This is a genomic window from Brevibacterium sp. CBA3109 (genome assembly GCF_040256645.1).
Classification (GTDB): Bacteria; Actinomycetota; Actinomycetes; order Actinomycetales; family Brevibacteriaceae; genus Brevibacterium; species Brevibacterium koreense.
This window is the reverse complement of the sequence record NZ_CP158281.1, coordinates 1,428,966-1,485,125: the sequence shown is the minus strand read 5'-3', so window position 1 is coordinate 1,485,125 and position 56,160 is coordinate 1,428,966. Positions and strand designations below refer to the sequence as shown.

Genomic DNA, 56,160 nt, shown 5'->3' with positions numbered 1-56,160 from the left:
AGTCGATGAGGCCCTGCCAGTAGGCGGCGCCGAAGAGCACGATCGGGAAGGAGGTGACCTTGCCGGTCTGGACCATGGTGAAGGCTTCGAAGAGTTCGTCGAGGGTGCCGAAGCCGCCGGGCATGACGACGAAGCCCCGTGAATATTTGAGGAACATCGTCTTGCGAACGAAGAAGTAACGGAAGTTCACGCCGAGTTCGACGTGGTCGTTGAGCCCGGATTCGAAAGGCAGTTCGATGCCGAGGCCGATCGAGACTCCCCCGGCCTCCCGAGCACCTAGATTGCCGGCTTCCATGATGCCTGGTCCGCCACCGGTGATGATCGCGTTGCCGCGGGCGGCGATGCGCCGCGAGATCTCGCGGGCATCCTGATAGGCCTGCGTGTCTGCACTCAGCCGGGCTGAGCCGAAGATCGACACGGCCGGTCCGATCTCTGCCAGGGATCCGAAGCCCTCGACGAATTCGGATTGGATCCGCAGCACCCGCCAGGGGTCCTCGTGGACCCAGTCGGAGGTTCCACGGGATTCGAGCAGGCGCTGGTCCGTGGTCGTCGTCGGCACCTGAGAGCCGCGCAGACGCAGCGGGCCCTTGTTGTAGAACGCCGCATCTGTGGGCGCGGAGTCGTCGCCGGGAGATTCGCCTGTGACCAGATCGCCGGTAGTGGGTTCATCGGGGGACGGAGAGTGCTCGCTCACGGGCCTCAACGCCCTTCGAGGTAGTCGCGCAGCGTCCGGCTGGCCTCTTCGACCTCGGTGACGGCGACGTGCTCATCGGACTTGTGGGCGTACAGGGGATTGCCGGGCCCGAAGTTCACGGCGGGAACTCCCAGTGCGCTGAACCGCGAAACATCGGTCCATCCCAGCTTCGGTGCGGGTGAGACGCCAAGGGTGTCGATGAAATCCTGAGCGATCGCCCGATCGAGGCCGGGTCTGGCACCTTCAGCTGCGTCCGTGACGACGACGTCGAAGCCGGTGAAGAACTCGCGCAGGAAGCCCTCTGCCTCGGTCGCGGACTTGCTCGGGGCGAAACGGTAGTTAACGGCAACCGTGCAGGCATCGGGCACGACGTTGCCCGCGACTCCCCCGGAGATCGACACGGCGGACAGGGACTCACGGTAGTCGAGTCCATCGACGTTCACGGTTCCGGTTTCGTGTTCGGCCAGGCGCCCCAGCACCTTTGCAGCGGCATGGATGGCGTTGACTCCCATGAAGGCGCGTGCGGAATGGGCACGAACTCCGACCGTGGACACGTTGACCCTGATGGTGCCGTTGCAGCCGCCCTCGACGGAAGCGTTCGAAGGTTCACCGAGAATAGCGAAATCACCGCCCAGCCAGTCAGGATGGTTGCGGGTGACCCGGCCGAGTCCGTTGAGGGAGGCGTCGACCTCCTCGTGGTCGTAGAAGACCCAGCTGACGTCACGGTTCGGTTCGCGCAGATTCGCGGCAGTGACCAGTGCCATCGCGACCCCGGCCTTCATATCACAGGCGCCCCTGCCCCAGATGACTTCGTCGTCGGTGTAGTCGCTGCCGGCGAGGCGTGTGCGTCGGGGCGGCAGGTTGTTCTCCACGGGAACCGTGTCCAGGTGGCCGGCGACGACGATCCGTTCGGAATGACCCAACTGTGTGCGGGCCACGATGGTGTCGCCGTCGCGCAGAACCTCCAGTTCCGGACCGGGTCCGGCACCGATACGCTCCAGCACCTCGGCGACGGCATCGGTGATCGTTGTCTCATTGCCGGAGACCGATTCGATGGCACACAGGCGACCCGTGAGCTCGGCCGGGTCGTTGAGAGCCTCGAACAGGTAGTCGGCCAGGTCACCGGTGGGAGTGAAAACGGATTCGGTCTCAGCAGATGGATCGACAGTCATACCGCTTAGCCTAGTACTGCCGCCACCGACTAGTCTTGGTGGCATGACAGAACGCATAGTTTCCGCACGTGGCTTGGCCACCCTGCACAATGACTCCGTCCTCACCACCTGGTACCCCACCCTGAGCACGGGAGAGACCCCGGACGCCGCCGAGGCAACAGCCGCCTCCCGCGCGAACACCGACGGGCTCGATGGGCTCGTCGGCACCGACGAAGCTCGAGGCACCCGGACCGAGGTCGTGACCACGACGATCGACCTCGACGTCGGTCCCGCTTCGGCGGCCGACGCCTACCTGCGTCTGCACGCACTGTCTCATCGTGTGGTTGCTCCCAATGACATCAACCTCGACGGGATCTTCGGCCACCTCGCGAACATCGTATGGACATCCGCGGGGGCCTGCTCTCCGGAGGACTTCGAGACCACCCGCGCGAAGCTGCTGGCCAACGGCCCCGTCGCCGTCTACGGCCTCGACAAGTTCCCGCGCATGACCGACTTCGTCATCCCCTCAGGTGTGCGCATCGCCGATGCGGATCGCGTGCGCCTCGGAGCACACCTGGCCTCCGGCACGACCGTCATGCATGAGGGCTTCGTCAACTTCAATGCCGGCACGCTGGGGTCAGCCATGGTCGAGGGACGCATCTCCCAGGGCGTCGTCGTCGGCGACGGCTCCGACATCGGCGGCGGTGCCTCGATCATGGGCACCCTTTCCGGCGGCGGCACGCACCGCATCTCGATCGGCAACGGCAGCCTCCTGGGTGCGAACTCCGGCGTGGGAATCTCCATCGGAGACGACTGCATCGTCGAGGCCGGGCTCTACATCACCGCCGGCACTCGCGTCACCGTTCCAGGTGAGGACGAGACGGTCGTGAAGGCCTCCGAACTCAGCGGTCAGAACAACATCCTGTTCCGCCGCAATTCCGTGACCGGCGCTGTCGAGGCGATCTCACGCTCGTCCAAGGGCATCGAGCTCAACCCCGACCTCCACTGAGCCTCACTTCAACTCGCTCAGGCTCAGTTCACTGAGGACACTCTGAAGCGACACCGACGAGGGCGCGTTCGCGAAAGTGGGCGCGCCCTCGTCGTGCCTCAGCCTCAGCCTGTCTCAGCGCCCAACAACCCTAGATGGTTCGCTGGAACGAGCGGCCCGGGCCGACATGACAATACGCCCTACACTCAGCTGCATATCACCGTCTCGCAACGGGTTGAAGCAGTTCTGAGTGTAGGACGTATTTGGAGCGAGGCGGACTGAACACCAGCGGTGCCTGTGAGCACCGGCCGTGAGATCAGCGGTCGTTCATGTCCTTGTAGTCGCGCGAGTAGGCACCCGTGTAGATCTGGCGCGGACGGCCGATCTTGGTCTCCGGGTCGTTGATCATCTCGCGCCACTGGGCGATCCAACCCGGCAGACGGCCGACGGCGAAGAGCACCGTGAACATGTTCGTCGGGAACCCCAACGCCTTGTAGATCAGGCCCGTGTAGAAGTCCACGTTCGGGTACAGCTTGCGTTCGACGAAGTAGTCATCGGCCAGAGCGATCTCTTCGAGCTTCTGGGCCACTTCGAGCAGCGGGTCGCCGCCGGAGCGAGCCAGGACTTCGTCGGCGGTCTTCTTGATGATCTTCGCACGAGGGTCGTAGTTCTTGTACACACGGTGACCGAAGCCCATGAGACGAACGCCGTCTTCCTTGTTCTTCACCCGTTCCATGAACTTCTCCGGACCGTCGTCGGAGGCCGAGATCTCCTGCAGCATCTTAAGCACGGCAGAGTTCGCGCCGCCGTGCAACGGCCCGGCCAGGGCGTTGACGCCAGCTGAGATCGACTGGAACAGGTTGGCCTGCGATGAGCCCACGAGTCGAACAGTCGAGGTCGAGCAGTTCTGCTCGTGGTCGGCATGGAGGATGAAGAGCTGGTCCATGGCTTTGACGGCCAACGGGTCCGGCTCGTACTCCTCTGCGGGAACACCGAAGTTCACCCGCAGGAAGTTCTCCACGAGGCTCAAGGAGTTGTCCGGGTGGATGACCGGAAGCCCCATGTTCTTGCGATGGGCAAGGGCCGCGATCGTCGGCATCTTCGCAAGCAGACGGAATGTAGAAGTGTCAACCTGACCTTCGTCAAAGACGTCGAGGTCGTCTTGGTAGAAAGTCGACAAAGCCGCGACCGCAGCTGCCACCATGGGCATCGGATGCGCATCATAGGGGAAGGCCCGGAAGAAGCGACGCAGATCCTCGTGGACGATGGTGTGTCCGCGCAGCCGACCATCGAATGCGTCGAACTGCTCCTGAGTGGGAAGTTCTCCGTGAATGAGCAGGTAGCTGACCTCAACGAAGTTGGAATGCTCGGCGAGCTGCTCGATGGGATAGCCGCGATACTGCAGAACTCCGGCGTCACCGTCGATATAGGTGATGGCCGAGGAACTTGATGCCGTATTGGCGAACCCTGGGTCATAGGTCACCGCACCGGTGTCTTTCAGCAGGGAGCCGATGCGATATCCGTTGTTGCCTGCGGAGGGAGTCACCTCGGGCAACGTCAGTTTCGTGTCCCCGACCTGCAGACTCGCATCCGATGGCATATGTTCTCCTCAGCCTCGACCCACCTCAAGAACTTCCTGAGGTGTCTTGCACAATTCCCTCAAAGACTACCGATAACTGTAAGAATCAGAAAATCACAGCCACCTACCCGAACTGGTCGGTAACCTGCCTGAACTGGCCGTACGGAGGGTTCTCTCAGTCTCATTCGGATACTCACCTGACCAGCCCTGTGGCCGTCGAACGACTCAGCCGGCTGCCCTATGCAAGCGCTGCGCGGCCGCGCCGATGCGCTCATCGCTTGCAGTCAGTGCGATGCGCACATGGTCAGTAGCCGCCTCACCATAGAATTCGCCGGGACCGGCGATGATGCCGAGGTCTGCCAATTCCGACAGAGAGTCCCAGCAGTTGGCGTTCGCGCTCGACCACAGATACAGCCCGGCGCTCGAGTGATCGATGCGGAATCCGTAGGCTTCGAGTCCGCTGCGCAGCAGGTCCCGACGAGCCCGGTAGCGTTCCTTCTGCTCAACAACGTGAGCAGTGTCTCGCAGACCGGCGACCATCGCAGCCTGAACTGGAAACGGCATGATCATGCCGGCGTGCTTGCGCGACTTGGTGAGATCGCCGATGAGCTGGCTGTCTCCGGTCACGAAGGCTGCACGGTACCCGGCGAGGTTGGACTGCTTCGACATCGAATACACGCTGAGCACACCGCTGTGATCGCCACCAGTGGCATTGAGAATGCTCGGGGCCGGTGACTCGGATTCCCAGTTGAGCAGTCCGTAGCATTCGTCGGAGGCAAGGACGACTCCGGCGCTGCGCGTACGGCGGACAACCTCGGCGAGGGTGTCGGTGTCGAGCACCTCACCCGTGGGATTGCCCGGGGTGTTGATCCACAGCAGACCGATCCCGTCGAGGGGGGCACCGGCGGCCACGTCTGCCGCGTCGAGGCGACGGCAATTGACACCGGCGATTGTGGCACCCATCTCGTAGGTCGGGTAGGCCGCCGAGGGGCAGGCTACGTCCAGACCCGCCTGGCGCAGCCCCAGCAGGGTGGGCAGCCATGCAACCAGTTCCTTCGAACCGATCGTGGGCAGCACCTCGGCTGCGGGGTCGAGCGTGACCCCATGCCAGTTCCGGTACCACCAGGCAATGGCTTCACGCAGCTCACCCGTTCCCGCCGTCGTCGGGTAGCCATGGGCATCACTGGCGGCTGCCAACGCAGACTGGATCACCTGTGGGGTGGGATCGACCGGTGTGCCGATGGACAGGTCACAGGCACCGTCGGAATGCTCTGCGGCACGGTTGCGAAACTCGGTGAGTCGATCCCATGGATAGTCGGGCAGGTTGAGGCCGAAGCGAGACGACATGGCTCAGTCGTGCTGCTGCAGAGGCAGAGCAGCGATGATCGGGTGATCCAGGCCGGTGTTGCCCAGCTTCGCGGCGCCACCGGGTGACCCGAGCTCATCGAAGAATTCGACGTTGGCCTTGTAGTACTCCGCCCATTCCTCCGGAGTGTCGTCTTCGTAGAAGATCGCCTCCACGGGGCAGACCGGCTCACAGGCACCGCAGTCGACGCATTCGTCTGGGTGGATGTAAAGGCTGCGCTCACCTTCATAGATGCAGTCGACCGGACATTCGTCGATGCAGGCCTTGTCCTTCAGATCGACACAAGGCTGGGCAATGATGTACGTCACGAGTTCGACTCCTATTAAGACTCAACGAGATTGCACGTATACAGCCTAAGACTACGCCTACTGGCCCCGCGGGGTCCCATCGGGTCGACGTGATCCTTCTTTCACATTCGTGTCCCCCGTCACGCCTGCAGCGGCTGCGATACACCCTGGATTAGGCTGGAGGTGCAAGAGCTCCAAGACGTTTCGGCGGAAGGCGACAAGTGGACGATCTGCAGCCCGGCAAAAGAGTGGTCGTGCGGTATTTGCTCGAGCCCGGTGATACGCACTCGACCTCGGATGCCCTCGGCGTCGTCAACAGCGCAGACGAGTCATCGGTGGAGATCGGGACCAAGCGCGGACCGATTCGGATCACCCGAGAACAGATCATGCTCGTCCACGAAGTTCCACCAGCACCGACCAAATCGGGTCGCACCCACGAGATCGTCTCCGCCGTCGACCTGCGCAGGATTTCGGCCGCGGCATGGCTGCCGCAGGACATCTCCTGGCTGCACATGGAGAATCTGCGCAACGAGAGCGCCGAAGATGCCAATGACATCGGCTTGCTGCAGAAGGGATGGCTGCTGCGCAGCTCCGAATCGGTGACCAGACGCGCCAACAGCTGCCTGCCCGTCACAGACACCGGAATGGACTGGGAGCAGAGCCTCGATGCTGTCGAAGCCTGGTACTCAGCACGGGAGAAGCCAAGCTGCATCCAGATCTATTCGAGCGAGGATTCCAGTTCACTGGCCCCGGCGTGCGAGGGTCTGGCGCCACTGCTTTCGGCCCGGGGCTATTCCCCTTCCGAACCGGTCTTCCTGCTGGCCGGTTCCACCGCCGAGGCGGCTGCTGGAGCGGCGCATCCCGGTGATGCGGCTGCACCCGGGCTGTCGATCGACGTCAGCGAAGAGCCGAGCCCCATGCATTATGCGGCGTGGACGAGTGAGCGCGATCCGGGCTCGGAGGAGGCACTCCGTGGGCTCATCGAAGCCTCAGATCCGTGTGAGTTCGTCACGGCCTTCGCCGATCGTCCGGATGGCAGTCGGTCGATGGTGGCCAGTGCCCGGATCGTCGAACGCAGCAAATGGGGTGTGTTGACGAATCTCGTCACCCGTCCCGATCTGCGCCGGCGCGGGGCCGGCCGTTCCGTGGCCAGGGCTGCTGCAGCCCTGCTGTCGCAGCGAGGAGTCCGCTCCTACCTCGTTGATGTGGAGGCGAGCAATGAAGCCGCGCTGAACCTCTTCACCTCACTTGGTGCCACAGTCCGTCACCGATCCTGGTTCGCCAGCCGCGGCTGAGGCTCGTCAGCGGCTCAGGCACCTCAGCGATTGCGGCGGATCAGTCCTTGCACTCAACCTTGTTCACCGGCCGATAGACGGTGACGAATGAGTCCTTCGACGTCTTACCCGACTCGATGTCCTCCATCGTCCGCGTGATCTTGATCGACCATCCCTGCTTTGGAGACTGAGGCCTGCACTCGGGACCCGAATCGGTAATGGACCCGGGCGAACTGTAGTTGTACCGGCCGGAGGAGTCCGACTCGACCTTGAGCTTCTTGTCACCGAAGACCTTCGCGTGGACCTCTCCGCCGGATAGGTACATGTCGAGGACGATCGGCTGCTTCGACGTGTTCGTGAACTTCATGTCGATCGTCGCCCAGTCCAGTGTGGCTTCCCGGCCTTCCGGGTAGCGGGAGATATAGCGCGAATGCGCCTGGTGTTCGTCCAGGTCGAAGCCGGCGAAGTAGGCGGCGTTGAACAGCGTCGTCGACACCTGGGAGACTCCCCCACCGAAGTCCTCCTTCATCTGTCCATTCGAGATGACTCCCGCAGCCTTATATCCGTTGGCCGCCGTGCGCTGTCCGATGGCTTCGTTGAGGGAGAACTGCTCCCCTGGCTGAACGACTGTGCCGGAGACCTTCTTCGCAGCGACCTTGAGGTTGGTGTCGCGGTTGGGCTCCGAGGAATAGCCGGTTGAGAAGTCGGACATCACGTCGGAGACATCGGCCTTCTTCGCTTCTTTCGTGGTGAAGTCCGGCTTCACGGAGTCGAGCGTGACCGTTGGCTTGTCGGTCTCTCCCGTGATGGCGTCGGTGACGGCCTTGGTCAGCTCGTCTTTCTTGATACCGATTCCCGTTTCGGACTCCACCACCTGCGGTTTGCCGTCCTTGATCGTGAAACTTGCATCTTTGGCAGGCTTGCCCACGTCCTTGTTGGCTGCCAGGACACGTTTCTGCAGGTCCTCCTCGTCGAAGACTGGGGTCAACTTCGAGTCCTTCGGTGCAAATGTCAGGGTCTTCGCGATCGTTGTCGAGCTGATCGTCAGATCACCGGCATCGACATCCGAGTCGGCGTCCTTCGCAGGTTCAGCGCGTACGCTCAGATCCTTGCTCACAGCGTCCTTGGCGAATCCCTCGACGACGTCCTTCGCCTCAGCGGTGGTGATGTCGGGTTCGACGTCGGTTGCAGTGACCGGCAGCGCGTCCCCGGTGCGCAGCCACGAATCCTCGATGGCTTTGCGCACCTGTCCGGCATCGACGGTCTGACCGCTGGCACCGTCTTTGATCTCCGGCTTGGCCTTGACGAAGCTGACTTCGGCGTCGACTGGTTCGATCTCAAGGGATTCAGTCACCTTGCCGGTGACTTCCTCAAAGGTTTCATCGTCGATGCTGATGACCGGTTCGATTTCGTCATCACCGAAGAGCCGGTCCCAGATGATGGCCGGATCAAGGGTGAATCCGGTGGCCCGGCTGATGGTCGCCGGGATGTCGAAGCTGACTCCCGCCTTTTCGGGGTCGAGTGCGGCGGTGGGCTTTCCCGCCTTGAGCACGATCTTCTCCCCCGCCTTGTCACCGAGTTCCTCTCGCAGAGTCGCTTCGGCAGCGGTGGTGGATTGGCCGCCGATATCGACGCCGACGACCGTTGTCCCCGGCGTAAGGACACGTCCGGTGAGGAACCCGACCACCAGGTAGATGGCAGCGAGGACGAGCAGGACGAATACAGCGATCAGCCACGGTCTCCGCTTCGGAGTCTCCGCAGCACCCCGCGGGCGCCCGCCGGGGTTCGGTGAGGAAGGGGACAGGGTCTGCCTGGGCATGATTCTCCCGGTTCTAACGTGCTGCTTCGGGCCGCCGCACCTTGATGAACGCGAAGATGGCGGCGATGAGCATCGGACCGATCAGCCAGGCTGCTGAGCGCAGCGTGCCGGTCACGATGATGTCCGCGCCGGGCAGCCACGTCGGCTGACCGAGGACATAGGAGAGGATGACGATGACGAATGCGGCGACCAGCATCGGTGAGGAGCTCAGATACATCGTTTTGAGGTGCCAGAGTCCACAAGCAGCCAGGAGAAGAGACAGGGCCAACCCCCAGGGCAGAATGACTGTGGCGCCCGACAGGTCGAAGACGCTCACGTTGAGGTGCTGCATTGCGCCGAGGAAGCCGATGAGCACAGCCAGCACCACCGCGTGGGCAAAGGCGAAGAAGCCGGGCTTCTTCGGCTTCCGACGTCGGCGACGAAGAGGTGCGGCATCAGTGGCGGCACCCGGGGCCTGCGTTTCGCAGACGTCGATATCGAGGTCAGCGAGCACGTGAGGTGCTCGACCCGAGAGCAGACGCTGGGAGGAGATGGGTGTTCCTGCGCCGATGGAGTAGTACTCGTGGTCGACGATCTTCATGCCGATGCCGTTCGACAGGGCGAAGAACGCCCCGGAGACAGTCACCTGGGTGCGGTGGGCGGCCAAGGCCGCGCGTTTGACCCCCAGGAGCGAAGAGATGTCCTGGGCGACGACGATCTCACTCACGGGTGGTTTGGTGGGAATCGTCTGGGCCGGTGAGAAGCCGGTTTCGGCAAATCCGGGCTGGTCAGCGTCGAACGTTTCGCGGGCAGCCTCGGCGGGGACATCGACGAACAGCAGTCGCCCGGTCCTCCAGGCAGCGGCATCGACGGCGGCGACGGTGGCCTCATGGACGCGCACGTGGTCGGGGTGGCCATAGCCTCCGTTAGAGGCGTAGGTGATGACCGCATGCGGACGGACATTGTCGATGACGGCCGCGATGTAGCGGGCAACGGTCGAGAGTTCGGCAGCACAGAGAGCATTGGCCGGCATGGTAGAGGCTGCGACGGCGTGGCCATCGGCGCCCCATTCCATCCCGGAGTCTTCGAAGGTGTGGGCATCGCCACCCAGGAATAGGTGTTCGCGCACGCCCAGTGCAGCCATCGCCTCGGCGACCTCTGATTCCCGGACGCGGGCGAGCCCGGTCCGATTCCCTTCGAGACCCTTGAGGTCGGCGGGGATGACCTCGCCGGCCTCGCCTCGTGTGGCGCTCAGGACCGTGACCTGCGCCCCCTCGCCGACTAGCGCGGCAATTGTGCCTCCGGTCGTGATCGTCTCATCGTCGGGATGAGCATGCACGAAGAGGACGCGGGGTACGACGGTCATGGGGTCCTGAGCGCTCGAGGTCATACTGTGGTGTGAGAAATCACGCGTTCTGTTTACGCATCTTGGCGTAGGTCTTCGCGCGTTCCTTCGGGTCGAGTTCCAGCTTGCGGATGCGCACTGCACCGGGTGTGACCTCAACGCATTCGTCCTCGCGGGCGAATTCGAGACTTTCCTCGAGGGTCAGCTTGCGCGGCGGGGTCAGGTTCTCGAAGGAGTCTGCCGAGGCCGAACGCATGTTCGTCAGCTTCTTCTCCTTCGTGATGTTGACGTCCATGTCGTCGGCGCGTGAGTTCTCTCCCACGATCTGGCCCGTGTAGACCTCCGAGGTCGGCTGCACGAAGAAAGTGCCGCGTTCCTGCAGGTTGATCATCGCGTACGGGGTCACGGATCCGGGGCGGTCGGCGACGAGGGATCCGTTGATGCGGAACTCGATGTTGCCGGCCCAGGGGCCATATCCGGCCGAGAAGGAGTTCGCGATGCCGGTGCCGCGCGTCTCCGTGAGGAAGCGCGTGCGGAAGCCGATGAGTCCACGTGCGGGGACGGTGAATTCCATCCGGACCCAGCCGGTGCCGTGGTTCGTCATGGTCGACATGACGCCCTTGCGGGCGGCCATGAGCTGGGTGACGGCTCCGAGGTAGTCTTCGGGAACGTCGATCTGGAGTTCTTCGAAGGGCTCGTGGACCTTGCCGTCAACCTTCTTGGTCACAACCTGTGGTTTGCCGACGGTGAGCTCGAAGCCCTCGCGGCGCATCTGCTCGACGAGGATGGCCAGCGCGAGTTCTCCGCGTCCCTGAACTTCCCAAGCGTCGGGGCGCTCGGTGGGCAGCACCTTGAGTGAGACGTTGCCGACGAGTTCTTGGTCAAGACGATCCTTGACCATGCGAGCGGTGACCTTGGTGCCTTTTTCGCGACCTGCCAGTGGCGAGGTGTTGATGCCCACGGTCATCGAGATTGCAGGATCGTCGATGACGATCGCAGGCATGGGCTTCGGGTTATTCAAGTCGGTGAGCGTGTCGCCGATCATGATGTCGGGGATGCCTGCCACAGCGACGATGTCGCCGGCAGAGGCCTCGGTGGCCGGGACCCGGTCAAGGCCCTGGGTTTCGAGAAGCTCGGTGATCTTGACCGAACTGATGTCATCGCCGCGCGCCCATGCGACCTGCTGGCCCTTGCGCAGGGTGCCGCCGAAGATACGCAGCAGAGCAAGACGGCCGAGGAACGGCGAGGCGTCGAGGTTGGTCACGTGCGCCTGGAGGATGTCGTCGTCGTTGATCTCCGGAGCCGGAATGGTCTCGAGGATCGTCTTGAACAGTGGCTCCAGGTCCGGGTTGGACGGGGCCTCACCATCAGCAGGCTGCTCGAGGGAGGCTGCGCCGACCTTGGCTGCGGCGAAGACGGTGGGCACGTTGAGGACCGAGTCGATGTCGAGGTCGGGAACTTCGTCCGCGAGGTCTGAGGCGAGGCCGAGGAGCAGGTCCTGGGATTCTTCGACGACTCCGTCGATGCGAGCATCGGCGCGGTCGGTCTTGTTGATCAGCAGGATGACCGGCAGCTTCGCGGCCAGCGCCTTGCGCAGCACGAAGCGGGTCTGGGGAAGAGGGCCCTCGGATGCGTCGACGAGGAGGACGACGCCGTCGACCATGGACAGGCCGCGTTCGACCTCTCCGCCGAAGTCGGCGTGCCCCGGCGTGTCGATGACGTTGATGACGATATGGTCGTCACCAGCAGACGGTCCGTTGTAGAGAACCGAGGTGTTCTTCGCGAGAATGGTGATGCCCTTCTCGCGTTCGAGGTCTCCGGAGTCCATGACGCGTTCAGCAAAATCACCGTGTTCGCTGAACACACCGGTCTGGCGGAGCATGGCGTCGACCAGTGTGGTCTTGCCGTGGTCGACGTGGGCGACGATTGCGACGTTGCGGCGGTTTTCCCGACGCGTGATGGCTTCAGTCATCAAGAACCTTATGAGCTAGAGAGATTGGTCCGGTGCGGACCCAACAGACCATTATACGGCCACCCGCTGACCGAAAATGACAGGTGGTGGTCAAAACCGTGCAAGAGGAACGCGAACGTGAATGCATTCGGTGGCCGCAGTGTCGAGTGAGAATCCGCTCGGAAGCGAATCTGACCCGTCCACTGCGACCACCGAATGCCCGTACCGGCCGCTGTGCTGACCCGAGATCAGGCGTTGGCTGTGGCCTCCAGGACGGCGTCCCTGGCTTCACGACGCTTGCGCTGCTCCCGTGGGTCCGGGACCGGGACCGCCGACAGCAGCCGCCGGGTGTAGGGATGAACCGGACTGGTGACGACTTGCGAGCTCTTCCCGATCTCCACCAGGTAGCCGTGTCGCATCACCGCGATCCGGGAGGCGATGCGTTCGATGACGGCCAGGTCGTGGCTGATGAACAGACAGGCGAATCCATACTCCTGCTGCAGACCCTCGAACAGATCGAGGACCTTTGCCTGAACTGAGACGTCCAGTGCCGAGGTCGGCTCATCGGCGATGAGCAGTTTCGGCCGCAGGGTCAGCGCCCTGGCGATGCCGATCCTCTGTCGCTGACCACCCGAGAGTTCGTGCGGGTAGCGGTTGCGCATCGATGTGGGCAGCTCGACTGCGGTCAGCAGCTCTTCGACGCTCTTGCTCAGAGCCGGCCCCTTCATCCCCTCGTGGAGATACAGGGGTTCGCCGATTGACTCGCCCACGGGCAGGCGCGGGTTGAGCGAGGAGCCGGGATCCTGAAAGACGATCCCGACTTCCTTGCGCAGGGGGCGCATCGCCTTGTTGCTCAGGCCCTTGATGCTCTTGCCGTTGACGACCATGTCGCCTTCGACAGTGGGCAGGAGCCCCAGCGCGGCACGACCGATCGTCGTCTTGCCAGACCCGGATTCACCCACCAACCCCACGACCTCTCCTGGAGCGATCATCAGGTTGATGTGGTGTGCGGCGCGGAACGCCTTCTTCCGTCCGATCGCCGGATACTCGATCGCAGCATCGCGCAGCTGCAGAGCCGAAGGCTTGGAGAAGTCGGCCTGAGACCCGGGGTGGTAGTAGGTCTCCGTGGAGTCCATCTCGATGTCGAAGCTGGGCTGACCGGATTCTGCGATCTCCTTGGCTTCGACCGCCAGGTCGTCGGTCCGATTCGCTCCGCCCTCGGCGACGGTGGCGGATCCGGGAGCCTTGGTCCCGACTGGCGTGCGCCCACCGTCGGTGTGAGGATTCGGACGATCATCCGAGTCGTGGTCCGAAGAAGGCGAATGAGCATCGGTGAGCTCAGTCTCGTAGGCCTGTCCCCCGGTTCCGGCGCCCAAGTGCGGCACGGCCTCGAGGAGCTGTTTCGTGTACGGGTGCTGCGGGTTGTAGAAGATCTCTTCCGCGTTGCCCGATTCGACGACGCGGCCAGCCTTCATCACGATCATGCGGTCGGCCATATCGGCGACCACACCCATATCGTGGGTGATGAGGATGATGCCGGCGTCGAGCTTCGACTTCAGTTCACGCATGAGCTTGAGGATCTCCGCCTGCACGGTGACGTCGAGAGCGGTGGTCGGCTCGTCGGCGATGAGCAGTTTCGGCTGGCAGGCCAGAGCCTGTGCGATCATGATGCGCTGTCGCTGTCCGCCCGAGAGCTGGTGGGGGAACGAATGGAACCGTTCCTCCGGATCCGGGATCTCGACGAGACGCATGAGTTCCAGAGCCCGCTCTTTGGCCTCGGTGGGGCCGACGTCCAGGTGCACGCGCAGAGTCTCCACAATCTGGAAACCTGCCGTGTAGACCGGGTTGAGCGCCGTCATGGGCTCCTGGAAGATGACGGAGATCTCGTTTCCTCGGATCTGCTGCATCTTATCCGGCGACATGCCGATGAGTTCGGTGCCGCCCATCTTGGCCGAACCGGTGGCCCGGCCGTTGCTGGGCAGCAGACCGAGCAGTGACATACTCGACTGTGATTTGCCCGAGCCGGACTCGCCCACGATCGCGAGCACTTCACCGGCGTTGACCGTGTAGTTGAGCTCCTCGGCGGCCATCCACCATTCGTCATTGACCCAGAATCTCACTCCCAGATCTTTGACGTCGAGGACCGGTGATGCGGCTGTACTAGTCTCTTCAGTCATCACTTCCTGCCTTTCTGCGTCATGCGCTCGGCCTTCTTCATCTTCCTCCAGCTCGGAATGGTCTTCATCCGCGGGTCGAACGCATCGCGCAGACCATCACCGATGAAGTTCACACACAGAGCAATGACGATGATGAACAGACCGGGCCACCAGAACAGCCACGGACGTGTGGCGAAGGACGTCTGGTACTCGCTGATGAGCTGGCCCAAGGAGATGCCAGGCGATTGGATGCCGAAGCCGAGGTAACTCAGCGCGGCTTCGAGCACGATCGCCTGACTCATCACCAGAGTCGTGTTGACGATGATGACGCCCATGGCGTTGGGCAGCATGTGTTTGAACATGATGCGGAAGTCGCTGGCCCCGGCAACGCGCGCCGAGTCGACGAATTCACGTTCGCGCAGGGACATGAAGTCACCACGGACGAGTCGTGCCAGCCCGGTCCACAGGATCGCTCCCAGAGCCAGGCCGAGCAACGGGCCGTTCGCACCGCCGACCATCTTGCCGAGGATCGAACCGATGACGATGACGGGCAGGATGATGAAGCCGTCCGTGATGCGCATGAGCAGCGAATCGATCCACCCGCGGTAGTAACCGGCAACCGCGCCCACGATCGTGCCGATGACGAGGCAGACGAGCCCGATGATGACCATGACGATGATCGAGATCTGCGTTCCCTTCATCACACGCGCGAAATTGTCACGGCCGATCTCGTCCTGCCCGAAGGGATGCTGGCCCAACGAGAAGAAGTTCGAGAACGACCAGGTCGGCGCGCCACCCGGGTTCAGGACTGGCCCCGAGGCTGTGTGGTTGTAGATCCACCACCCTGGAATCGGACCGAATCCGACCGAGCTGAAGGCGAAGAGGGCCACGAAGGCGAAGACGCCGATGCTGATCATCGCACCCTTGTGGCGAAGGAACTTCCGGAAGACGATCTTGCCCTGGGACAGGCCTTCTGTTTCTTTGGCTTCGATCGCGTTGTCCCCGACATCGTCGAGGGCGAGAGCATTCTGATTGTCGTTGTTGGTACTCATGCGTTCACTCGGATTCTGGGGTCGAGGACTGCGTAGAGGAAGTCCGCGACGAGGTTGGCGATGATGGCGAGCAGACCTGTGATGAGGATGTAGGCCATGATCGGATCGAGTTCGGACTGCCTCATCGAATCGATGAAGAGTTTGCCCATGCCGTTCCAGCCGAAGATCGTCTCTGTGATCACAGCACCGCCGATCATCGTGATGATGTCGACGGGGATGATCGATGCCAGCGGCAGCAGCGCATTGCGCAGCGCGTGCCGCATGACGACCGTCCGCTCGTTGAGGCCCTTGGCTCGTGCCGTGCGAATGTAGTCCTGCCCCATGACCTCGAGCATCGAGCCGCGGGTATAACGCGTGTAGGAGGCGAAGGAGATGAGGATCAGAGCGATTGACGGAAGGAGCAGATGGGTGAACGTGTCGAGATTCGAGATCCAGAAGTCACCGTCGATGTTCGGCGTCGAAGCACCGATAGTCGCGATCGGACGGTTGTTGATCGCGGCCAGGTTCGAATAGTCGCCCCACCCCTGCAGCACGCGGTCAGCGAAGATGATGACGGCGATGACGATTCCGGTGAAGAAGGTCGTTCGCGCAGTGTCCCAGGGATCGGGTCCGCGGAACGCAAGACCCACGCCGACGGCCACACCGATCGTCACAACGAGGAGTCCCAACATCCACAGCCAGTTCATCTCCTGGTAGTAGAAGAGGTACTGCAACGGCATATAGATCAAAGCTCCGATGACGGCCATCGTCAGGGAAGCGTAGAGGACGCGCTTGTTCTTCAGACCCGTCGACAGGAAGGTCATGACGACGGCCGCACCGAAACCGATGACGACGACTCCCACGATGCCGATGCTTGGCTGCTGCAGCCAACCGCTGGCGAGAATGTAGTAAACCGCGGCGAAAGTGATGACTGTGGCCGCGAAGAAGGTGATGAGTCGGCGTTTTCCGCCGCCCCCCAAGGCTCCCATCCAGAACAGCCCCATCGCAATGCAGACGAGGATGATCGGCACCCAGCTGCTCAGCGTCGGATCGTTGATGAAGTTGTTGATCTCGATGGCGCCGTACTGCTTGAGCAGAACTGCGACCCAGAACACGGGCAGCGAGTACAGGAGGAATGAGACGAAGGTGATGAAGTAGTCAAAGCCCGAGTACTGGCGAATCGCAGAGACCATGCCGACGGCGATGCCGAGCACGATGGCCACGAGTGTCGAAGCGGTGATGAGCTTGACCGTGTTGACGATCGCTCCCTGCAGCTGCGAGGTGACTTCCTGGCCAGACTTCCAAGCGATGCCGAAATCGCATTGCCCGACCACGCAGCCGCCCACTCCGGCCAGCCACTTGAAGTAGCGCACGATCGCGGGGGTGTCGAGGTCGAGGAGTCTACGACGGGACTCATAGAGTGCCTCGATGTTGGGCGAGGTGCTCGAACGCAGGTCCCAGAAGAAGTCGAGGGCGACGTTGAGCAGCAGATAGAGGACGAACGTCACGACCAAGAGCACGAGTGCTGTCGAGAGGAGTCGTCTGAGAATGAATCTTGTCATGGGGTGTCCGTTTCAATCTTCCGAAAACGCTGCTGTGGGGATCACAGAGTGATCCCCACAGCAGCTGGGGGTGAAGGAGAACCGACCGCGTCAGTCGCGGATCAGTTGGTCTCCCACTCCCAGTAGTTCCAGAACATGGTCGGTGACACGGCCGTGGACTTCACGTTCTTGACCTTGTCACGGTAGATCGTCAACTCAGGGAACTGGAAGATCGGTGCCCCGAAGGCGTCCTCGCTCAGCTGCTTCTCCATGTCGACAAGCAGCTTCTCCTGCTCGTCTTCCTTGGAGACAAGCAGCTTGTCGAGAATCTTGTCCATCTTCTTGTTCGAGTAGCCCCCGTAGTTGTTCTGAGCACCGGTGCGGAAGTTCGCATCGTTCTCAGTGACTCCGGTGCCCTCGGACTGCCAGCCGAACAACGAGACATCGTACGTGCCATCGCCGAGGCGGGTGCCCCAGTTGACATCTCCGACGTCCTCGATCTTGAAGCCGGCCTTCTCAGCCGATTCCTTGATGAGCTGGAACTCCTGCTGACGACGGGAGTTCGTATTGTCGTACATGATGCGCACCTTGGGCGCATCGACTCCAGCCTCCTTGAGGAGTTTCTTCGCCTCGTCGATGTCGACATCGGTGGCGTCGGCAACACCGTTTTCCTTGGTGATCGCGTCGTACATCGGCGAGCCGGGAACCTGCGAGTATGAGTCGCGGGTGACAGCCTTGTCGTTGAGAGGCTTGATGATCTTGTCGACGATGTCCTCGCGGGGGACGGTCTTGAGGAACGCCTGGCGAACCTTCTTCGCCTTCTCCTTGTCGCCGCCGTTGGCCTCGGGGTCGAAGGGACCCTTGTTGTCAAAAGTGAAGTCGACGTGCTCGTAGGTCGCACCGTCGGCCGCATCGACGGTCACACCGTCAAGGTCTTCAGCCGCGGAGAGGACGTCTGCAGTGGCCTGTGGCTGGGTCATATCGACCTCACCGTTTTCGATCGCCTGAATCATCGCCATCGGATCGCCGTTGTAGCGAACCGTGACGGTGTCGACCTTCGGCTTAACCGGTCCCGTGTACTTATCATCGACTTCCAGGGTGACGTACTGGCCCTCTTTGAAGTCGGTCATCTTGTACGGGCCGCTGTGGACGAGAAGATCTTCGTCCTCCGGCATCGAGGTGAAGTCGAAGCCTGTGTTCCAGGTGTTCGAGATCTTGGACAGCTTCTCGGTGTCTTTGTCCTTGATCGCATCGAGGATGGCCTGTTTGCCCTTTTCAGGGTCGTCGACGCCCAGAGCCTTCTTGGCCACGATGTGTGCGGGGAGACCGACGCCATCGGCGCCGACGCCGAATTCGGTCTGCCAATCGGCATAGGGCTTCGAGTAGGAGAGGGTGATCTCCTTACCGTCTTCGGAGATCTTCGGGAAGTCCTTGACGAGTGCCGAACCAGCCGTGGACGAATCGAAGTAGACCGTCTTCGCGTCATTCTCCTTGACCGAACCGTCGTCAGCATTGTTCTGATCGACGGTGTTGAAGTTTGCCGAAGTGCCAGCCCAGGTCAGAGCCAAGTCAGCTGCATCGACCGGAGTCCCATCGGACCACTTGGCATCGTCGTTGAAGGTGTACTTGACCTTCAGCGGGTCTTCGGAGACCTGCTCCATCTTGCCCAGAGATCCGTCTTGGACCTCGAGTTCACCGTCGTAGTATCCGAAGTTGTCATTCATCATGTAGGTGAGAATGGCGTTCGAGACGGCATTGCCGTTTGCAGTCAGGTTGTTCATTGAGCGGAAGGACTCGTTCCAACCAATATTGACGCTCGACTTTTCTGACGACTTCTCATCGTCTCCGCCGCCCGGGGGCGTGCAGGCAGTGAGCACCATTGCTGCTGCGGCGACTGAAGCTCCGGCCGCGAGGAAGCGCTTTTTCACGTTCTCTCCTAGTAGTCATTCAGGGCTGCTTCGCCCGTTCATCCACGTCCCTGTTCTGGAACGTGTTGCGCTCTTTCATTCCCGGTCTGGGAACGTGATCGCGTTCATGTTTTTCACATGGAATGCCTCAAAACTAATTCACTCAACACTGTGACTGAGTCCACATATTGAGCAAATTTCACAATCGTTACCGTTTCGAGATCAAGGAAACATGCACACAACCTGCAGTCTCAGTGGATAGGATGTTGAGGTGGTTAACAGTGAGATAGATCGCAGTGCAGGGAACAATCAGCCGAGAGTTGTGCGCACAACGAGCTCGACGGTGCTCTTCTTCGTCATCGCCGCGCTCTGTGCAGTGGGGGTCGGGTCGATCGCCATCGGTGACTTCACGCTCAGGGGCCTCGCCGTGGCCGGCATCCCGATCGCCGTCGGCACGGTTGTCTATGCGCTCTATCGGTTTCCTCGCGTCGAGCTGGGCCACCGTGAGCTTGCGCTGATCAACCCGCTGCAGTCGGTCCGCATCCCCTGGAATCTCGTCGATGGGTTTGACATCCACTTCGGGCTCGGAGTGCGCACCCATGAGAAGGTATTCTCTTCCTGGCCCCTGGCCGGCAGGGGGAAGAAGATGGAGAAGGACGAGCACGGCATCCGCAGGCTGATGGACAATCCCAATCCTGCCGTCGATACCGTGCTCGACCGCTATTCCGGCCTCAGCGATGAGGAGCTGTCCAACCCGCGTGGCGAACGCACTATCACCACGTCGTGGAACCTCGGCATCATCGCCGCACTCGTGGTTGCCGTCGTCTGGGCCGGCATCGGCTTCGCTGCCCTGCCCAGCTGATCAGACGGCCACACTGATCAGTCAACTTGACTGATCACCAGCCGCGTTCGCGCCATTCCGCCTGCTTCGGACGCTCCTCGCCCAGCGTGGTGGAATCACCGTGTCCGGGCAGCACCCGGGTCTCATCGGGCAGCTGAGCGAAAACTCTGTCCTCAAGGTCATCTATGAGGGAGGCAAAGTCATCTGCGTGCCAGGTCTTGCCGGGTCCACCGGGAAACAGCGAGTCTCCGGAGAACAGGATGGTCTCTCCCCCGTCGCGCAGCAGCAGCGCGATCGAGCCCGGCGTGTGGCCGCGCAGCCCGATCGCCTGAAGGACGAAGCCGCCGAAGTCTCCGACGTCGAGGTGGTCGACCGTGCGTGCGATCTCCACGCCCTCAGCCTCTGTGATTGCCTCCGCATCGTCGCTGCCTGCGATCGTCATCGCGTCGGGGAATGCCGCCGAGGTGGCCGACAGCGCTCGAATGTGATCCCAGTGCTGATGTGTCGTGATGATCGCCTGCAGGACTGGGTCTGCCGAGGTGTCTACACCAGCGGAGGCGATGAGCTCCTTGATTGCGTCCACATCGTCTGCGGCGTCGATGAGGACCTGTGTCCCCGACTCCTTGGCGGTGATGAGGTAGACGTTGTTGGCCATGTCGGACACCGCGATGCTGCGGATGACGACGTGTTCGGTCTCGATAGTGTTCGTCATTGTCGGTTCACCATGCTCCTCTTGTGTACTGCGGTGGATACGGTCCCGGTTCGACCCCGAGATCGTGGGCTGCTCGCTGCGGCCAGGCTGGTTCGCGCAGCGCTGCCCGGGCCAGGAAGATCGCGTCCGCCTGTTCCGAGGCCAGGATCGTCTCGGCCTGTTCCGGATCTGTGATGAGGCCGACGGTGCCGGTGCTCACTCCTTCTGCCCGGATCGCGGCAGACAGCGGTACCTGGTAGCCGGGTCCGACGGGCACCTTGACGGGAAAGTTTCCTCCGGACGAGACATCGATGAGGTCCACGCCGCGGGTTTTGAGGTCACGGGAGACCTCGACCGCCTCAGCGATGTCGAAGCCGCCTTCACGCCATTCGCTGGCGGAGAGTCGGACCAGGACGGGCACGTCTTCCCCCACGGCTTCGCGCACAGCCTGATAGGTCTCAGTCAGCAGTCTCGAACGTCCGGTGAGGTCGCCACCGTACTCATCACTGCGTTCGTTCGACAGCGGAGACAGGAACGAATGAAGCAGGTAGCCGTGGGCGGCATGGAGTTCGACGACGTCGAACCCGGCACCGACGGCACGGGCCGCGGCCGAGGCGAAGGCATCGACCACCTCGGCGATGTCGTCCTTCGTCATCTCCTGTGGTGATTCGTAGCCGGGGTAGGCGATGGCGCTGGCGCCGAGGGTGGGCCAGCCTCCCTCGGCCTCGGGCACACTGCCCCGGGGGTTGCCCCCGAAGGGCCGGTAGGTGCTCGCCTTACGGCCTGCGTGTGCCAGCTGGACACCGATCCGACTGCCCTGCGAATGGACGAATTCGGTGATGGACGACCAGGCGTCAGCCTGGTCGTCGTTCCAGATGCCTGCGTCCTGGGGTGAGATCCGGCCTTCGGGCAGCACCGCTGAGGCTTCGGTGAGGATGAGCCCGAATCCGCCCTGGGCGCGTGCCCCGAGGTGGACGAGATGCCAGGTGCCGGGCATTCCGTCTTCGGCCTCACAGGAGTACTGGCACATCGGGGCCAGCCAGATGCGGTTGGCGATCTCGGTGCCGCGCAATGTCATGGGTGAGAAGAGAAGTGTCATGGCACCAGTCTGCCAAAGTTCGCCACTCTTCAGAGCATGATGTTAAATACTGGAATGGCCAGCAGGTAAACCGTCGCCGTGATGAGCACGATCCCGATGACATTGAGCAGCACACCACCCTTGATCATCTGCCCCACAGTGACGTAGCCGGAGCCGTAGGCGACTGCGTTCGGTGGGGTCGCCACCGGCAGCATGAATGCACACGTAGCCGCCAGAGCTACGGGGATGGTCAACAGCAGCGGGTCAAGGTCGAGCCCCATCGCAACTCCGCCGACCACGGGGATGAACGTCGCTGCGGTGGCGGTGTTTGACGTCAGTTCGGTGAGGAACAGGATGATGGTCGCGAAGATGGCGACGATGAGGATCGTCGGGAGCACCCCGAGCCCACTGGTCGATTTGCCGATCCATTCGGTCAGACCCGAGGAGGAGAACTGTGCCGACAGCGCCAATCCTCCCCCGAAGAGAAGCAGCACACCCCAGGGCAAGTTCTCCGCGGTGTCCCAGTCGAGCAGCTTGACTCCGCGGTTGGCCCCGCCGGGGATGAGGAACAGGAGGAGGCCGATGGCCATGGCGATGCCTTCGTCGCTGATCGGCGGCTCGTCGAAGATCAGCGGCAGAGTGATCCAGCAGACTGCGGCGAGGATGAACATGGCCAGGACCAGCTTCTCGCCGGTGGACATGGGGCCGAGCTTCTTCAATTCGTCGCGGATGAGCTCCCTGCCGCCGGGGATCTCATCGATCTCAGGTTTGAAGAGGACCTTGACGAGGAGGAACCAGGCGATGACCATCATGACGATCGACAATGGAACACCCACGAGCATCCACTGGCCGAAGCCGATGGAGATGTCGTGGTTCTCCTCGAGGTATCCGACCAGGAACAGGTTCGGCGGGGTGCCGATGATGGTTCCCAATGACCCGATCGAGGCGGAATAGGCGATGCCCAGCATGAGGGCGGTGCCGAAGTTGGATCTCACTGCCGTACCCAGGCCGGTGTCCTTGTCGGGGTCGGCCCGGTCAGCGTCGGCGGCAATCGCACCGCCGACGACTTTGCTCACGATCATGAGCACCGAGATCCCGATCGGCAGCATCATCACGGCAGTGGCGGTATTGGAGACCCACATGGAGACGAATCCGGTGGCGATCATGAAGCCGGCGATCATCGGTCCAGGCTTATTTCCCATAATGCTCAGGGTCACCAGGGCGATTCGGCGGTGGAGGTTCCAGCGCTGCATCGCCAGGGCGATGAGGAAGCCGCCGAGAAAGAGGAAGATGATCGGATTACCGTAGGAGGCACCGACGGTCTTCATCTCGATATCTGTGCCGAGAACCGGGAATGCGACGAGCGGAACCAGAGCCGTGGCGGCGATCGGCAGCGCTTCGGTCATCCACCAAGCAGCCATGAGCACGGCGATCGCCGCTGTGAGTCTGACGCCGTGGTCAAGGTCGCCCGGCATGATGGCATAGACGAGAGTGGAGAGGATCAGTCCGAGCAAGAAACCGGTCCACCGGATCCGGACGGTGCGTTTAGCCAGTCCGGGCGCTCGCTCTCCGGGTGAGAGTTCGCCGATTTCGGTTGAGCCGCCCGTGGTTGAATTCTTGTCCTGAGTCATCTGCGCTCCTCATCGAGCAATGTCGGATGCTGGTGGGCTACACCTTACTCAAGAACTGTTCGATGTGGTCGAAGACGAGGTCGGGATGTTCGACCATGGGCAGATGGGCCGCGTCAGGGACAACAGCAATCGTGGAGTCGGCCACCTGTGCCGAGAGCTCCGTCATGGCTTCGGGGGTGCAGCCGGGATCCTGCGCTCCGGCGATGAACAGGGTCGGCGTGGTGATGGTTTGGAGGCGGCCGGTCACGTCGTACTGGGTCAGGGCCCGTGCGCAGGCGATGTAGGCGGCATCATCGATCATTGCAAGATCGGTCAGGACAGCCGGTCCAGAGGCGATGTCTTCCGTGAGGAAGCCGGCGGCGAACCACCGGTCGGCGGTGTCGTCTAGCTGGCCGCGGGTTCCGTCCTCCTCGACGTCCTTGATGCGCTCGGCCCAGGTATCGGCGGTGCCGAATTTGGTCGCCGTCGAGCAGGCCACGAGACCGGTCAGCGAGTCGGGGTGGTCGAGTGCCAGCGTCAGGCCGATCCCACCGGAGATCGAGGCTCCGCAATAGGTGAACTTCTCCACACCCAGTTCAGCCAGGCTCGACACCAGGCCCGCCGCGAGATCCGAGAGCGTGAAATCGTCTGCCTCATCTGTTCGAGGATGGGTGTGGCCGGGCAGGTCGGAGAGATAGATCTGATAATCGTCGGCCAACCTGGCCGCGACTGCCGCCCAGAGGGAGACTCGGGTGCCGAGGGCGTTTCCGAAGACGATGACCGGTGAGCCCGGATTGTCGTTGAGGGGGTGGACGCAAATGCGCAAGAGAGCTCCTAGCAAGTGTCGAGATCAGATGTGATGTTCGAGGTCAGGAGGGCAGTTAGACGGTCAGGAGACCACCGCACTGAGCCTACCGCCCGAGTACTCGAGATAACAGCGTGGGCACAATGATTCATAGGTCACCGCGTTGCCGTCGATGGCGACCTGGTCACCGTCGAAAATGAACTCGCCATCGACGAGGCGGCCGTTGAACATCGCTTTGCGTCCGCAGCGACAGATCGTCTTGAGTTCCTCCAGAGTGTGAGCAATCTCAAGCAGTCGACCCGAACCGGGAAAGGCCTTGGTGCGGAAATCGGTGCGGATGCCGTAGCACATCACCGGCACCGAGGCGTGAGTGGCGATGCGCATGAGCGAATCGACCTGGAGCGGTTCGAGGAACTGGGCCTCGTCGATGAGCAGGCAGGCCACGCGCGCTTTGGGGGTGTCGATGGATTCGAGCAGAGCATCATGATCGACGTAGTCCGCGTGCTCGCCGTAGATGGTCTCGACGTCGGAGCCTGCGGGGATGAGGAAGTCGACTTCCCGGGTGACGCCAAGACGAGAGACGATCTCACCGGCGCCCTTCGTGTCGATGTGAGGTTTGGCCAACAACACTCGCTGGCCGCGCTCCTCGTAGTTGAAGGCGGCCTGCAGGAGAGCGGTCGATTTTCCGGAATTCATGGCCCCATAACGGAAGTAGAGCTTGGCCACCGTCATCCTCTCTCTGTCGTTCGTGATGATTCTCTTGTTGTTCGTGACGAGACAGAACCCTACCGGGAAGCTGCGCCGCTGACGGTCAACGGTAGGATGGTGAGGTCAAACCCCGAGACGATGTGGAGTAGTCCATCACCATGGCCAAAATCATTTATACGCGCACCGATGAAGCGCCGCTTCTGGCGACGTACTCGCTCAAGCCGATCATCGAAGCATTCGCCACCTCGGCGGGTGTCAAGGTCGAGACCCGCGACATCTCCCTCGCCGCGCGTGTGCTGACGCAGTTCACCGATCGCCTCCCAGAGGACCAGCAGGTCCCTGATTCTCTGTCGGAACTGGGCGATCTGGCCAAAACGCCAGAAGCCAACATCATCAAACTGCCCAACATCTCGGCTTCTGTCCCCCAGCTCAAGGCCACTATCGCCGAGCTCCAGTCGCAGGGCTACGAACTGCCCGACTACCCGGACGAACCATCGACCGATGATGAGCGCGATGCCAAGGCCCGCTATGACAAGGTCAAGGGTTCAGCAGTCAATCCGGTCCTGCGTGAGGGCAACTCCGACCGTCGCGCCCCACAGGCAGTCAAGAACTTCGCGAAGGCCCACCCTCACTCGATGGGTGACTGGTCCTCTGACTCTAAGACCAATGTCGCCACCATGGCCGCCGGTGACTTCCGTGACAATGAGAAGTCCGTTGTCATCCCGGCCGATGACACCCTCCAGATCCGCCTGCGTCCCGCCTCGGGCGAGACAGTTGTGCTCAAGGAATCGCTGCCTGTCCTCGCTGACGAAGTCATCGACGCCACCAAGATGGATGTGGCCGAACTCCACAAGTTCCTCAAGGCTCAGATCGCACGGGCCAAGGACGAGGGCATCCTGTTCTCAGTCCACCTCAAGGCCACCATGATGAAGGTCTCCGACCCGATCCTCTTCGGACACGTCATCGAGGCGTTCTTCCCCGAGGTCTACGCCGAATACGGTGTTGCCCTCGCCGAGGCGGGTCTGACCTCCGACAACGGACTGGCCGCCATCCTCGGCGGGCTCGATGCCCTCCCATCTGATGTGGCCGACGGCGTCAAGGCCGGCATCGAGAAGGGCATGGCCGAAGGCCCCTCCCTGGCGATGGTGAACTCCGATAAGGGGATCACCAACCTGCACGTGCCCTCCGATGTCATCGTCGATGCCTCAATGCCCGCGATGATCCGCGTGGGCGGCAAGATGTGGAACAAGGACGACGCGACCCAGGACGCCCTGGCCGTCATCCCTGACTCCTCCTACGCCGGTGTCTACCAGGCTGTGATCGAGGACTGCCGTGCCAACGGTGCCTTCGACCCGACCACGATGGGCACCGTACCCAACGTCGGACTCATGGCCCAGAAGGCCGAAGAGTACGGCAGCCACGACAAGACCTTCGAGATCGCCCAGGACGGCGTCGTCGAGGTCGTCAACTCCGCCGGTGAGGTCCTTCTGTCCCATGATGTTGCCGCCGGTGACATCTGGCGTGCCTGCCAGACCAAAGACATCCCGGTCCGCGACTGGGTCAAGCTGGCCGTCACCCGCGCCCGCCTCTCCGAGACTCCCGCCGTATTCTGGCTCGATGAGACCCGCGCCCATGACCGCAACCTGCGGACCAAGGTCGAAGAATACCTCGGCGAGCATGACACCGAGGGTCTCGACATCCGCATCATGAACCCGGTCGAAGCGACCCAGTTCTCGATCGATCGCATCCGTGAGGGCAAGGACACCATCTCGGTGACCGGCAACGTCCTACGTGACTACAACACCGACCTGTTCCCGATCCTGGAACTGGGCACCTCGGCGAAAATGCTCTCCGTGGTTCCGCTCATCGCCGGTGGCGGCCTCTTCGAGACGGGTGCCGGCGGTTCGGCCCCGAAGCACGTCCAGCAGCTGGTCGAGGAGAACCACCTCCGCTGGGATTCCCTCGGTGAGTTCCTCGCCCTGGCCGAATCGTTCCGTCACGAGTTCAACGTCCACGGCAATGCCCGTGCCGGTGTGCTTGCCGACACGCTCGATGCTGCGACCGGCACATTCCTCGAAGAGAACAAGTCGCCGTCACGCAAGGTCGGCGAGATCGACAACCGTGGCAGCCACTTCTACCTCACCCTCTACTGGGCACAGAACCTGGCCAAGCAGACCACTGACGAACCGCTGGCCGAAGCCATCAAGCCTGTCGCTGAAGCACTCGAGACCAACGCCGAGAAGATCTCGGCCGAACTTCTCGAGGTGCAGGGCAGCCCGGTCGACCTGGGTGGCTATTACTACCCGGACGAGGCCAAGCTCGACTCGGCCATGCGTCCCTCGGCAACACTCAACGAGATCATCTCCTCGCTGAGCGCGAAGGTCTGATCTGAGCGACACACGCATCTGATCTCACTTCTTCAGGTCAGACGCCGCATCACCTGACTCATGCGCCCATCAGCGACTATGATGGGCGCATGAGTACTCAAGACCCCCGTGGCGAATCTCAGACGCCCGAAGAGCTGCTAGCCGAGACACAGTCCGTGCTCGGCGACGAGGATCCGGCAACCGGGAACACCCGCGAGGTCGCACCGACACAGCAGGTTGATCCGACACAGCAGACGGAACCGGCGCAGCGCCAGGAACCGACTCCTGCAGGCAAGAATGCCGACCTGTCTCAGCTCAAGGGTGGCTCGGGCATGTCGGCGGGAATGTGGGTCTCCCTCATCCTCGGCGCCGCCATCGTCGTGCTCCTGCTCATCTTCATTCTGCAGAACAACGTCCCCGCCGACTTCCAGTACTTGGGCTGGCAGTTCCAGCTGCCGCTGGGCGTTGCCATGCTCTTCGCCGCGATCGGCGGCATCTTCATCGCCGGCATCATCGGATCCGTGCGGATCTTCGTGCTCAATCGCAAGCTCAAGAAGATCACGAAGGCTCTGGGCCGCTGATACATGGAGTCCCACCCCGGTTTCACGCTCCTGCCGACCCAGCTCGATTCCACCATCGTCCTCGCCGACACTGACGCTGAGGCCGAATGGGCACGCATCGATCTCTCCTCGCTGACGAAGCAGGAGATGAACTATGCGAGTGAATTCGAACCCGATGCCGCAGCCACCTGGGCTGCAGGGCGGGTAATTCTTCGCCACGTCCTCGGCACGCACCTTGACCGCGACCCAGCAGACATTGATATCCGTCTCGACTCGGCCGGCAAACCACGAGTCGAGGAATGCGAGTTCTCCGTCACGCGAGCCAGGCGCTTAGTCCTCGTGGCTGTCGCCGACGATCCCATCGGAATCGACCTCGAAGCTGTGCCCGAACACGCGGTCGCAGCCGAGGCGATGTCGCTGCTTCACCCGAAAGAACAGTCCGAACTCGAACAGGTCCCGAAATCCGAGCTGGCGACCGACTTCGTCCGTGTCTGGGCACGGAAGGAAGCCTTCCTCAAAGCTCTCAGCACGGGCCTGGCACGCGACCCAGGCATGGACTACATCGGCGCCGCTGCCTCACCCAACTCTCCGCACCCCGACGTCGAGATCTTCGACCTGGAGTCCGGACTGCCCGAGGGCTATCACGCCGCCATCGCGTTCAACCGCTGAGGTTAAGTCCGGTTCAGCGACTCACTGTGTTCAGTCGCCAGGTGTGTTCAGTCGGTCGATACTGAAGTCCCGTCAGAACTCTCGTCTTCGGCGAAGTCGGGGCCATTGGCTCCAGTGGTGAATACGATGGCGATGGCCAGCGAGCCGAGCCCGGTGAAGCCGAACCAGATGAAGCCTGACGCCGGGCTGCCGACGAGGGCGAAGATCACGGTGATGATCGTCGAGACCACCCAGAGCGAGTCGAAGATCGCAAGGTACTTCACATAGCGCTTCTCCCCTTTGCGGACACCATAGGAGATCTCCGTGGCGGCGCTGAGGAAGAGCAGGACGGTCGCCGTGATCGCCAGCCACCTGGGTGCGAGCAGGAATGACTCGACTGCGGGAAGAAATGCGCAGAGAGCGACTGCGATGAGCAGCTTGGCAACGCCATCGGCGACGAACCCGAATTTCATCATTCTCCGATCCTACTCAACCGCTCCTGCCTGATCATCTCTGGCCACGCTCGCTCAACAAAGACTGCACCGTCTCCAACGCCTGGTGCAGCACGGCGGCTTCCACGTTCGAGTGGGCGATGACGATACCGTGTCTGACGTCGCTGTCCGCACTCCATCCGGCCGCCAGCGAAGCCACAAGTATCCCTCGCTCTGCCAGATCGGTGCGAAGCCGTGCCGCAGTGGTCGCTCGCGTCTCGATGACGAGGGTCCGACCTTCGTGGACGAGGCCGGGGATCGCCCCCACTTCGGCCACGACCACCTCGGCAGCTCTGAGTCTGCGCCGCCCACGCGAGATGCGCCGCCGCAATCCTCCCGAGCTCAGATAGGACGCGATCGCTGTCTGCATGACCGGTGAGAAGGCCGGGCCCAGAGCGGCGCGCATGCTGCTCAATCGGTGGCCGATGTCCCCGTGGGCGATGATGTACCCGGTGGATACGGCCGAGGTCAGCAAGGTCGAGAAGGTGCCGATGTGAACCACCTGGGCCGAAGTGTCTGTGGACTCCGCGAGATCGTAGAGGGTGGGCACGACGGTGCGGGTGTAGCGGGCTTCACTGTCGTAGTCGTCTTCGATGACGATGACGCCGGTCGCCTGCGCCCATTCCAGAAGTTTGACGCGCCGGTCGATGGGCATGGTGGTTCCGTGCGGGAACTGATGGTTGGGGGTGACGACTACCGCGCCGAGGTGGTCAGGAGTGCCATCGGCCGGGTGTGTCGTGTCGATGGGCCGGAGATCGCGGTCGGACATGGCCTGACGCAGACCCGGAAACCCGGGGTTCTCGACGCCGATCGCACCCTCAACTCCCGTCGTGAGGAGCAGACGAAGCCCATCACGGGACCCGCTGGTGAGGATGATGTCATCAGGGTCGACGTTCATCCCCCGCGTCAGGCGCAGGTGGTCGGCGATCGCCCATCTGGCCTGCGGCTGGCCGAGCGGATCGATCGGACCAGGATCGATGTCGAGCGAATCACGCCACGCCCTGCGGAATGCGGGCTCCTGCAGTGGGTTGTCGCCGCCGAAGCCGGGACGCAGGTCGACGAAGCTGCGCAGCCTGCGTCGTGGGACCTGCGGTGAGCGCATCCGTGGGTTGCGTGTGCGCGGCGTGCTCGGCAGCTCCGGGTTCACCCGTGTCGCGGAGCGTTCGGCTGTGACGAGGAAGCCTTCGACGACGAGTTGGGCGTAAGCGGTTTCGACGGTCCCACGAGAGACATCGAGGTAGGCGGCCAGACGCCTGCTGGCAGGCACCGGTTCGCCGGGACGAACCGCCCCGGCGGCGATGAGTCGCCTGATCTCGGCCACAAGCTGATCAGGCAGCGACGTCGAGACGTCCCGATCGATGTCGATGGGCAGCGCAATTCCGTCGGCTCGGAGCAGAAGCGTTTCCGACTGGGCAACAGTGGGACGCGTCGGTTGAGCAGGAGACATGCCCCGATCATACTGGCCTAAAACTTTTCATGTTTTCTGGCACTCTTGTTGAGCCACCCGTGGATCTAGTCTTGTGGTGAACGGCCGTTCTCACCGATCAATTCGCCCGGCCCATCGGGCTCACCATGCTTGCTCACATCGGGCTCACCACGAACGGAAAGTACGACAATGACACAGACACAGACCCTGCTCAACACCGGCCTGGCCCAGATGCTCAAGGGCGGCGTCATCATGGACGTCGTCAACGAGGAGCAAGCACGCATCGCGGAGGCTGCAGGCGCCTCGGCGGTCATGGCGCTCGAACGCGTGCCCGCCGACATCCGCGCTCAGGGCGGAGTGGCCCGGATGAGCGACCCCGACCTCATCGACGGTATCACCGCTGCCGTATCACTTCCGGTCATGGCCAAAGCCCGAATCGGGCACTTCGTCGAGGCTCAGATCCTCGAGACTCTCGGTGTGGACTACATCGACGAATCAGAGGTCCTCTCCCCCGCAGACTTCGTCAATCACATCGACAAGTCCGTCTTCAAGGTGCCCTTCGTCTGCGGTGCGACCAACCTCGGCGAGGCACTGCGGCGCATCACAGAGGGCGCGTCGATGATCCGCTCGAAGGGTGAGGCAGGCACCGGCGACGTCTCCGATGCGATGCGCCACCTGCGGACCATCAACTCCGAGATCAGAGCACTGGGTGCTAAAAGCGAGGATGAGCTCTACGTCGCGGCCAAGGAGCACGCGGCCCCATACCACCTGATCAAGCAGGTCGCTGGCCTGGGCCGACTGCCCGTCGTGACCTTCGTCGCCGGCGGCATTGCCACTCCGGCCGATGCTGCGATGATGATGCAGTTGGGCGCCGACGGCGTCTTCGTCGGCTCCGGCATCTTCAAGTCCGGCAACCCCGAAGCTCGCGCCAAAGCCATCGTCGAGGCGACCACTCACTTCGATGATCCGATCGCCGTGGCGAAGGCCTCGCGCGGTTTGGGCGATGCCATGGTCGGCATCAACGTCGCAGACGTTCCAGCACCCCACCGCCTGGCGGAGCGCGGCTGGTGAGAGTCGGCGTCCTCAGCCTCCAGGGAGCCTTCCGAGAGCACCTCGGCGTGCTCGACTCCCTGGGGGTGGGCTCCCGCAAGGTCACCAGACCGGAGCACCTCGAGAGCATCGATTCCATCATTCTGCCCGGTGGCGAGTCATCGGCCATGGTGCGCATCGCTGCCACCACTGGGCTCTTCCCCGCACTCGAGGAGAAGATCAGTGCTGGTCTGCCGGTCTTCGGCACGTGCGCGGGACTCATTCTCCTCGCTGATCGGCTCACGGATGATTCGCTGGGTGGCTTCGATCGCCTCGGCGGACTTGATGTCACGGTGGCCCGCAACGCCTACGGCAGGCAACGGGAATCGTTCTGCGCACCGGTGCAGGTCACCGGGCTCGACAGCACATTCGAAGCGACATTCATCCGGGCTCCGCAGATTCTGAATTTCGGCACTGATGTCCAGGTGCTCAGCGAATACGCTGAGGTACCCGTCCTGGTGCGGCAGGCAAATATTTGGGGCGGCAGTTTCCATCCGGAGCTTGGGACGGATACGAGGATCCACGAAGAATTCCTGCACAGCCTCACAGCGATCGTGTAGGGTTCCGGGTTCGCGCAGTTGGAGTCATCTCCGACACGGTCGTGTGCCCAGAGGAAACTGCGCTAGTTGAGTACGAGTCCATGCTGGCCCGGCGCTAGGACTCTCAGCGAGCTGGTTCCGGCCCGCAGATCCAGCCGGCGGCAATCACCGATGAGGTCGCCGTCGAGCTGGACCGGTGCGGGACCATCCAGACTGATGCTGAGGTCAGTCCCTCGCCAATAGTGCAGTGAGGGGTTCGTAGCCGGGCGCCTGTTCACACAGTCCCACCCCACCCGCGCCCATTCGACGAGGCGATGGCGGGGTTTCGTCGTGGTGAAGGCGACGGCCAGGAACTCGAATTCTCCCGCGGTCACCTCGGCGTGTTCAAACACGGGAATCGGACCTGCAGGTCGAGCCGTCTTCGACGCCATCACCGCCCACGACTGAGTCGGGGCCACGAGCTGCGCCCCTGCGATCTCGACGTTGATGAGTGGTGCGAAGAGCGCGCGGGCGGCGCCCCAGGCATACCCGAGGAAACCCGGCAGACCGGTTCGCCCTGCGATGGCTCTCGCATCTCCTCCGATCCCGGCCATGGATAGGAATTGTTCACATCGCGGACCATCAGCGGTGAGGCAGTGGGCCTCGTTGACGGGAACTTCGCAACTGCGCAGTGGGATGGACCCCAGATGAGACTCGACCAAGCCGAGTGCGTGCTCAGCCGAGCGGATTCCGATGTGCCTGGACAGGACATTCGCGGTGCCGGTCGGAATGATTGCCACTGGCACCTCGGCAGCAGCCAAGATCGGAGCGCTGGCGCGCAGCGTGCCATCGCCTCCGAGCACGACGATCAGATCTGCGCCCCAGTCGAGCATCTGCTTCGACTGTTCGGCCCCCGGCCATTGCCGCGTCGTTGTGGCGCTGCGATACGTGATCCGTTCCCGTTTGAGGATCTCGACGAGGCAGGCATAGGCGCGCATGGTTTGTGCATGTTTGGGGTTGACGAGGATTCCGACCTTCATCGCAGCCTCAGGCGAAGGCGGGGTGAGAGGCGGCAGCAGCCTCGGCGCGGTCACGATCGACAGCATCACCGCCGAAGGGTTCGATGATCAGGCGTGGTCCGGTCTTGCGCGGTGAACGCCTCCACGTTGCCTGAGCCTTTGTGCCGTCGATGAGGGTGTTCTTGAACATGCCGTTGCCACCGGGGACGACGAGCTTCTCGTGCGCCGGGTCCAAGGTGGCGCTGCGATCCTTGTAGCCGAGGATGATCTCATCGAATCCAGGCAGCAGGAGGAGTTCATTCGCCCGTGAGCGGCTCTCGTGCAGCTGGTCTGCCAACTCGGGTGCTTGAAAGTGCTCACGGCCGTCGATGCTGACCTCGACGACCTCGCCTTCGGCTACCGCTGCGGCTATGGCTGTGCGCACGGGTGTTTTGGGCAGTCCCGTCCACCGTGCGGCGTCGTCGATGGTCACGGGCCCGTGGCTGAGGACGTAGCGTCGCATCCATTCGTGCACGGCGGCCTCGGCGTCGAGTTCGACAGGGTTCGGGATCCAGTCTGCGGTGAGGACGTATTTCATATCATCTTTGCCTTCGACCATCGGTCCCTGAACGATGATGTTGCGCAGCGCCAGGGTGGTGATGAGGTAGCGTTCGTGCCCGTATTCCTTGCCCGCCTGCAGAGGTTCGAAGGCATCGAGCAGTTCTTGGCGGGTCAGGGGCCCACGGTCGCGGATCGCTTCTTCGGCCAGTTGTGCGGCATCGTCGACCATCGCATCGTCGATGCCGAAGGACTCACGCCGCTTCGCCACAGATTTCAAGGTCCGTTGTCCGGTCAGCCCGAGGATCCAGCCCAGGTCCTCAGCCGTGGCCAGGTGAATCGTGCCTCGCTGCGTCCACGTTCGGATGATGTTCCCAGAGTCCATCGCCTCACGGACGGCAGCGACCGAGGATCCAGTGCGCAGCGCGATCGAGACCAGTGCACCACCCAACGCCTGAGCCTGGACACACCCGAGATGTCGGACGACCGACTGGGCCGTGGCTGTTTCCGATCGCGGCGAATCGATGAGTCCCTGGGAGATCAAGCGGGCGGCTGAGACCTGGTGTGAGTCCATGAGCCAACGATAGTCCACGGCACTGACGCGAACCGGCGTCTCACTGCCGCAGGATCAGCCGAGGATGTCGATGAGCCCGGGCACGGAAACCCGCGGCAATGCGCCCGAGGTCGCGAAACGTCCCCAAATATTGCGCAGCTCTGGACCCGCGATCTGTGCCGATTGGCCGTAGTCGAGGAAGCTGTCGTGCCAGATGTTGCCAGGGAACAGCAGAGGAAGGTCCCCGGAGTGCGCGGCGTCGAAGAAGCTGCCGTCGCCGCGAGAGACGATGAGGAGGCGTGTGCCTTGACCTCCAGACATGCGGTGCCGATCGTAGAATTCTTTAGCCGCACGAGTGTAGACCGCCGAGGTGATGCCTGAGATCAGCGATTCGAGCATCGGGGAGGTCAGGTGGCGGTCGTGCAGACGCCGGAAGGCGGGGACGAAACCGGCGAAGAAGGCGATCTCGCGTTCCGTGCGGGTCATGAGCACATCGTATTTGCGTGCGGCTTCTGACCATGCGGCAGCGGCGTCGGATTTCGCCGGCAACGGATAGGCACCGTAGTGGACGCCGAAGCACATGCCAGCGTGCAGTCCCCCGACCAATGCAGCCTTGTGCACTTCGTCCTGTGCGGCGAGGACATCGTCGACGCTGGCCTCGGGGTCGATCTTCTCGGCGACCTTCGCCATGGCCCAGTTCATCGGTTCGGTGCCACCGGCGAGTCCCAGTGGCGCCGACGCCAGGATCACGCGGCGGAAGAGACTATCGGTCGCCTCGGCGATCATGAGGTGAGCGCAGGCGTCAGCACCGGCGCTCTGCCCCGCGATCGTGACATTGTGCGGGTCTCCCCCGAATGCTGCGATGTTGCGCTGGACCCACCGCAGAGCCGAAATCTGGTCGAGGAAGCCGAGGTTGGCATGTTCGGGCTTACCTGTTCCCAAGAAACCCAGGACGCCGAGGCGGTAGGTGACCGAGACGACGATGATGTTCTGTTCCTCGACGAGGGTGTGCGGATCGTAGATTGCCGCATCACCGGCGCCGGCGACGTAGGCACCGCCGTGGATCCACACGAGCACAGGCAGTGCCGAAACGTCGTCGCCCGTGTTCGCGGGAGATGTCACGCTCACCCGCAGGCAGTCTTCGCTGGTGGGCAGGCCCCCAAGCTGATCAAAGGTCATCCCCGCGTTCGGGTCGCGTCGGTGCTGCGGACTTCCGGGGCTGGGATGTCTGCCGTCGATGATGTCAACGCGAGGCTCATCGACGGGACGGGAGAAACGCTGCGCGCGGGCATAGCGGATGCCCCGAGCTCGGATCACTTTGCCGTCGACGTAGGCTCTGACCCGACCGCACGGCGCATCGACATCCCGCCAGGCGTTCAACATGGACTGCCGCCTATTTGGAGGCGACGACCGGGGGCTCTGCCGACCAGGGGAAGACGATCCACTGATCGGTGCGCTTCCACACGAAGTCCGGGTCGATGATGGAGGCTGACTTTGCGTAGATCACTGCGGACTGGGCTTCGGCGCCGTGCTTCTTGAGCAGCTCGAGGACCAGGGCGAGGGTGCGGCCCGAGTCTGCGACATCGTCGACGACGAGCAGTTTCTTGCCTCTGATGGCTTCGATGTCGAGCATCGGTGCCAGGAGGATCGGGTCGGGCAGAGTCTCATGGACATCGGTGTAGAACTCGACATTGATGGCGTCGGAGAGTTTGAGGCCGAGCGCGTAGGCCAGTGCACCGGCAGGCAGCAGGCCGCCGCGGGCGATTGCGATGACGATCTCGGGGTCGTAGTCGGAGTCGGCGATGGTCTGCGCCATGTCCCTGGCCGACGTGCCGAATGTGTCCCACGTGAGGATCTCTTTGTCATTGAGATCGTTCGAATCGGCGTGGTATGCCTGGCCCATGAAGACTCCTTGTGAATGCCCGTTGTTTTCCCGAGCTTCAAGGATACGCGGTCGGTGACTCAGTGCAGAAACGTTTCGAAGACTGCCGTTTTTGGACGTGGCTCCCGCTGCACTCAGGCTTGTGTTGACGTCCCTCTCGCCATAGATCCGGCCGATCTCGAACGCTGTGAGAATCTCCACCAGAATCACGACCAGTGTCTTGCGCTTCGAGGGGATAGAGACCAGATAGCCCGGTCATGAACGTTCGATCCTGAGCACCCAAGTCTCCCTCCAGTACGAGACTCGCTCAGTGGATCACCGTGACAGCTTCGGCCGAGGGGGCTCTCCCCTGCGCCGATTGCGAAGGTCGATCAGTCGAGAGCATCCAGGTAGACCCACCGGCCGCCCCTGCGGACGAATGAGGAGTTCTCCTCAAGGGTGTGCTCGCCGAGGTGGTCCCGGCATGTTGCTCGGAAGTGCACAGTTCCCGTTTCGTCGGATTCCGATCCTTCTGTCGTGCCCAGGATTTCCAGGCCCAACCACGTGGTGTCGGTGTCGAGTTCGATGTCGGCGGGCCGGGTCTTGGCGTGCCAGGTGCGAAAGAGGTGGTCTTCGTTTCCGCGGGCGAACGCGGTGTAGCGAGAGCGCATGAGCGCCTCAGCAGTTGTTGGCCATGTCTTGACGTCCAAGGCAGGACGGCAGCAATTATCGTAGTCGGCGCCGGGCGGCATTCCGGAACAGGGGCAGATCATGACTCGATGGTATCTCTGAGGTGCTTGCTGGCTGGTTTCGTACCACTATGGACGGATGAGCTGAGTTTTCCTCTCCGGCGATGCCGAAGCCGATGCCCTCCTTGCCGATGACTCCTTTGCCCTGCTGACGGGCATGCTGCTCGACCAGCAGATCGGAAACCCACAACACTTACGGACAATCCAGCCGTTCCCGACCCGAGAGCTCAGATGCGCACCGTGAAGAATGAAATCGAGATCCGCTTTTTTCCTGATTGGGGTCGGAAGGAACCGCTCTGGAGTCATGACACCTGGGACATTGCAGTCAGGACCTCCGACCTTCCGATTTCGATGGAACTCGCCCATGATCTTCATAGTTACATGGATTTCTGGGGCGACCACTTCGACCCGTTCGACGACTGGGATTCAGAATCGTCTCGGGCCCATTTTGCGGCCGAAGGGTCCCGTCTTATCCACGAGTTGAAAGAGCAGCTCAGCGGATACGCAGTCATTGTGGACGAAAGAGATGAAGACTTTCAGTTGTAAATCCCTACACGGTGATTGCTCAGCCGCCTGCACTGCCAGCAGATGCCCCCGTCCTGGCATCCAGGTGCGGACTACGGCAAAATTGGATGCATGACTACCAATTCTGTCTACCTGTCTGGTGATCCAGCATCCGACGAACTTCTAGCACGCGATCCCTTAGCCCTGCTGATGGGCATGTTGCTTGACCAGCAGGTGCCGATGGAAGTGGCGTTCGCCGGGCCAGCGAAGCTTGCTGAGCGTCTGGGCAAGCTCGATGTGGTTGAGATTGCTGAGATGAATCCGGATGAGTTCCTGGAGAAGTTCTCGATCAAGCCGGCGGTGCATCGTTTCCCGAAGTCAATGGCGACGCGGGTGCAGAAGCTGGCAGCAGAGATCGTCGACGAATATGACGCTGACACTGCAGCGATCTGGACGTCCGGAGATCCGACGGGTCCCGAGGTGCTCAAACGCTTGAAGAAGCTGCCTGGTTTCGGTGAGCAGAAGGCAAAGATCTTCCTGGCCCTCCTGGGCAAACAATTCGATTTCAACGCCGATGGATGGCGCGAGGCAGCTGGAGACTACGGCACTGCAGACAGCCGTCGCTCGATCGCCGATGTGGTCGATGAGGACACTCTGTTGGAAGTCCGCGCCTTCAAGAAGCAGCAGAAGGCGGCCGCGAAAGCAGCCAAGAAGTAGCTCCGCTCACTCGCGGGCAGGTTATCCACAGATTCAACTTCGCCTGTTCTCAAAGTCACAGTTCTCGCATAATGTAGAGATTCCGGGCGCGATTCGTACATCGGCGCCGGAGTTCTCGACCACAGAGGCGTGGAATGAAAACTGGACTTGGCGGACGTATCCGCTATCGAACGACGACGAGCATTGCACTGACAGCCGCACTGGCACTGCCGCTTGTACTGTCGGGATGCGAAGACCACTCCCCTGTGGCTGCACCGACATCGACTCTGCCCGCCAAGGATCCCACTGCGGCATCCCCTGCTGCCGATCCGCAGCCCACGATCCCCGCCTACGAGACCGAACTCGATCTGAGTCCTGAGGAGACGGAAGCCGTCGAAGGGGCATTGGTCGCGTTAGACGGCTACGTCGCAACATTAAATCGCGTATTTGAGTCGGGGGGTTCCGAAACTGAGTTGGATGATGAATTCGCTGCAGGTGATGCTCTCAAGGCACTTAGTGATGACTCAGACGACCTGAGGAAACAAGGTCAATATATGGCAGGCGAATTCAGATTGCAAAGCCGAAAAGTCAACAAAATTGCTTCTGACCAGAACCAAATTTCTATTCTCTCGTGCGTGGACAACGCTGCGTTTGCCCAGGTAGGCCTTGGGGAGGAGCTCCCCGATTCTGCCCCGGAACCATTAACTGTCGAGTTCGTCGCAAAGGCGGACGGTGAGGTTTGGAAAGTCCATTCTCAGAATCTGTGGAGCGAACAGTGCGCAGACTGAGTATCTTTTCCCTCCTACTTACGAGCCTCTTTTTCCTCACCGTGGTCCATATCGGCCCGGCCCATGCGGGACCAGTATGTAGCGCCCTGAATCTAAAGAAATGTCATGCAAAAGGGCCGGGGTCGGGAGGCGGAGGAGGCAACCCAGCCCCACCTCCTCCAGCGCCCGCACCTGGGCCAGGAGACGGCGGAGGTAGCGGCGGGGGCGGGTCCGGTGGTGGAGGCGGTGGGAACGGCGGTGGTGGAGGCGGACTGCCTGATTGCGTCTTCGAAGAAGTCGGTTATATCTGCGCAGCTCTTCCGGGGCCTGGCCCGGGGCCCGGAGGTGGCGGTGGCGGCGCTCCTGTGCGGCCGGAACCACCCTCCCGCATTCCTGAGTCACAGTTCCAGACCTTCGACATTCCAGCTCCGACGATTCATGCCTGGCCAAAGGACTGGGCCGTCATCGGCAAACCGGCGGCCTTCTGGACGGATGCGGACACCAGCTACATCGACATGACACTGCTGACGTACTCGGTCACTGTGAAGGTAACCCCTGAGAAGTACTACTGGGATTTCGGCGACGATACCGGAGGAACAACCTCGAAGTCCGGATCGAAGCCACGCCCCGGCGACGAACCGCAGATCGGGCATGACTACCAGAAGACCGGTGCGAAAACGGTTAGTATGACTGCGACATTCAGTGGGGAGTTCTCTGTGGACGGTGGGCCTTGGCTGCCGATCGATGGATTCGCTCACGTGGCCAGCAACGAGATATCGATCGATGTCTACCGCTTCCATCGCTACCTCGTCGATGAGGACTGCTACATGAACCCGCAGGGGCCCGACTGCAACTGAACCTCAGCCGATTTCGGCTAAGAACGCCCGACAAACAAGTCAGCCCCGCACCCGGACTTTCGGCTTTTCGAAGAACAGCACTGCGACGAAACCGATCAGGATGAGCCCTGCCGGCAACCACAGGGACTGGCCCATCGCATGAGCGAACCCGGTGGCGATTGCCTCCGGCATCCGCGCGCCCCCGCCGCCTGCTGTCATACCGCCGGCAGCCTCCGCCGCCGAGCCGCCGGTCATCCCGCTAGCGTCGTCGATGTTGGCGGCCAGACGAGACTCCATCGCCACGGCGATCGCAGCACTGCCGAACACCGCACCGATCTGTCGCACGGTGTTGTACACACCCGAACCCGCACCAGCGTGATGAAGGGCAAGGTTTCGAGTCGCCGTCGAGCTGATCGGTGCCCACATGAAACCGTTGGCCACACCCAGAAGCAGGATCGGCGGCATCAGCACCCATGGCGACGTGTCCGAGCCCAGAATCGAGCCGATCCAGAACAGTGCGATGGAAAACGCCCCCAAGCCAATGCCGGCAAAGACACGTGGACTTCCCCGGTCGACCATCTTGCCCACGAACGGGGCCAGCACCCCGGAGAGAATCGCCATCGGTGCCACCAGCAGCGCTGACTGAGTGGGCGAATATCCCAGCACAGTCTGGGCCCACAGCATCAGTGGGAACATCATCGCGGTGATGCCGAAGCCCACTGTCAACATTGCGATGCTGGCCAAGGTGAAGTTGCGATCCTTGAACAGCGAGAGGGGAACGAGCACCTCGGCGCGTGTGTACTTCTGCCACAGGACGAATCCGATGAGGAAGAGTATTCCCCCGCCGATGACGAAGGGGACGGTGATGGGCCCGATCAGCGGGCCCCACTCGACACCGTGCGCCTGCTGGATGCCGTAGACCAAGAGGAACAGGCCGCAGGCGGAGAGAACAACCCCCAGCCAGTCGAAGCTGTGGGCGTGCGTCTCCAAACGCGGCACGAGTCTCCAAGCCAGGACGAAAGCAATGATTCCGACAGGAACGTTGACGAAGAAGATCCACTCCCATCCGAAACCGTCCACGAGGAGCCCTCCCACAATGGGGCCGACCAGCGTCGCGATCCCGGCGACCGCGCCCCACATCCCCATTGCGGGCCCACGACGGTCGGCAGGAAAGACTCTCGTGATCACTGCCATAGTCTGCGGCGTCATCGCTGCAGCACCGAGTCCCTGCACCACGCGAGCCACGATCAGTGCGCCCACTGTGGTTGTCAGTCCGCACCACAGGGAGCTGACTGTGAAGACGATGAGCCCGACCATGTACACACGCTTCGGCCCGAACCTGTCCCCCAGTCGGCCCGTGATCAGCAACGGCACGACATACGCGAGCAGATACGCCGAGGTGACCCACACGACCGCATTGATGTCCGCATGCAGCGATTCCATGATGTCCGGCATCGCCACGGATACGATGGTCGAGTCGACGAGGATCATGAAAAAGCCGATACACAATGCCCACAAGGCACGCCACGGATTACTCGAAGTATCTGCTTGATTGCTCACCGACCAAGCTTTATCCTGATCTGCGCCCCGGTCAACTCATATGGCCCACAGGCGGCCAGAACCTGAAACAATGGCGACATGGTGTGCCGAATCTCGGAGTTGCTCGTCGATTCCCATTGGCCGATCGTCATCATCGGCGCGGGCCAGGCTGGACTCTCGGCCGCCCATTATCTCTGGCGCGACGGACTGGTGCCTGGCAAGGACTTCATCGTCCTCGACGCCGGGGCCGGACCCGGCGGAGCGTGGCGTGAACGGTGGGATTCCCTGACGTTGGGCTCGACGAACCATGTGGCGGATCTGCCGGGGTTTCCCCTGGGCACACCGGATCCCTCAGTACCCGCTTCGGCGGTGGTCTCCGACTACTATTCGCGTTTCGAACGCGAGCTCGAACTCTGCGTCGTCCGCCCTGCCGAGGTGGTCACCGTGAACTCCCCCACTCCCGGATCCGGGCCATTGGAGATCACGACCAAAATCGACGGTGAACGCATTCCCCTCTCGGCCCGATACCTGATCAATGCGACTGGAACGTGGACTCATCCCTATGTCCCGTTCGTGCCCGGCATCGCCGAATTCGAGGGCCGCCAACTGCATACTGCCAATTTCCGCGATGTCGAGGACTTCCGGGGGTTGCGGACCTTGGTCGTCGGCGGTGGCATCTCCGCAACCCAGTTCCTCCTCGAGCTCGCAACAGTGACCCAGACGCTATGGGCCACGCGCCGGCCCCCGAACTTCACCTCGCGAGAGTTCGACGGCAGATGGGGACTCGAGGTCGAACGTGCCGTGCGGTCGCGCACCTTGGCAGGACTTGCCCCGGCCAGTGTCGTGCGCACCACCGGCCTGCCTGTTCGACAGGATTTCCGCGACGGCGTCGAATCAGAGGTTCTCGTCTCGCGTGGAATGTTCGATGCGATCCTGCCCCACGGGGTCCACTTCCCCGGGCAGGTGGGCGAAGCACAGACGACCTCGGAGGGGCTTGGACCCTCGACAAGTGACCATTTGGCTCTGCCTGAGTCTTGGCAGCCCTTCGACCATGAACGTGTCGAAGAGGTCGACGTCATCTTCTGGAACACCGGATTCCGGGCCGCCCTCAACCATTTGGCACCGCTGCATCTGCGCACACCCGACGGTGGAATCTCCATGGAGACAGAGGTTTCGGTCAAGGATGACCGCCGAGTCTTCCTCGTCGGATACGGCTCCGCGAGCTCAACGGTCGGCGCCACACGCGCGGGACGGATCGCGGCCAGAGAACTGCTCAAACGGCGCACAGGGGCACCGCGGGCACGCACTTAGGACAGAGCCGGCGAATCAAGGACCTGACCGGCGAAGCTGACGGTCGGCAACATCTGCGCGTAGAGGTCGGCGGTGGCTTGGTCACTTGTCACCGTGACCATCTCGACGCTGACCTTGTACAGTCGACCGTCAACGGAGATTCCGGCAATTGCTCCGAAAAGCACAGACTCGGTTTCGTCGATGGCACGGATCTCCTGGCGGGCGAGCAGCCCGTGGACTGTCCAGTAGACACCACCGGTCACTGTCCCGGACGTCTCCTCCAAAACGCTCGATCGCGATTCCCCGGAGGTCTGTTCCTGTGCCGTATCGATGATGCTCTGTGCCGTTTCGTCGCCGGTTTCATAGCAGTTGACGGTGATGATGGCTCCGTGATCGCGGCTGTAGAGCTGATAGCTGTCGTAGGCGAGATCATCGTTCCATTCGCCGTCCATGGCCATCTGCACCTTGATCGGTCATTCCGGGCCCAGATCGACCCTCACCTGGGTCATCCCCGCAGGAATCGCAGGGGTGTCGGTTTCCTGGGGCGTCTCTCCTTCGGACCCGTCGTCGATGCCGACGCTGACCGGTCGCGAATCGCCCTCTGCTGTGCTCACACGCAGTGCTGAGCACCCGGAGAGGGACAGGCCCAGCACGATCACACTCGCCAGGAGGAAACTCCGATGCATGGGCCTGCTTTCGAACGGTGGAGTGGCGCTGCTTGGACACAGCCACTCACATGGTACCCACAGCGACCGCAGCCTGCACTGGCACAACTGTCGGGCGGGGCTTAGCCTGAGACTATGACTGAGCTTTCGATCTTCGACGACGATGATGTCAATCGCCTCCTGTGCATCGTCGCCCACCCCGACGACATGGAATACGGTGCTTCCGCGGCCGTGGCCAAATGGACCGACCAGGGAAAGGCCGTGTCCTACCTGCTCCTGACTCGCGGTGAAGCCGGAATCCGCGAAATGAGCCCTGAGAAGGTTGTTCCCCTGCGAGAGGGTGAGCAACGACAGGCATGCACGATCGTCGGTGTTGAGGACCTTGAAATCCTTGACTTCCCCGACGGTCTCCTCGAGCCAAGCCACGAACTCCGGCGTGCGATCGCCAAGAAGATCCGCCAGTTCAAGCCCGACGCCGTGATGGTGACCAACTGGGAACTCAAGATGCCTTGGGGTCTGAACCATGTCGACCATCGGGCAGCCGGCATCGCGACAGTCGATGCGATCCGCGACGCCGACAATCCGTGGGTCTTCACCGACCTCAAGGATGACGGCCTCGAGGCGTGGAAGGCCGACAGACTGTTGGTCAACATGGGTGATGCCACCCATGCCGTCGTCCTCGACGACGAACACGTCGACCGGGCCGTGCGCTCGTTGGAGGCTCACACCGTCTATCTCGAGGCGCTCCCCGACCACCCGGCCCCCTCGGACATGATCCCCGGAATCACCTCGGAAGCCGGAACACGGGCAGGCGTGAAGTACGCGCTGCCCGTGCAGGTATTCGATATGTAGCACCCGGCTCACCGAATCGGTGACCGGGCGTGACTCACTCAGGCGCCGAGTGCGGCGACCGCCGAGTCGTAATCAGGTTCGGTGCCGATCTCATCGACCAGCTGCTTGTGGATGACGGTGCCCTTTTCGTCGAGGACGACGACTGAGCGAGCCAGCAGCCCGGCCAGAGGGCCATCGACCATGGTCACACCGAATTCCTTGCCGAAGGCGCTGCGGAAGCCCGATGCGGTGACGACGTTCTCGATGCCTTCGGCGCCACAGAAGCGCGCCTGTGCGAAGGGCAGGTCGTTGGACACACACAGGACCGTGGTGTTCTCCAGGCTCGCGGCGAGTTCGTTGAACTTACGTACCGAGTCGGCACAGACACCGGTGTCCACGCTCGGGAAGATGTTGAGCACAACACGCTGACCAGCTGTGTCCTGGGAATTCACTTCACCGAGATCGTTGCCCACCAGGCTGAATGCCGGTGCCTGCACACCTTTGTCAGGAAGGTCGCCTACGGTCTTGACCGGTGCTCCCTGAAATGCTGTGGTCGCCATGCTTCGCGGTCTCCTTCAATCGTGATCAATGCTGTCAGTACCCACCCTACGTGAGATGACCGACACGAGAGGCTGCGGATCAGACCCAATCACAGCGTGCGCCGTTGCCCCACTCGTCCTCGATGGGCAGCTCGCGTATGGACACCAAGCACCGTGTTCTCACCGTCTTTGGTCTGAACGGCTCTGCTTGGGCTTAGACCCGAACTTCGACTCCACGACGATGAGGATGACGACGACAACCGCCCCGAGCAGTGCAAGGAGAATTGGACCCATCGTCGGATCGTAGGGGCCGACCAGGTCACCTGCGCCTTTGCCCTCTCCCTCGGCGGCTGCCTGCCACGGCCACAGCGCACGGAGGGATCCCAGCATCAGCCCCGCCATTACGAGGAGAGTCCACCACCGGTGGTTGCTGAGAAGGTAACGAAGGATGTTGACGAACACGGCCAGACCGAGCACGGCACCGAGTCCGAAGACTCCGAGATAGACGAAGTCACGGTCGCTGACGGCACCGAGAGTTGTTGAATACAGGCCTACGGCCAGGAGAAGGAAGGATCCGGAGACTCCGGGCACGACGAGGGCGCAGATCGCGACGGAAGCGGCGAAGAAGACTGCGATCAAGGGCGGGTTCTCGATGTTGGCGCCCCCGGCCAATCCAGTCATCCAGAACGCAAGTGCGGCGGGGATCGCAAGGGCGAGCACTCCTCCGATCACGGGCTGGCGGGCAGTGCGGCGTGGAAGCATCTGCAAGGGCACAGCGATGCTGGCGGCCACAAGCCCGAAGAACAGTCCGCGGGAGAGTTCGGGATTGCTGGAGACAAACGATTCCATCACGCCGGCGATGGTGAGAACGGCTGTCGCCATGCCCAGCAGGGCAGGAATGATGAGGAACCAGTCGGTGCGGCGCAGCTCGCTGAGGGCCCCCTTCACCCGATTCGGCCCTGTGATAAGGGTCTTGGCCGCGCCGACGACGTGGGCGGCAGAGTCGATGAGCTGATCGTAGATTCCGGTGACCAGCGCGATCGTTCCCCCGGAGACGCCAGGGACGAGTTCGGCGCTGCCGATGAGGAATCCGCGCAGCAGATCCAGTGGGATCAAGGCCTTGGATCTGGCTGGGGACTGGGTCTCTGATGGCTCAGCTGTGCTGTTCGACATGATGGTTCAACCCTAAGTGAGGGATCTGGACGATCGCTACATGCCTGTGGCGTGTCCGGTGAGACGATGGCCTCAGTCGCCGACGGCTCCGTCGATGTTCTCGCGTATGAGGTCGGCATGGCCCACGTGTCGAGCATATTCCTCGATCAGGTGGATGAGGATCCACCGGACGTTGAATCGATCGCCCTGGGATGGTTTCCGTGCTGCAAGCGTGTCCAGGTCGGCGATTCCGGTCAAGATCTGCCGCGACTGCTCGCATGCTTTGGCATGCAGGTCCAGAAGATAGTCGGGAGTGTCATCGGCTGCGCTCTGGAAGTCCCAGTCGTGCTGTGCAGTCCAGTCGACTGCAGACCACGGTTTCGACAGTTCCTGACCGAGGATGTCTTCGAGGAACCAGATTTCTTCGACCAAGCTCAGGTGTTTGATGATGCCGCCCAAAGTCAGGCTGGATGTCGCGACAGTTCGGTTGAGGTCGCTCGATTCCAGCCCTTCGACCTTTCTGCGCACTACCGCGCGATAGTAGTCTAGGAACTCTTCGAGGCCCTGCCGTCCATGTGGTGCTTCCGTGGGGTCAGTCGGCGGGAGGCTCATGCGCCTGGCTCGCTCTCGTCTGTGGGTGCCTTGCGGCCGATGTCGAAGACGTTCCCTTCAGGATCCTTCAATGTTGTCCATTCGATGCCGAACTCAGCAAACGATGCCACCTTCTGGGCGCCCAAGGCCACGGCGAGTTCGACATCGGCAGGATAGTGCGGGTCGTCAAGGTCGATGTGCAGCGGGTTCTTGCCCTCGCCACGTTCTGCGACCTTGAGGAAGAGCATGCCCGGTGTCGGCGATTCAGCGTTGTGGACTCCTCCGATGCTGGCGACGAACTCGTTCGCACCCTCGTCGAGGTCGGCTCTGAGGAGTTCGGCCCAGAAGATCGCTTGGGTTTCGACGTCTTTGCAGTCGAAGGTGATGCTCAGCGAGGACAGGGACGCCATGGCCGATGGTCCTTTCGTGGTGCTGTCGTCTTGAACTCACACTCTAGACTCAAGACCTGACACGAGGTCAGGAACACTGTCACATTGGAGGTCTCAGCCTCGTGGCTGTCGTGCCAGCTGCCGGGACTGGGCGACCAGCCGTCCCGCGGAGTCCCAGAGCTCGCAGTCCTCTTCGAACATTCCGCCGGCGATATTGCGCGTATATAGTTTCACCTTGATCCAGCCCGGCGCTGGCACGGCGCGCAGGTGAGCGGTGAGCTCCATCGTCGGAGCCCAGCCGAAGTGGCCGAGGTCGAACATCACCGGCGGGAAGGCATCGAGGAATGCCAGCAGCGACAGCGCATCTGGTTCGGTGCCGTCAGCCAGCCTGATCCAGCCCTGCAACAGGCCACGGCCGCTGGGTCGCCCGGCTGCGAAGCCGGCGGTGTCGGGATCGAGCCTCATATCGTAGCGTTTGATCAAGGGAGCGGACTTCACGAAGTCCCCGGGCGCCTCGGCGACGTTGATGCACTGGTCCGGGGCCGGCAGCTCGGGCGGGTTGGCCGTGGTTGCGACATCCTCGGGCAGACCTTCCAGGTTGCCCATCGTTGCCAGCGCAGTGATCTTCGGGGCGCCGCTCTGGGCCAGATCCAGGGCGAACGTGGCACTGGACCGGCCTTCGCGGATCATGCGCGTGGTGATGTCGGCGACTCCTCCCTGACTGGGACCCACATAGTAGGTGGAGAGCACCAAGGGGTCGGGAGCGTTTGGGCTGTTGAGGCGCAGAGTCTGCGCGATGATGCCGAGGAGGTATCCCCCGTTCACCGCTCCGGCTACGCTCCAATCTCCGTCGACCTCGGCGGTGAAGGCGGATTCCGAGTGGCGTGTGACTGCAGTGGCGGATTCGAACTCACTCAGGCTCGATTCGCGCGGATTCGTTTGACTCATGTGACTCACATTACCAAGAACTGAACAATCGTCCGCTCAGTGGGGTCGCCTATTGTGGCGTTCGCTGCCTCGCCGATAGTTGCCGGTCGCACGTGCCAGCAGCTGCTGGTCGGAGTCATGGCCGCGGCCGAGCTTTGGAATCAGTGCCGCCGCCTTCTTTCCGCCGAGTTCCATCACGGTTCGTCCATCACGAACAATCATGAGTACGCCTGGTTTCGTGATGCGGTAGTCGAACGGATCACCGTCGAGGCTCAACGCCGTCACTCCCCTGTCCTGTTGCGTCCGGATAGCCTGATGACCATGAGCATATCCCTGTCACGTCTCGATCCCAGTGGTGCCGATCGTCAGAGTCTCATCAACTTCTTCACCAGCACCACGTTCCCTTTCCACGTGCACTCAGAGCAATGGACTGTGGCCAAGGTCGAGGAACTGATTGATTCGGGAGCTTTTCGAAATGATGAAAACGAAGCATTCTGGCTCCGCCATGACACTTTGGGCGTCATTGGATATGTTCGCCTGGAAGATCTCGCCGATGACACGCCTATGTTCGATCTGCGCTTGGCAACGAAGTTTCGCGGGAGGGGACTCGGCGTCGGGTGTTTGCGCGCCGTCACTGATCGTGTGTTCATGACCACGGACGTCGATCGATTCGAAGGTCACACTCGCGACGACAATGTCGCTATGCGGTCCACCCTCATTCGTGCCGGCTGGTCGAAGGAGGCGCACTATCGACGAGCATGGCCCGTGAAGGGTCAGATGGCCAGGGACTCAGTCGCCTATGCCATTCTGCGCGAGGAATGGAAGTCTGGGTCGTCGGTCGATGTCCATTGGCACGACCTCCCGATGTTCACGCCTCAGGTCGGGGAAGACGTGGATTACACATCGAATTCTGTCCCCGAGGCCACGGAACTTTGCGAGCTCTATCGTTCGGTGGGCTGGACGGCATATACACAGGACCCTGTCTCCCTGCACTCGAGTGTGCTGTCCTCTGCTCATGTCGTATCCGCCCGGCGTGATGGTCAGCTGATCGGCCTGGCACGTGTCGTCAGCGATTTCGGTTCGATCGTGTACCTGCAGGATGTGCTCGTCCACCCGGAGCACCATCGCCGAGGTGTCGGCCGGCAGCTCGTCACCCGTGCTCTGATGCCGTTTGAGGGAGTGAGGCAGAAGGTTCTGCTCACCGATGCCGAGCCGGGGCAGAAGCAATTCTACGAAACGCTGGGATTCAGCGAAGCCTCCGCATCCGCCAATTCAGATATTCGCGCATTTGTGAAGCTCTGACGCGAAGTTCTGACCAGAAGAAGAGCACCCCTGGTCCGAATACCAGGGGTGCTCGTGTGAACTCTCAGGCGATCATTGGCTGATCGGGTGAGCTATGTTCAGTTCTTTTTGTTCCGACGCATGGTCAGAACGACTGCGGCTCCACCGACAACGAGGAGTCCTGCACCGGCAGCGAGGCCGGTCAGTTCAGCACCGGTGCGAGGCAGATCGGATCCACCGTCTCCGCCGTCACCGTCGTCGCTTCCGCCGCCGTTGCCATCTTCATCGGCAACAACGCTGAACGAACCGGCAAGTGCCTTCTCATCGTCCGTGTCGTTGTCTCCGGTCACCTGCACGTCGTACTTGCCCAGGTAGGCCGAAGGAGCGGATGCGTTGGTTCCGTAGATCGAGAAGGCGGCGACGCCGTCCTCGTTCGCGGTCTCATCGAGCGTGATGCCCTCAACGTTCTCCGGCCCGGCAACAACCTCGAGAGAGACATTTTCGCCCTCGTCGAAGCCCTTGACGGTGATCGTCACGCCTTTGTCCTTCTTCACGAAGTCAGAAGCAGCAACTTCCTTGGGGGAGATGGAGATCTTGCGCTCGGCAGGAGCCTCGCCGTCCTTCGATCCGTCGGAGTCAGCGTTGGACTCTGCGTCCTTTGCGTCTGCAGATGCACCGGCATCTGCTTCCGCGCCTGCATCAGCATCTGCCGCTGCACCATCGGCATCGGATTCTGCACCAGCGTCGGCTTCGGCTGTTGCGCCATCGGCGCCAGCGTCTGTTTCGTCTGCAGCTTCTTCAACAACGACGGTGAACTTGGTCGTTTTCGACGTTCCGGCTGCGGTGGTGGCAGTAGCGGTGTAAGCGTACTCTCCAGCTTTCGAGGGAGCTTCGGTGGTGAAGTTGCCTTCGGCGTCAGCAGTGACTGTGACAGTGCCTTCGGCAGGAACATCAACCTGAGGTGCACTCTGAGTGCCGCTAGCCGGATTCCAGGTCAGCTTCACCTTGGCGTTGGCCTCGGTCTTCCCGGTGATCTGTCCGCCTTCGTCAACCTTCTGGTTGTCGACTGCTGGTGCTTCAGGTGCTTCGGGAGCGTCAGCGTCGGCGTCAGCGTTCTTGGCATCGGCGTCAGCCGTCGCGTCGTTGCCGTCGGCAGCGGCTGCAGCATCTGCATCCTTACCATCAGCAGCGGCGTCAGCATCTGCATCCTTGGCATCGGCGTCGGCGTCGTTACCATCAGCAGCGGCTGCAGCATCTGCATCCTTGCCGTCAGCACCACCGTCAGCCTCTGCGTCCTTGGCATCGGCGTCAGCGTTCGCATCGTCGTCGCCTGGAGATCCCTCGTCGGGCTTTTCGACGTTGAAGTCGACGCGTGACTGTTCGATCGAGTAGTCGAGATCAGCAACCCAGCCGAATTCTTTACCGGGTTCTGAAGCGGGGGCAGGCCCTCCGCCGGAAATGACACCTACCGCGGTATCACCCTGGAAGACAGCACCGCCGGAGTCGCCCGGAGCTGAGAACGGATCAGCGTTTGGCGAGAGCACGCCGAAGCCGTGGACCCAGCGTCCGCCGATGTTTGAGAACTCAAACTGTTCGTTGTACTCAGTCCACACGTCGCCTTCTGTCAGGCCAGTTGTACGGCCCGACTTCGAGACTTTGCCATCCTTGTGTGCGCCGACCTCAGCGATGTCAGTGGCAAGATCAGTCGAAAGATCGTCCGTGCCTGCGCTCGTCCAGTCGGTGACACCGTTCTTGACGTTGTAGTTGTCAGCGTCGACGTCGATGACGGCGAAGTCGATGTCGCTGTCCTTCGGCGCAGGCCATGCACCGGGGTCGTCGCCCTCGAGGAGGTCACCACTGCCGTAGCTGTGGAAGCCCCACGTACCGATGACACCGTTACCAGAAGGTTCGAATCCTTCACCGCCATTAGTTTTAGCGCTGGAGGGCTTCTCGGTCTCGCTAACCGTTGTGTCGCCGCCGATCTCACCCGACGTCTGGTCGATGACCTTCGAGCAATGTCCGGCGGTCAGCACCACCGGGTTGCCGTCGTCGTCCCAGCCGGAGAATCCTGTGGAGCAGACACCCGTTCCGCCGGGCTGGCTCGACAGGTATCCGGCTCCGCCAACGAGGTCCATCTTCGCGTAAGGCTCGAGTTCCTTGACGCCTTCGACAACGTTGATGTTGTCGTACTTCTTCTCGAGGTCCTCGATCTTGTCGGTCTTCTTCTCGACACCTAGGTTGAGCTGACCATCCTTTTCACCGTAGGCGTTGACGCCTTCGATGTCGGACAGTGCCTTCTGCACCTGCTTGTCGTTCTGCACATCCAGCTTCTGCGGGCCGTCGGCCAGCGCAGGGGATGCCACGAACGCACTGCCGAGACCGAGCGCCGCTGCGGCGGTCAGTGCCAGCGAACTCTGCACGAGTTTCTTCTGCATACGTTTTAGTCTCTCTTATCGGGAGCAAGCTTTGTCACAAACTGATGACCTTGGTCACGGTAAGGTTACGGGCTGTATGCAGCGACTACCAAGAAAGCGTCCCTCGGACTGTGAACTAAATGAACGAAACAACAGCAGTCGCTGAAATAGGCCGTGTTGGATGCCTGGCAGTTTGCAACGCCCATAGATGCAGAGCGCCCCTGGTCCGAAGACCAGGGGCGCTCTTGTGAACTCTCAGACGATCATTGGCTGATCGTGTGAGTCATATTCAGTTCTTCTTGTTCCGACGCATGGTCAGAACAACTGCGGCTCCACCGACAACGAGGAGTCCGGCACCGGCAGCGAGGCCGGTCAGTTCAGCACCGGTGCGAGGCAGATCAGATCCACCGTCACCATTGCCGTCGTCATCCTTACTGCCGTTGTCGCCGCCGTCGTTTCCGCCGCCGTTGCCGTCTTCGTCTGCAACAACGCTGAAGGAGCCGGCAAGAGCCTTCTCTTCATCGGTGTCGTTGGCTCCGGTGACGTTCACGTCGTACTTGCCGAGGTAGACCGAAGGATCTGTTTCGCTCGTGCCGTAGATCGAGAAGGCAGCGGCACCGTTCTCGTTTGCGGTCTCATCGAGGGTGATGCCTTCAACGTTCTCAGGACCGGATGCGACCTTGAGGGTCACCTTCTCGCCTTCGTCGAAGCCCTTGACCGTGACAGTCACGCCCTCGTCTTCCTTCACGAAGTCGGAAGCAACGATCTCCTTGGGGTCAACGTTGATCTCGCGCTCGACAGGAGCAGGAGCCTCGGTCTCTTCCTTCTCTACAGTCACCTCGAACTCGGTGGTCTTGGATTCCTGACCATCAACTGTGGCGGTAGCGGAGAACTTGTACGTACCTTCAGCCTTGGGGCCCTCGACTATGAACTTGCCGTTCTTGTCGGCCTTGACCGTCTCGGAATCGTCTCCGGCAGCCTGGGTGCCCTTGGCAGCTTCCCACTTGACCTCAACCTTGGCGCCAGCCTCGGCCTTACCTGTCACATCGCCCTTGGGCTCGATGGTCTGGTCCTTGGCTACAGGGGCCTTCGGAGCCTCAGGAGTCTCGTCTCCTGGCTTCTCGAGGCTGAAGTCCACTCCGGACTGCGCCAGAGAGTTGTCAAGGTCGGCAACCCAGCCGAACTGGGTGTCCTCGTCCAGCGGCCCGCCGCCGGAGATGACACCAACAGCGGTGTCGCCCTGGAAGACAGCGCCACCGGAGTCACCTGGCTGCGAGAACGGCTTATCGGCTGGGGACGTCACGCCGAATCCGTGGACCCAGTATCCGCCGACATTCGCGTAGTCGAACTTGTCGTTGTACTCGGAGTCGACCTCGCCTTCGGTCAGGCCAGTCGTGCGACCCGACTTCTGGACGGTACCGTCCTTGTGCGCGCCGACCTTGGTGATATCGGTTTCGAGGCTCGAAGACAGATCGTTCGAGTCGGCGCTCGTCCAGTCGGTGACACCGTTCTTGGCGGCGTACTTCGACTGATCGACCTTGATGACCGCGAAGTCAATATCGCTGTCTTTGGCGCTGCTCGGGTCTTCGGTGCCATCGAGCAGATCCCCGGTGCCATAGCTGTGGAAGCCCCACTCGCCGAGAACGCCGTTGCCGGAGCGCTGGAAGCCATCTCCGCCATTGGCAGGAGCACTCTTGGGCTTCTCGGTCTGGTCGACCGTGCTGTCTCCGGTGATCTCGCCAGATTTTTCAATGATCTTCGAGCAGTGACCAGCGGTCAGGACGACTGGGTTTCCGTCTCCGTCCCAACCGGAGAATCCGGTTGAGCAGGCGCCAGCGCCCTCACCGACGGTTGCCAGGTAACCCGCACCGCCGACGACATCGTTCTCGGAATGGCGCTTGAGTTCCTTGACGCCGTCGGTGACGTTGATGTTCTCGTATTTCTTTTCGAGATCCTTGATCTCGGATGTCTTCTTCTCGACACCGATGTTGAGCTGACCGCCCTTAGCGCCGTAGGCGTTGACGCCCTCGACGTCTGACAGTGCCTTCTGCACCTGGGTCTCGCTCTGCACATCGAGCTTCTCCGAGCCGTTGTCGGCCATTGCAGGGGATGCGACAAACGCACTGCCGAGACTGAGCGCCGCGGCGGCGGTCAGTGCCAGCGAACTCTGCACGAGTTTCTTCTGCATACTCTTGGGTTCCCTTGATCGGATTTACTGTTGCTGTCGCCTGTGCCCTCTTCGTCCAGCACGTCAATGATTGCGCGAATATATCTGAGAACAGTCTTTCAACCACATGAAAGATTACGGTTTGGCAACGATTGGAAGCAACCACAATGCATGTTGATCGTGAACACAACGTACAAAACCTGAACTGGCAGGCGGTATGCCGCGTTCTCCATGAAGCGCTCAAGGCTGGCCGTTATGATCGGTGCATGCTCAACCTCACTGCAAACAGAACTTCAGCTGCGTTCAGTCGTGTGATGAGAATTGCCGTTCTCGGCCTCGTCCTGCCCCTAGCAGCATGCGGGACTGGCTCCGAACCCAGCGAACCAACCAGCGCTGAGCCCACGGACTCCAAATCTTCCACGGACTCGGCAGATGCTGAGGCGCTCGATCCCGCAGGGAAATGGACCTCTCCAGAGGCTGGGGATCCGTTTCTCGAGTTCACCGACGACGGCCAGATCAAGGGATCCGATGGCTGCAACGCAATCCAGACAACGTGGGAAGTCGACGGGGACAAGGTTCTCATCACCTCATTCACCACGACCCAGAAAGCGTGCGCAGGCGTGGACCCGTGGCTGTCCAAAGCATCTTCAGCAACGGTCGAAGGCAACGTCATGAAAGTCGCCGACGCCAGCGGGAAGGTCATCGGCGGCTTGGAGAAAGAGGACAAATGACACAGCAGCTCAATGGCAAGTGGATCAGCGCCAAGGACGGGTCCTCGGCATTCCTCCAGTTTGACGAGGATGGAACGTTGACCGGCAGCGATGGCGGAAATCGAATCTCAACGACGTGGGGGGCTGAGGGTCCAGGAGTGGTCATCAAACCCTTCGCCACCACGCAGCGCGCCGTCATGGGCATGGAGGCCTGGGTGGGTCGGGTTCACCGCGCTGAGGCCGACGGTGACGTACTCACCGTCTTCGACCACGGCGGCAACCACCTCGGCGAGCTGGTCAGGGAATCCAGTTCGGACGAACCCGACGAAGGACATTAAGTGGCCGGTGGACTGTTCGCACTCCTCGATGATGTGGCGGCTCTCGTCAAACTCTCGGCGGCGAGCCTCGATGATGTTGCCGCGGGCGCATCACGGGCAGGAGTCAAAGCTGCAGGCGTCGTCGTCGACGATGCCGCAGTGACACCCAAATTCGTTGAGGGGGTCGACCCGAAGCGGGAACTTCCGATCATCAAGCGCATCGCCTTGGGTTCGCTGATCAACAAAATCCTCATCATCCTGCCGATCATCCTGTTGCTCAGCGAATTCCTCCCGTGGCTGCTGACTCCGCTGCTGATGGTCGGTGGCACCTATCTGTGCTTCGAGGGCGCAGAGAAGATCTTCGAGAAGTTCGGGTGGATCGAACACCACGAAGAACCGAAGAAGGAATCCAAGCACGGCAAGAAGAATGACGGCGACTCTGAGAAGAAGATCGTCCGCTCAGCCATCACCACAGACTTCGTGCTCAGCTGCGAAATCATGGTCATCGCCCTCAACGAGGTAGCCAGTGAGGCCCTGCTCCCCCGGGCCATCATCCTGCTCGTCGTGGCCCTGGCGATCACTATCGGGGTCTACGGTTCTGTGGCCCTCATCGTGAAGATGGACGACATCGGACTGCACATGGCACGGGAGGACAAACCGGGCACACAGAAGTTCGGCCGGTTCCTCGTTAAGGCAATGCCCAAGCTCCTCGGTGGGCTGTCAGTCGTCGGCACCTTCGCCATGCTCTGGGTCGGCGGACACATCATCCTCATAGGTACAGACGAACTCGGCCTCCATGCCCTCTACGACTTCGTTCACCACCTCGAGCAGCCCGTGGCTATGATCCCGGCCGTCGGGGGACTCCTCGGCTGGCTGGTCAACACATTCTTCTCGCTCATCCTCGGCGCCATCTGGGGAGGCATCGTGGCAGGAATCGCCATCGGCATCACGGCACTGATGAAGTCGGGGCGCAACGACGACAAGGAGGCTGGAGTGCAGAAAGACCAGACGAGCGAACAGAAGATATCCGCAGACACCAGCTCACCTGCTGCCACATCTGCTGGTGAAGCTGCAGACGCGGGTTCTCCAACAGACCACGGAGCAGGCCCTAAACCAGACTATGCCCCAGGTCAGGACAAAGACTCGCCGAAGAACTGAGTCCTACCTCTTCAGCATGCGCTTTGGGTCTGGTCGGCGGTATGCCCGACAGCTCAGTTACACAGGTATTGAAGATCAGCGATCAGCGAAGGTCTTCTTCGGCTTACCGGGTACGATCATCGGCGCACCGGTCACGGGGTCGTCGATGACGGTGCAGTCGATGCCGAAGACCTGGTGCACCAGTTCTGACGTGATGATCTCGGCCGGTGCACCCTGCGCGACGATCGCACCGTTCTTCATCGCGATGATCTCATCGGCGTATCGGCACGCCTGGTTGAGGTCGTGGAGGACGGCGACAAAAGTGTGACTGTGTTCGTTGTTGAGCTGGGCGAACAGGTCGAGCAGCTCAATCTGGAAGGCAAGGTCGAGGAACGTCGTGGGTTCGTCAAGGAGCATCAGCGGCGTCTCCTGCGCCAGCACCATCGCCACCCAGACCCGTTGCCGCTGACCTCCGGAGAGCTCATCGACCTGGCGAGAGGACAGCACTTCGGTGTTCGTTGCACGCAGCGCCGAGAGCACGGCGACCTCATCCTCGTCAGTCCACTGTTTGAGGAACGACTGGTGCGGGTGACGTCCGCGAGCCACGAGTTCACCCACGGTGATGCCGTCGGGGGCGATCGAGGTCTGCGGGAGCAGTCCCAAACGCTTGGCGATCTGCTTCGTCTTCAGCTGTGCGATGTTTCCGCCGTCGAGGAGCACCGTGCCCTTCGCCGGACTCATCAATCTGGCCAGTGCCCTCAGCAGCGTCGACTTCCCGCAGGCATTGGGG

At 61.9% G+C, this 56,160-nt stretch carries 54 protein-coding genes and 1 pseudogene (2 of these 55 running past the window's edge); 19 read left to right on the top strand and 36 right to left on the bottom strand.

The annotated features are described in order from the left end of the window. Together AAFP32_RS06890 and dapE are read right to left on the bottom strand one after the other, a co-directional pair. On the bottom strand, window positions 1–649 hold the 5' portion of the coding sequence (locus tag AAFP32_RS06890; protein ID WP_350271466.1) for a TIGR00730 family Rossman fold protein. Its footprint begins 128 nt before the window's first position; the window shows 649 of its 777 coding nt (coding positions 1–649); the start codon lies at window positions 647–649; its stop codon lies beyond the left edge, outside the window. Between the two features lie 50 nt (window positions 650–699). Continuing rightward, window positions 700–1,866 carry a succinyl-diaminopimelate desuccinylase gene (gene dapE / locus AAFP32_RS06885; protein ID WP_350271183.1) on the bottom strand — a complete coding sequence of 389 codons (1,167 nt, stop codon included), beginning with the start codon at window positions 1,864–1,866 and terminating at the stop codon, window positions 700–702. A gap of 43 nt (window positions 1,867–1,909) precedes the next feature. On the opposite strand from dapE, the gene dapD reads away from it, so the two are divergent. Then, window positions 1,910–2,854 carry a 2,3,4,5-tetrahydropyridine-2,6-dicarboxylate N-succinyltransferase gene (gene dapD / locus AAFP32_RS06880; protein WP_350271182.1) on the top strand — a complete coding sequence of 315 codons (945 nt, stop codon included), beginning with the start codon at window positions 1,910–1,912 and terminating at the stop codon, window positions 2,852–2,854. Between the two features lie 295 nt (window positions 2,855–3,149). Here dapD and AAFP32_RS06875 read toward each other — a convergent pair whose 3' ends face one another. The 3 genes from AAFP32_RS06875 to fdxA form a co-directional block, all read right to left on the bottom strand. Next, entirely contained in the window at window positions 3,150–4,433 is a 1,284-nt protein-coding gene (locus AAFP32_RS06875) for a citrate synthase (RefSeq protein ID WP_350271181.1), read from the bottom strand. A 204-nt stretch (window positions 4,434–4,637) separates the two neighbouring features. Then, window positions 4,638–5,759: a succinyldiaminopimelate transaminase gene (gene dapC, locus AAFP32_RS06870; RefSeq protein WP_350271180.1), complete on the bottom strand. Its 1,122-nt coding sequence runs from the start codon at window positions 5,757–5,759 to the stop codon at window positions 4,638–4,640. A gap of 3 nt (window positions 5,760–5,762) precedes the next feature. After that, complete coding sequence (gene fdxA, locus AAFP32_RS06865) at window positions 5,763–6,086, bottom strand: ferredoxin (RefSeq protein WP_350271179.1); 324 nt, start codon at window positions 6,084–6,086, stop codon at window positions 5,763–5,765. Window positions 6,087–6,286: 200 nt separating this feature from the next. Here fdxA and AAFP32_RS06860 point away from each other — a divergent pair, with 200 nt between their 5' ends. Then, window positions 6,287–7,360, top strand: a complete 1,074-nt coding sequence (locus AAFP32_RS06860) for a GNAT family N-acetyltransferase (RefSeq protein ID WP_350271178.1) — start codon at window positions 6,287–6,289, stop codon at window positions 7,358–7,360. Between the two features lie 40 nt (window positions 7,361–7,400). Here AAFP32_RS06860 and AAFP32_RS06855 read toward each other — a convergent pair whose 3' ends face one another. The 7 genes from AAFP32_RS06855 to AAFP32_RS06825 form a co-directional block, all read right to left on the bottom strand. Next, complete coding sequence (locus AAFP32_RS06855) at window positions 7,401–9,158, bottom strand: VanW family protein (protein WP_350271177.1); 1,758 nt, start codon at window positions 9,156–9,158, stop codon at window positions 7,401–7,403. Window positions 9,159–9,171: 13 nt separating this feature from the next. Continuing rightward, window positions 9,172–10,503, bottom strand: coding sequence for a PIG-L family deacetylase (locus tag AAFP32_RS06850; protein ID WP_350271176.1), 1,332 nt, complete (start codon window positions 10,501–10,503; stop codon window positions 9,172–9,174). 40 nt (window positions 10,504–10,543) lie between these two features. After that, entirely contained in the window at window positions 10,544–12,454 is a 1,911-nt protein-coding gene (gene typA, locus AAFP32_RS06845; RefSeq protein ID WP_350271175.1) for a translational GTPase TypA, read from the bottom strand. 227 nt (window positions 12,455–12,681) lie between these two features. After that, window positions 12,682–14,610 carry an ABC transporter ATP-binding protein gene (locus AAFP32_RS06840; protein WP_350271174.1) on the bottom strand — a complete coding sequence of 643 codons (1,929 nt, stop codon included), beginning with the start codon at window positions 14,608–14,610 and terminating at the stop codon, window positions 12,682–12,684. Beyond that, entirely contained in the window at window positions 14,610–15,641 is a 1,032-nt protein-coding gene (locus AAFP32_RS06835) for an ABC transporter permease (RefSeq protein WP_350271173.1), read from the bottom strand. Before AAFP32_RS06835 ends, AAFP32_RS06840 begins: the two co-directional genes overlap by 1 nt. After that, entirely contained in the window at window positions 15,638–17,182 is a 1,545-nt protein-coding gene (locus AAFP32_RS06830; RefSeq protein WP_350271172.1) for an ABC transporter permease, read from the bottom strand. The genes AAFP32_RS06835 and AAFP32_RS06830 overlap by 4 nt, the downstream gene beginning before the upstream one ends. A 101-nt stretch (window positions 17,183–17,283) precedes the next feature. Continuing rightward, a complete protein-coding gene (locus AAFP32_RS06825; RefSeq protein ID WP_350271171.1) occupies window positions 17,284–19,089 on the bottom strand; it encodes an ABC transporter family substrate-binding protein in 1,806 nt (601 codons plus the stop codon). Between the two features lie 301 nt (window positions 19,090–19,390). On the opposite strand from AAFP32_RS06825, the gene AAFP32_RS06820 reads away from it, so the two are divergent. Beyond that, on the top strand, window positions 19,391–19,930 hold the full coding sequence (locus tag AAFP32_RS06820; protein ID WP_350271170.1) for a hypothetical protein: 540 nt from the start codon (window positions 19,391–19,393) through the stop codon (window positions 19,928–19,930). A 34-nt stretch (window positions 19,931–19,964) separates the two neighbouring features. Here AAFP32_RS06820 and AAFP32_RS06815 read toward each other — a convergent pair whose 3' ends face one another. From AAFP32_RS06815 to AAFP32_RS06795, 5 genes are all read right to left on the bottom strand, one after another. Continuing rightward, window positions 19,965–20,621: an MBL fold metallo-hydrolase gene (locus AAFP32_RS06815; protein ID WP_350271169.1), complete on the bottom strand. Its 657-nt coding sequence runs from the start codon at window positions 20,619–20,621 to the stop codon at window positions 19,965–19,967. Window positions 20,622–20,628: 7 nt separating this feature from the next. After that, window positions 20,629–21,699 (bottom strand): NADH:flavin oxidoreductase/NADH oxidase, encoded by a 1,071-nt coding sequence (locus AAFP32_RS06810; protein ID WP_350271168.1) that lies wholly within the window; start codon window positions 21,697–21,699, stop codon window positions 20,629–20,631. A gap of 29 nt (window positions 21,700–21,728) precedes the next feature. Beyond that, complete coding sequence (locus AAFP32_RS06805) at window positions 21,729–23,309, bottom strand: DASS family sodium-coupled anion symporter (protein WP_350271167.1); 1,581 nt, start codon at window positions 23,307–23,309, stop codon at window positions 21,729–21,731. A gap of 37 nt (window positions 23,310–23,346) precedes the next feature. Beyond that, entirely contained in the window at window positions 23,347–24,114 is a 768-nt protein-coding gene (locus AAFP32_RS06800) for an alpha/beta fold hydrolase (RefSeq protein WP_350271166.1), read from the bottom strand. A 63-nt stretch (window positions 24,115–24,177) separates the two neighbouring features. Next, entirely contained in the window at window positions 24,178–24,819 is a 642-nt protein-coding gene (locus AAFP32_RS06795; RefSeq protein WP_350271165.1) for a thymidine kinase, read from the bottom strand. 140 nt (window positions 24,820–24,959) lie between these two features. Here AAFP32_RS06795 and AAFP32_RS06790 point away from each other — a divergent pair, with 140 nt between their 5' ends. The 3 genes from AAFP32_RS06790 to AAFP32_RS06780 all read left to right on the top strand — a co-directional run bounded on the left by AAFP32_RS06790 (window position 24,960) and on the right by AAFP32_RS06780 (window position 28,396). Next, window positions 24,960–27,188 (top strand): NADP-dependent isocitrate dehydrogenase, encoded by a 2,229-nt coding sequence (locus AAFP32_RS06790; RefSeq protein WP_350271164.1) that lies wholly within the window; start codon window positions 24,960–24,962, stop codon window positions 27,186–27,188. Window positions 27,189–27,277: 89 nt separating this feature from the next. Then, window positions 27,278–27,748 (top strand): LapA family protein, encoded by a 471-nt coding sequence (locus AAFP32_RS06785; RefSeq protein WP_350271163.1) that lies wholly within the window; start codon window positions 27,278–27,280, stop codon window positions 27,746–27,748. Between the two features lie 3 nt (window positions 27,749–27,751). Continuing rightward, the gene (locus AAFP32_RS06780; protein WP_350271162.1) at window positions 27,752–28,396 is read left to right on the top strand and encodes a 4'-phosphopantetheinyl transferase family protein; all 645 of its coding nucleotides are present in this window, start codon (window positions 27,752–27,754) and stop codon (window positions 28,394–28,396) included. Window positions 28,397–28,443: 47 nt separating this feature from the next. On the opposite strand, the gene AAFP32_RS06775 is transcribed toward AAFP32_RS06780, so the two are convergent. Together AAFP32_RS06775 and AAFP32_RS06770 are read right to left on the bottom strand one after the other, a co-directional pair. Beyond that, a complete protein-coding gene (locus AAFP32_RS06775; protein ID WP_350271161.1) occupies window positions 28,444–28,851 on the bottom strand; it encodes a hypothetical protein in 408 nt (135 codons plus the stop codon). A gap of 31 nt (window positions 28,852–28,882) precedes the next feature. Continuing rightward, a complete protein-coding gene (locus AAFP32_RS06770; protein WP_350271160.1) occupies window positions 28,883–30,313 on the bottom strand; it encodes a PLP-dependent aminotransferase family protein in 1,431 nt (476 codons plus the stop codon). Window positions 30,314–30,481: 168 nt separating this feature from the next. Between AAFP32_RS06770 and pdxS the strand changes: the two genes are divergently transcribed. Together pdxS and pdxT are read left to right on the top strand one after the other, a co-directional pair. Beyond that, complete coding sequence (gene pdxS, locus AAFP32_RS06765) at window positions 30,482–31,363, top strand: pyridoxal 5'-phosphate synthase lyase subunit PdxS (protein WP_350271159.1); 882 nt, start codon at window positions 30,482–30,484, stop codon at window positions 31,361–31,363. Further along, the gene (gene pdxT, locus AAFP32_RS06760; protein ID WP_350271158.1) at window positions 31,360–31,941 is read left to right on the top strand and encodes a pyridoxal 5'-phosphate synthase glutaminase subunit PdxT; all 582 of its coding nucleotides are present in this window, start codon (window positions 31,360–31,362) and stop codon (window positions 31,939–31,941) included. The genes pdxS and pdxT overlap by 4 nt, the downstream gene beginning before the upstream one ends. Window positions 31,942–32,003: 62 nt before the next feature. On the opposite strand, the gene AAFP32_RS06755 is transcribed toward pdxT, so the two are convergent. From AAFP32_RS06755 to AAFP32_RS06735, 5 genes are all read right to left on the bottom strand, one after another. Next, window positions 32,004–32,939, bottom strand: a complete 936-nt coding sequence (locus tag AAFP32_RS06755) for a diacylglycerol/lipid kinase family protein (RefSeq protein ID WP_350271157.1) — start codon at window positions 32,937–32,939, stop codon at window positions 32,004–32,006. 7 nt (window positions 32,940–32,946) lie between these two features. Beyond that, window positions 32,947–34,029, bottom strand: coding sequence for a winged helix DNA-binding domain-containing protein (locus tag AAFP32_RS06750; RefSeq protein WP_350271156.1), 1,083 nt, complete (start codon window positions 34,027–34,029; stop codon window positions 32,947–32,949). Window positions 34,030–34,083: 54 nt separating this feature from the next. After that, window positions 34,084–35,391 (bottom strand): carboxylesterase family protein, encoded by a 1,308-nt coding sequence (locus tag AAFP32_RS06745; RefSeq protein WP_350271155.1) that lies wholly within the window; start codon window positions 35,389–35,391, stop codon window positions 34,084–34,086. A 10-nt stretch (window positions 35,392–35,401) separates the two neighbouring features. Next, window positions 35,402–35,911, bottom strand: a complete 510-nt coding sequence (locus AAFP32_RS06740; protein WP_101620305.1) for a phosphoribosyltransferase — start codon at window positions 35,909–35,911, stop codon at window positions 35,402–35,404. Window positions 35,912–36,261: 350 nt separating this feature from the next. Then, entirely contained in the window at window positions 36,262–36,540 is a 279-nt protein-coding gene (locus AAFP32_RS06735) for a YchJ family protein (RefSeq protein ID WP_350271154.1), read from the bottom strand. Window positions 36,541–36,712: 172 nt separating this feature from the next. On the opposite strand from AAFP32_RS06735, the pseudogene AAFP32_RS06730 reads away from it, so the two are divergent. The 5 genes and pseudogenes from AAFP32_RS06730 to AAFP32_RS06710 all read left to right on the top strand — a co-directional run. Next, window positions 36,713–36,796, top strand: a pseudogene (locus tag AAFP32_RS06730) (Fe-S cluster assembly protein HesB); the annotation flags it as partial. Window positions 36,797–36,858: 62 nt separating this feature from the next. Continuing rightward, window positions 36,859–37,164: a hypothetical protein gene (locus AAFP32_RS06725; protein ID WP_141322671.1), complete on the top strand. Its 306-nt coding sequence runs from the start codon at window positions 36,859–36,861 to the stop codon at window positions 37,162–37,164. A gap of 90 nt (window positions 37,165–37,254) precedes the next feature. Continuing rightward, a complete protein-coding gene (locus AAFP32_RS06720; protein ID WP_350271153.1) occupies window positions 37,255–37,839 on the top strand; it encodes an HhH-GPD-type base excision DNA repair protein in 585 nt (194 codons plus the stop codon). Window positions 37,840–37,973: 134 nt separating this feature from the next. Further along, window positions 37,974–38,606, top strand: a complete 633-nt coding sequence (locus AAFP32_RS06715) for a hypothetical protein (RefSeq protein WP_350271152.1) — start codon at window positions 37,974–37,976, stop codon at window positions 38,604–38,606. 344 nt (window positions 38,607–38,950) lie between these two features. Next, complete coding sequence (locus AAFP32_RS06710) at window positions 38,951–39,442, top strand: hypothetical protein (protein ID WP_350271151.1); 492 nt, start codon at window positions 38,951–38,953, stop codon at window positions 39,440–39,442. 39 nt (window positions 39,443–39,481) lie between these two features. On the opposite strand, the gene AAFP32_RS06705 is transcribed toward AAFP32_RS06710, so the two are convergent. Then, a complete protein-coding gene (locus AAFP32_RS06705; RefSeq protein ID WP_350271150.1) occupies window positions 39,482–40,912 on the bottom strand; it encodes a DHA2 family efflux MFS transporter permease subunit in 1,431 nt (476 codons plus the stop codon). A gap of 147 nt (window positions 40,913–41,059) precedes the next feature. Here AAFP32_RS06705 and AAFP32_RS06700 point away from each other — a divergent pair, with 147 nt between their 5' ends. Beyond that, window positions 41,060–42,271 (top strand): NAD(P)-binding domain-containing protein, encoded by a 1,212-nt coding sequence (locus AAFP32_RS06700; RefSeq protein ID WP_350271149.1) that lies wholly within the window; start codon window positions 41,060–41,062, stop codon window positions 42,269–42,271. Here the strand turns inward: AAFP32_RS06700 and AAFP32_RS06695 are convergent. Next, window positions 42,268–42,702, bottom strand: coding sequence for a hypothetical protein (locus AAFP32_RS06695; protein ID WP_350271148.1), 435 nt, complete (start codon window positions 42,700–42,702; stop codon window positions 42,268–42,270). The genes AAFP32_RS06700 and AAFP32_RS06695 overlap by 4 nt on opposite strands. Before the next feature lie 21 nt (window positions 42,703–42,723). Next, a complete protein-coding gene (locus AAFP32_RS06690) occupies window positions 42,724–42,936 on the bottom strand; it encodes a hypothetical protein (protein WP_350271147.1) in 213 nt (70 codons plus the stop codon). Between the two features lie 114 nt (window positions 42,937–43,050). Here AAFP32_RS06690 and AAFP32_RS06685 point away from each other — a divergent pair, with 114 nt between their 5' ends. Beyond that, the gene (locus AAFP32_RS06685; protein WP_350271146.1) at window positions 43,051–43,767 is read left to right on the top strand and encodes a PIG-L deacetylase family protein; all 717 of its coding nucleotides are present in this window, start codon (window positions 43,051–43,053) and stop codon (window positions 43,765–43,767) included. A 38-nt stretch (window positions 43,768–43,805) separates the two neighbouring features. Here the strand turns inward: AAFP32_RS06685 and tpx are convergent, their stop codons facing one another. From tpx to AAFP32_RS06655, 6 genes are all read right to left on the bottom strand, one after another. Further along, window positions 43,806–44,306, bottom strand: coding sequence for a thiol peroxidase (gene tpx / locus AAFP32_RS06680; RefSeq protein ID WP_350271145.1), 501 nt, complete (start codon window positions 44,304–44,306; stop codon window positions 43,806–43,808). A 159-nt stretch (window positions 44,307–44,465) separates the two neighbouring features. After that, entirely contained in the window at window positions 44,466–45,458 is a 993-nt protein-coding gene (locus AAFP32_RS06675; protein ID WP_350271144.1) for a DUF368 domain-containing protein, read from the bottom strand. A 72-nt stretch (window positions 45,459–45,530) separates the two neighbouring features. Continuing rightward, window positions 45,531–46,049, bottom strand: a complete 519-nt coding sequence (locus AAFP32_RS06670) for a DinB family protein (RefSeq protein ID WP_350271143.1) — start codon at window positions 46,047–46,049, stop codon at window positions 45,531–45,533. Further along, entirely contained in the window at window positions 46,046–46,438 is a 393-nt protein-coding gene (locus tag AAFP32_RS06665; protein WP_350271142.1) for a VOC family protein, read from the bottom strand. Before AAFP32_RS06665 ends, AAFP32_RS06670 begins: the two co-directional genes overlap by 4 nt. A 93-nt stretch (window positions 46,439–46,531) precedes the next feature. Further along, on the bottom strand, window positions 46,532–47,365 hold the full coding sequence (locus AAFP32_RS06660) for a thioesterase family protein (protein WP_350271141.1): 834 nt from the start codon (window positions 47,363–47,365) through the stop codon (window positions 46,532–46,534). 36 nt (window positions 47,366–47,401) lie between these two features. Next, window positions 47,402–47,629 (bottom strand): hypothetical protein, encoded by a 228-nt coding sequence (locus AAFP32_RS06655; protein ID WP_350271140.1) that lies wholly within the window; start codon window positions 47,627–47,629, stop codon window positions 47,402–47,404. Between the two features lie 36 nt (window positions 47,630–47,665). Between AAFP32_RS06655 and AAFP32_RS06650 the strand changes: the two genes are divergently transcribed. Next, a complete protein-coding gene (locus tag AAFP32_RS06650) occupies window positions 47,666–48,646 on the top strand; it encodes a GNAT family N-acetyltransferase (RefSeq protein ID WP_350271139.1) in 981 nt (326 codons plus the stop codon). Between the two features lie 98 nt (window positions 48,647–48,744). Here the strand turns inward: AAFP32_RS06650 and AAFP32_RS06645 are convergent, their stop codons facing one another. Further along, window positions 48,745–51,060, bottom strand: a complete 2,316-nt coding sequence (locus tag AAFP32_RS06645; protein WP_350271138.1) for an LPXTG cell wall anchor domain-containing protein — start codon at window positions 51,058–51,060, stop codon at window positions 48,745–48,747. Between the two features lie 268 nt (window positions 51,061–51,328). Then, entirely contained in the window at window positions 51,329–53,227 is a 1,899-nt protein-coding gene (locus AAFP32_RS06640) for an LPXTG cell wall anchor domain-containing protein (RefSeq protein WP_350271137.1), read from the bottom strand. Between the two features lie 293 nt (window positions 53,228–53,520). On the opposite strand from AAFP32_RS06640, the gene AAFP32_RS06635 reads away from it, so the two are divergent. Genes AAFP32_RS06635 through AAFP32_RS06625 form a run of 3 tightly spaced genes read left to right on the top strand, consistent with a single transcriptional unit; the run spans window position 53,521 to window position 55,391 of the window. Next, on the top strand, window positions 53,521–53,937 hold the full coding sequence (locus AAFP32_RS06635; protein WP_350271136.1) for an META domain-containing protein: 417 nt from the start codon (window positions 53,521–53,523) through the stop codon (window positions 53,935–53,937). Next, window positions 53,934–54,254 carry an META domain-containing protein gene (locus AAFP32_RS06630; protein ID WP_350271135.1) on the top strand — a complete coding sequence of 107 codons (321 nt, stop codon included), beginning with the start codon at window positions 53,934–53,936 and terminating at the stop codon, window positions 54,252–54,254. The genes AAFP32_RS06635 and AAFP32_RS06630 overlap by 4 nt, the downstream gene beginning before the upstream one ends. Further along, a complete protein-coding gene (locus AAFP32_RS06625) occupies window positions 54,255–55,391 on the top strand; it encodes a DUF808 domain-containing protein (protein WP_350271134.1) in 1,137 nt (378 codons plus the stop codon). It abuts the gene before it with no gap. A gap of 75 nt (window positions 55,392–55,466) precedes the next feature. Here the strand turns inward: AAFP32_RS06625 and AAFP32_RS06620 are convergent, their stop codons facing one another. Continuing rightward, window positions 55,467–56,160: the 3' portion of an ABC transporter ATP-binding protein gene (locus AAFP32_RS06620; protein WP_350271133.1), read on the bottom strand. The gene runs 176 nt beyond the window's last position; 694 of the gene's 870 nt are visible here — the last part of the coding sequence; its start codon lies off the right edge, out of view — the gene reads right to left on this strand; its stop codon occupies window positions 55,467–55,469.

Excerpts from the sequence above, each read along its gene's own strand:
- dapE (WP_350271183.1), bottom strand. The coding sequence starts at position 1,866 with ATGACTGTCGATCCATCTGCTGAGACCGAATCCGTTTTCACTCCCACC.
- dapD (WP_350271182.1), top strand. The coding sequence starts at position 1,910 with ATGACAGAACGCATAGTTTCCGCACGTGGCTTGGCCACCCTGCACAAT.
- AAFP32_RS06875 (WP_350271181.1), bottom strand. The coding sequence starts at position 4,433 with ATGCCATCGGATGCGAGTCTGCAGGTCGGGGACACGAAACTGACGTTG.
- dapC (WP_350271180.1), bottom strand. The coding sequence starts at position 5,759 with ATGTCGTCTCGCTTCGGCCTCAACCTGCCCGACTATCCATGGGATCGA.
- AAFP32_RS06855 (WP_350271177.1), bottom strand. The coding sequence starts at position 9,158 with ATGCCCAGGCAGACCCTGTCCCCTTCCTCACCGAACCCCGGCGGGCGC.
- AAFP32_RS06850 (WP_350271176.1), bottom strand. The coding sequence starts at position 10,503 with ATGACCGTCGTACCCCGCGTCCTCTTCGTGCATGCTCATCCCGACGAT.
- typA (WP_350271175.1), bottom strand. The coding sequence starts at position 12,454 with ATGACTGAAGCCATCACGCGTCGGGAAAACCGCCGCAACGTCGCAATC.
- AAFP32_RS06840 (WP_350271174.1), bottom strand. The coding sequence starts at position 14,610 with ATGACTGAAGAGACTAGTACAGCCGCATCACCGGTCCTCGACGTCAAA.
- AAFP32_RS06835 (WP_350271173.1), bottom strand. The coding sequence starts at position 15,641 with ATGAGTACCAACAACGACAATCAGAATGCTCTCGCCCTCGACGATGTC.
- AAFP32_RS06830 (WP_350271172.1), bottom strand. The coding sequence starts at position 17,182 with ATGACAAGATTCATTCTCAGACGACTCCTCTCGACAGCACTCGTGCTC.
- AAFP32_RS06815 (WP_350271169.1), bottom strand. The coding sequence starts at position 20,621 with ATGACGAACACTATCGAGACCGAACACGTCGTCATCCGCAGCATCGCG.
- AAFP32_RS06810 (WP_350271168.1), bottom strand. The coding sequence starts at position 21,699 with ATGACACTTCTCTTCTCACCCATGACATTGCGCGGCACCGAGATCGCC.
- AAFP32_RS06805 (WP_350271167.1), bottom strand. The coding sequence starts at position 23,309 with ATGACTCAGGACAAGAATTCAACCACGGGCGGCTCAACCGAAATCGGC.
- AAFP32_RS06790 (WP_350271164.1), top strand. The coding sequence starts at position 24,960 with ATGGCCAAAATCATTTATACGCGCACCGATGAAGCGCCGCTTCTGGCG.
- AAFP32_RS06785 (WP_350271163.1), top strand. The coding sequence starts at position 27,278 with ATGAGTACTCAAGACCCCCGTGGCGAATCTCAGACGCCCGAAGAGCTG.
- AAFP32_RS06780 (WP_350271162.1), top strand. The coding sequence starts at position 27,752 with ATGGAGTCCCACCCCGGTTTCACGCTCCTGCCGACCCAGCTCGATTCC.
- AAFP32_RS06775 (WP_350271161.1), bottom strand. The coding sequence starts at position 28,851 with ATGATGAAATTCGGGTTCGTCGCCGATGGCGTTGCCAAGCTGCTCATC.
- AAFP32_RS06770 (WP_350271160.1), bottom strand. The coding sequence starts at position 30,313 with ATGTCTCCTGCTCAACCGACGCGTCCCACTGTTGCCCAGTCGGAAACG.
- pdxS (WP_350271159.1), top strand. The coding sequence starts at position 30,482 with ATGACACAGACACAGACCCTGCTCAACACCGGCCTGGCCCAGATGCTC.
- AAFP32_RS06755 (WP_350271157.1), bottom strand. The coding sequence starts at position 32,939 with ATGAAGGTCGGAATCCTCGTCAACCCCAAACATGCACAAACCATGCGC.
- AAFP32_RS06750 (WP_350271156.1), bottom strand. The coding sequence starts at position 34,029 with ATGGACTCACACCAGGTCTCAGCCGCCCGCTTGATCTCCCAGGGACTC.
- AAFP32_RS06745 (WP_350271155.1), bottom strand. The coding sequence starts at position 35,391 with ATGTTGAACGCCTGGCGGGATGTCGATGCGCCGTGCGGTCGGGTCAGA.
- AAFP32_RS06740 (WP_101620305.1), bottom strand. The coding sequence starts at position 35,911 with ATGGGCCAGGCATACCACGCCGATTCGAACGATCTCAATGACAAAGAG.
- AAFP32_RS06735 (WP_350271154.1), bottom strand. The coding sequence starts at position 36,540 with ATGCGCTCTCGCTACACCGCGTTCGCCCGCGGAAACGAAGACCACCTC.
- AAFP32_RS06720 (WP_350271153.1), top strand. The coding sequence starts at position 37,255 with ATGACTACCAATTCTGTCTACCTGTCTGGTGATCCAGCATCCGACGAA.
- AAFP32_RS06715 (WP_350271152.1), top strand. The coding sequence starts at position 37,974 with ATGAAAACTGGACTTGGCGGACGTATCCGCTATCGAACGACGACGAGC.
- AAFP32_RS06705 (WP_350271150.1), bottom strand. The coding sequence starts at position 40,912 with ATGATCCTCGTCGACTCGACCATCGTATCCGTGGCGATGCCGGACATC.
- AAFP32_RS06700 (WP_350271149.1), top strand. The coding sequence starts at position 41,060 with ATGGTGTGCCGAATCTCGGAGTTGCTCGTCGATTCCCATTGGCCGATC.
- AAFP32_RS06695 (WP_350271148.1), bottom strand. The coding sequence starts at position 42,702 with ATGGACGGCGAATGGAACGATGATCTCGCCTACGACAGCTATCAGCTC.
- AAFP32_RS06690 (WP_350271147.1), bottom strand. The coding sequence starts at position 42,936 with ATGCATCGGAGTTTCCTCCTGGCGAGTGTGATCGTGCTGGGCCTGTCC.
- AAFP32_RS06685 (WP_350271146.1), top strand. The coding sequence starts at position 43,051 with ATGACTGAGCTTTCGATCTTCGACGACGATGATGTCAATCGCCTCCTG.
- tpx (WP_350271145.1), bottom strand. The coding sequence starts at position 44,306 with ATGGCGACCACAGCATTTCAGGGAGCACCGGTCAAGACCGTAGGCGAC.
- AAFP32_RS06675 (WP_350271144.1), bottom strand. The coding sequence starts at position 45,458 with ATGTCGAACAGCACAGCTGAGCCATCAGAGACCCAGTCCCCAGCCAGA.
- AAFP32_RS06670 (WP_350271143.1), bottom strand. The coding sequence starts at position 46,049 with ATGAGCCTCCCGCCGACTGACCCCACGGAAGCACCACATGGACGGCAG.
- AAFP32_RS06665 (WP_350271142.1), bottom strand. The coding sequence starts at position 46,438 with ATGGCGTCCCTGTCCTCGCTGAGCATCACCTTCGACTGCAAAGACGTC.
- AAFP32_RS06660 (WP_350271141.1), bottom strand. The coding sequence starts at position 47,365 with ATGAGTCAAACGAATCCGCGCGAATCGAGCCTGAGTGAGTTCGAATCC.
- AAFP32_RS06650 (WP_350271139.1), top strand. The coding sequence starts at position 47,666 with ATGAGCATATCCCTGTCACGTCTCGATCCCAGTGGTGCCGATCGTCAG.
- AAFP32_RS06645 (WP_350271138.1), bottom strand. The coding sequence starts at position 51,060 with ATGCAGAAGAAACTCGTGCAGAGTTCGCTGGCACTGACCGCCGCAGCG.
- AAFP32_RS06640 (WP_350271137.1), bottom strand. The coding sequence starts at position 53,227 with ATGCAGAAGAAACTCGTGCAGAGTTCGCTGGCACTGACCGCCGCCGCG.
- AAFP32_RS06635 (WP_350271136.1), top strand. The coding sequence starts at position 53,521 with ATGAGAATTGCCGTTCTCGGCCTCGTCCTGCCCCTAGCAGCATGCGGG.
- AAFP32_RS06630 (WP_350271135.1), top strand. The coding sequence starts at position 53,934 with ATGACACAGCAGCTCAATGGCAAGTGGATCAGCGCCAAGGACGGGTCC.